Origin of the sequence: Pseudomonas sp. (assembly GCF_049300855.1) — a bacterium.
Classification (GTDB): Bacteria; Pseudomonadota; Gammaproteobacteria; order Pseudomonadales; family Pseudomonadaceae; genus Aquipseudomonas.
Genome location: NZ_JBAQKH010000029.1, coordinates 1 through 57,671, shown reverse-complemented (window position 1 = coordinate 57,671; position 57,671 = coordinate 1). Strand labels below are relative to the sequence as shown.

The 57,671-nt window shown below is 59.4% G+C and carries 45 protein-coding genes and 1 pseudogene; 18 read left to right on the top strand and 28 right to left on the bottom strand.

All coding sequences use genetic code 11. The features are described from left to right. Nucleotides 1-168: 168 nt before the first annotated feature. Complete coding sequence (locus WA225_RS15460) at nt 169-1,086, bottom strand: LysR substrate-binding domain-containing protein (RefSeq protein ID WP_422608562.1); 918 nt, start codon at nt 1,084-1,086, stop codon at nt 169-171. Between the two features lie 103 nt (nt 1,087-1,189). Here WA225_RS15460 and WA225_RS15455 point away from each other — a divergent pair, with 103 nt between their 5' ends. From WA225_RS15455 to WA225_RS15445, 3 genes are all read left to right on the top strand, one after another. Continuing rightward, on the top strand, nt 1,190-2,932 hold the full coding sequence (locus WA225_RS15455; protein WP_422608561.1) for an amidohydrolase: 1,743 nt from the start codon (nt 1,190-1,192) through the stop codon (nt 2,930-2,932). 188 nt (nt 2,933-3,120) lie between these two features. Beyond that, entirely contained in the window at nt 3,121-3,858 is a 738-nt protein-coding gene (locus WA225_RS15450; protein WP_422608560.1) for a TorF family putative porin, read from the top strand. A gap of 134 nt (nt 3,859-3,992) precedes the next feature. Continuing rightward, nucleotides 3,993-5,651 carry a phosphoethanolamine transferase gene (locus WA225_RS15445; RefSeq protein ID WP_422608559.1) on the top strand — a complete coding sequence of 553 codons (1,659 nt, stop codon included), beginning with the start codon at nt 3,993-3,995 and terminating at the stop codon, nt 5,649-5,651. A gap of 123 nt (nt 5,652-5,774) precedes the next feature. On the opposite strand, the gene WA225_RS15440 is transcribed toward WA225_RS15445, so the two are convergent. The 11 genes from WA225_RS15440 to WA225_RS15390 all read right to left on the bottom strand — a co-directional run bounded on the left by WA225_RS15440 (nt 5,775) and on the right by WA225_RS15390 (nt 16,747). After that, nucleotides 5,775-6,053 carry a DUF971 domain-containing protein gene (locus WA225_RS15440; RefSeq protein ID WP_422608558.1) on the bottom strand — a complete coding sequence of 93 codons (279 nt, stop codon included), beginning with the start codon at nt 6,051-6,053 and terminating at the stop codon, nt 5,775-5,777. Continuing rightward, on the bottom strand, nt 6,050-7,012 hold the full coding sequence (locus WA225_RS15435; RefSeq protein WP_422608557.1) for a HEAT repeat domain-containing protein: 963 nt from the start codon (nt 7,010-7,012) through the stop codon (nt 6,050-6,052). Before WA225_RS15435 ends, WA225_RS15440 begins: the two co-directional genes overlap by 4 nt. Then, complete coding sequence (locus WA225_RS15430) at nt 7,009-7,857, bottom strand: ABC transporter ATP-binding protein (protein ID WP_422608556.1); 849 nt, start codon at nt 7,855-7,857, stop codon at nt 7,009-7,011. The genes WA225_RS15435 and WA225_RS15430 overlap by 4 nt, the downstream gene beginning before the upstream one ends. After that, the gene (locus WA225_RS15425) at nt 7,857-8,639 is read right to left on the bottom strand and encodes an ABC transporter permease (protein WP_422608555.1); all 783 of its coding nucleotides are present in this window, start codon (nt 8,637-8,639) and stop codon (nt 7,857-7,859) included. Before WA225_RS15425 ends, WA225_RS15430 begins: the two co-directional genes overlap by 1 nt. A gap of 264 nt (nt 8,640-8,903) precedes the next feature. Continuing rightward, the gene (locus tag WA225_RS15420) at nt 8,904-10,328 is read right to left on the bottom strand and encodes an ABC transporter substrate-binding protein (protein WP_422608554.1); all 1,425 of its coding nucleotides are present in this window, start codon (nt 10,326-10,328) and stop codon (nt 8,904-8,906) included. A 280-nt stretch (nt 10,329-10,608) separates the two neighbouring features. Next, on the bottom strand, nt 10,609-10,854 hold the full coding sequence (locus WA225_RS15415) for a 4Fe-4S dicluster domain-containing protein (protein WP_003225615.1): 246 nt from the start codon (nt 10,852-10,854) through the stop codon (nt 10,609-10,611). A gap of 27 nt (nt 10,855-10,881) precedes the next feature. Then, entirely contained in the window at nt 10,882-12,612 is a 1,731-nt protein-coding gene (locus WA225_RS15410) for a fumarate reductase/succinate dehydrogenase flavoprotein subunit (protein ID WP_422608553.1), read from the bottom strand. Next, nucleotides 12,609-13,361: a GntR family transcriptional regulator gene (locus WA225_RS15405; protein ID WP_422608552.1), complete on the bottom strand. Its 753-nt coding sequence runs from the start codon at nt 13,359-13,361 to the stop codon at nt 12,609-12,611. Before WA225_RS15405 ends, WA225_RS15410 begins: the two co-directional genes overlap by 4 nt. A 222-nt stretch (nt 13,362-13,583) precedes the next feature. Beyond that, nucleotides 13,584-14,552, bottom strand: coding sequence for a Gfo/Idh/MocA family protein (locus WA225_RS15400; RefSeq protein ID WP_422608551.1), 969 nt, complete (start codon nt 14,550-14,552; stop codon nt 13,584-13,586). A 10-nt stretch (nt 14,553-14,562) separates the two neighbouring features. Next, nucleotides 14,563-15,450: a Dyp-type peroxidase gene (locus WA225_RS15395; protein ID WP_422608550.1), complete on the bottom strand. Its 888-nt coding sequence runs from the start codon at nt 15,448-15,450 to the stop codon at nt 14,563-14,565. A 184-nt stretch (nt 15,451-15,634) separates the two neighbouring features. Then, nucleotides 15,635-16,747: an AraC family transcriptional regulator gene (locus WA225_RS15390; protein WP_422608549.1), complete on the bottom strand. Its 1,113-nt coding sequence runs from the start codon at nt 16,745-16,747 to the stop codon at nt 15,635-15,637. A gap of 212 nt (nt 16,748-16,959) precedes the next feature. Between WA225_RS15390 and WA225_RS15385 the strand changes: the two genes are divergently transcribed. From WA225_RS15385 to WA225_RS15375, 3 genes are all read left to right on the top strand, one after another. Further along, nucleotides 16,960-17,907, top strand: coding sequence for a SphA family protein (locus WA225_RS15385; RefSeq protein WP_422608548.1), 948 nt, complete (start codon nt 16,960-16,962; stop codon nt 17,905-17,907). Nucleotides 17,908-18,161: 254 nt separating this feature from the next. Further along, nucleotides 18,162-18,356, top strand: coding sequence for a stability determinant (locus WA225_RS15380; RefSeq protein ID WP_422608547.1), 195 nt, complete (start codon nt 18,162-18,164; stop codon nt 18,354-18,356). Continuing rightward, nucleotides 18,337-18,630, top strand: a complete 294-nt coding sequence (locus WA225_RS15375; protein ID WP_422608925.1) for a type II toxin-antitoxin system RelE/ParE family toxin — start codon at nt 18,337-18,339, stop codon at nt 18,628-18,630. Before WA225_RS15380 ends, WA225_RS15375 begins: the two co-directional genes overlap by 20 nt. A gap of 46 nt (nt 18,631-18,676) precedes the next feature. Here the strand turns inward: WA225_RS15375 and WA225_RS15370 are convergent, their stop codons facing one another. The 10 genes from WA225_RS15370 to gspG all read right to left on the bottom strand — a co-directional run bounded on the left by WA225_RS15370 (nt 18,677) and on the right by gspG (nt 42,317). After that, on the bottom strand, nt 18,677-31,171 hold the full coding sequence (locus tag WA225_RS15370; protein ID WP_422608546.1) for a filamentous haemagglutinin family protein: 12,495 nt from the start codon (nt 31,169-31,171) through the stop codon (nt 18,677-18,679). Nucleotides 31,172-31,389: 218 nt separating this feature from the next. Then, nucleotides 31,390-32,502, bottom strand: coding sequence for a substrate-binding domain-containing protein (locus WA225_RS15365; protein WP_422608545.1), 1,113 nt, complete (start codon nt 32,500-32,502; stop codon nt 31,390-31,392). Between the two features lie 95 nt (nt 32,503-32,597). Beyond that, nucleotides 32,598-33,707: a substrate-binding domain-containing protein gene (locus WA225_RS15360; RefSeq protein ID WP_099758879.1), complete on the bottom strand. Its 1,110-nt coding sequence runs from the start codon at nt 33,705-33,707 to the stop codon at nt 32,598-32,600. A gap of 487 nt (nt 33,708-34,194) precedes the next feature. Next, nucleotides 34,195-35,406, bottom strand: a complete 1,212-nt coding sequence (gspF, locus tag WA225_RS15355) for a type II secretion system inner membrane protein GspF (RefSeq protein WP_422608544.1) — start codon at nt 35,404-35,406, stop codon at nt 34,195-34,197. Then, entirely contained in the window at nt 35,406-36,812 is a 1,407-nt protein-coding gene (gspE, locus tag WA225_RS15350; RefSeq protein ID WP_422608543.1) for a type II secretion system ATPase GspE, read from the bottom strand. Before gspE ends, gspF begins: the two co-directional genes overlap by 1 nt. After that, nucleotides 36,809-39,181, bottom strand: coding sequence for a type II secretion system secretin GspD (gene gspD, locus WA225_RS15345; RefSeq protein WP_422608542.1), 2,373 nt, complete (start codon nt 39,179-39,181; stop codon nt 36,809-36,811). Before gspD ends, gspE begins: the two co-directional genes overlap by 4 nt. Then, on the bottom strand, nt 39,178-39,723 hold the full coding sequence (gspM, locus tag WA225_RS15340) for a type II secretion system protein GspM (RefSeq protein ID WP_110719116.1): 546 nt from the start codon (nt 39,721-39,723) through the stop codon (nt 39,178-39,180). The genes gspD and gspM overlap by 4 nt, the downstream gene beginning before the upstream one ends. Further along, entirely contained in the window at nt 39,716-40,894 is a 1,179-nt protein-coding gene (gene gspL / locus WA225_RS15335; RefSeq protein WP_422608541.1) for a type II secretion system protein GspL, read from the bottom strand. The genes gspM and gspL overlap by 8 nt, the downstream gene beginning before the upstream one ends. Continuing rightward, nucleotides 40,891-41,850 (bottom strand): type II secretion system minor pseudopilin GspK, encoded by a 960-nt coding sequence (gene gspK / locus WA225_RS15330; protein WP_422608540.1) that lies wholly within the window; start codon nt 41,848-41,850, stop codon nt 40,891-40,893. Before gspK ends, gspL begins: the two co-directional genes overlap by 4 nt. A gap of 8 nt (nt 41,851-41,858) precedes the next feature. Next, nucleotides 41,859-42,317: a type II secretion system major pseudopilin GspG gene (gspG, locus tag WA225_RS15325; protein ID WP_038368790.1), complete on the bottom strand. Its 459-nt coding sequence runs from the start codon at nt 42,315-42,317 to the stop codon at nt 41,859-41,861. 147 nt (nt 42,318-42,464) lie between these two features. Here gspG and gspI point away from each other — a divergent pair, with 147 nt between their 5' ends. The 3 genes from gspI to WA225_RS15310 all read left to right on the top strand — a co-directional run bounded on the left by gspI (nt 42,465) and on the right by WA225_RS15310 (nt 45,171). Next, complete coding sequence (gspI, locus tag WA225_RS15320; protein ID WP_339450282.1) at nt 42,465-42,851, top strand: type II secretion system minor pseudopilin GspI; 387 nt, start codon at nt 42,465-42,467, stop codon at nt 42,849-42,851. Nucleotides 42,852-43,533: 682 nt separating this feature from the next. After that, complete coding sequence (locus WA225_RS15315; protein WP_422608539.1) at nt 43,534-44,598, top strand: hypothetical protein; 1,065 nt, start codon at nt 43,534-43,536, stop codon at nt 44,596-44,598. Nucleotides 44,599-44,601: 3 nt separating this feature from the next. Further along, entirely contained in the window at nt 44,602-45,171 is a 570-nt protein-coding gene (locus WA225_RS15310; protein WP_422608538.1) for a LemA family protein, read from the top strand. Between the two features lie 111 nt (nt 45,172-45,282). On the opposite strand, the gene WA225_RS15305 is transcribed toward WA225_RS15310, so the two are convergent. After that, nucleotides 45,283-45,741: a winged helix-turn-helix transcriptional regulator gene (locus WA225_RS15305; RefSeq protein WP_422608537.1), complete on the bottom strand. Its 459-nt coding sequence runs from the start codon at nt 45,739-45,741 to the stop codon at nt 45,283-45,285. Nucleotides 45,742-45,837: 96 nt separating this feature from the next. On the opposite strand from WA225_RS15305, the gene WA225_RS15300 reads away from it, so the two are divergent. Continuing rightward, nucleotides 45,838-46,779: an aromatic alcohol reductase gene (locus tag WA225_RS15300; RefSeq protein WP_422608536.1), complete on the top strand. Its 942-nt coding sequence runs from the start codon at nt 45,838-45,840 to the stop codon at nt 46,777-46,779. Nucleotides 46,780-46,950: 171 nt separating this feature from the next. Here the strand turns inward: WA225_RS15300 and WA225_RS15295 are convergent, their stop codons facing one another. After that, nucleotides 46,951-47,310, bottom strand: a complete 360-nt coding sequence (locus tag WA225_RS15295; protein ID WP_008087957.1) for a DUF6124 family protein — start codon at nt 47,308-47,310, stop codon at nt 46,951-46,953. A 652-nt stretch (nt 47,311-47,962) separates the two neighbouring features. Here WA225_RS15295 and WA225_RS15290 point away from each other — a divergent pair. Together WA225_RS15290 and WA225_RS15285 are read left to right on the top strand one after the other, a co-directional pair. Further along, nucleotides 47,963-48,436, top strand: coding sequence for a hypothetical protein (locus WA225_RS15290; RefSeq protein WP_422608535.1), 474 nt, complete (start codon nt 47,963-47,965; stop codon nt 48,434-48,436). A gap of 170 nt (nt 48,437-48,606) precedes the next feature. After that, nucleotides 48,607-48,996, top strand: coding sequence for a hypothetical protein (locus tag WA225_RS15285; protein ID WP_064119812.1), 390 nt, complete (start codon nt 48,607-48,609; stop codon nt 48,994-48,996). Nucleotides 48,997-49,153: 157 nt separating this feature from the next. On the opposite strand, the gene WA225_RS15280 is transcribed toward WA225_RS15285, so the two are convergent. Continuing rightward, a complete protein-coding gene (locus WA225_RS15280; RefSeq protein ID WP_008087957.1) occupies nt 49,154-49,513 on the bottom strand; it encodes a DUF6124 family protein in 360 nt (119 codons plus the stop codon). A 474-nt stretch (nt 49,514-49,987) separates the two neighbouring features. Then, nucleotides 49,988-50,276: pseudogene (locus WA225_RS15275) on the bottom strand (hypothetical protein). A 475-nt stretch (nt 50,277-50,751) separates the two neighbouring features. Here WA225_RS15275 and WA225_RS15270 point away from each other — a divergent pair. The 4 genes from WA225_RS15270 (at nt 50,752) to WA225_RS15255 (ending at nt 53,138) form a co-directional block, all read left to right on the top strand. Next, complete coding sequence (locus WA225_RS15270) at nt 50,752-51,342, top strand: hypothetical protein (RefSeq protein ID WP_414915762.1); 591 nt, start codon at nt 50,752-50,754, stop codon at nt 51,340-51,342. Nucleotides 51,343-51,600: 258 nt separating this feature from the next. After that, a complete protein-coding gene (locus WA225_RS15265) occupies nt 51,601-52,341 on the top strand; it encodes a hypothetical protein (protein WP_422608534.1) in 741 nt (246 codons plus the stop codon). A gap of 111 nt (nt 52,342-52,452) precedes the next feature. Then, nucleotides 52,453-52,734, top strand: coding sequence for a hypothetical protein (locus tag WA225_RS15260; RefSeq protein WP_422608533.1), 282 nt, complete (start codon nt 52,453-52,455; stop codon nt 52,732-52,734). Between the two features lie 155 nt (nt 52,735-52,889). After that, nucleotides 52,890-53,138 carry a hypothetical protein gene (locus WA225_RS15255; protein ID WP_422608532.1) on the top strand — a complete coding sequence of 83 codons (249 nt, stop codon included), beginning with the start codon at nt 52,890-52,892 and terminating at the stop codon, nt 53,136-53,138. Nucleotides 53,139-53,270: 132 nt separating this feature from the next. Here WA225_RS15255 and WA225_RS15250 read toward each other — a convergent pair whose 3' ends face one another. Next, a complete protein-coding gene (locus WA225_RS15250; protein ID WP_422608531.1) occupies nt 53,271-54,872 on the bottom strand; it encodes a reverse transcriptase domain-containing protein in 1,602 nt (533 codons plus the stop codon). 414 nt (nt 54,873-55,286) lie between these two features. Beyond that, nucleotides 55,287-55,718: a type II secretion system protein N gene (locus tag WA225_RS15245; RefSeq protein WP_422608530.1), complete on the bottom strand. Its 432-nt coding sequence runs from the start codon at nt 55,716-55,718 to the stop codon at nt 55,287-55,289. Between the two features lie 120 nt (nt 55,719-55,838). Between WA225_RS15245 and WA225_RS15240 the strand changes: the two genes are divergently transcribed. Together WA225_RS15240 and WA225_RS15235 are read left to right on the top strand one after the other, a co-directional pair. Further along, entirely contained in the window at nt 55,839-56,285 is a 447-nt protein-coding gene (locus WA225_RS15240; protein ID WP_331695570.1) for a GspH/FimT family pseudopilin, read from the top strand. Then, complete coding sequence (locus tag WA225_RS15235; protein WP_095122847.1) at nt 56,282-56,890, top strand: prepilin-type N-terminal cleavage/methylation domain-containing protein; 609 nt, start codon at nt 56,282-56,284, stop codon at nt 56,888-56,890. The genes WA225_RS15240 and WA225_RS15235 overlap by 4 nt, the downstream gene beginning before the upstream one ends. Nucleotides 56,891-57,671: the final 781 nt, after the last annotated feature.

Here is a 57,671-nt window from a genome sequence, read left to right as displayed (position 1 = left end):
AGGATTTTCCTGACAAGCGCCGCCAGTCAGCTCAAGCCACGTGCGGCGAGAAATGCGGCGATTTGATCGTTCCCACGCTCCGCGTGGAAATGAAGCCCGTGACGCTCCGCGTCACTGGACGCAGAGCGTCCCCAGAGGCATTCCCACGCGGAGCGTGGGAACGATCAGTCAGCTTAAGCCGCGTTCGGCTAGGAATTCGGCGATGTAATCGATGAAGGCAACGACCTTGGCCGTGGCCCGTCGATGGCTCGGATACACCGAGAGAATGTGCGGACCAAACGTATCCGGATCGATTTCGTAATCCGCCATGACCCGCACCAGTCGCCCGTCGGCAATGTATGGCGCGGCGCTCCACAGCGGCGTGTGCAGCAAACCGCGCCCGGCCAGGGCACTGGCCAGCAGCAAGTCGTAATTGTCACTGCGCAACAGCGGCGCCGCCGGTTGCGCCAGGCTCAAGCGCTGCCCGTCACGCTCGGCCCACCAGAATTCGCGGCTGAGCAACGGGTGCTGATAGAGCAGCCATTGATGCTGCTCAAGCGTCTGCGGATTGACCGGCAATCCCTTGCGCGCCAGATATTCCGGGCTGCCGCACAGGGCCAGACGATTACTGCCGACCACCCGCGCAATCAACCCCGGCAAATCATCGTGGCCTTCGCGCAACGCCAGGTCGTAGCCACTTTCCAGCAGATTGACGAAGGCATCGCACAGGTCCACTTGCAGGCTGATCTGCGGGTATTGCTGCAAAAAACCGTCACACACCTGATCGAGAAACGCCCGTCCATACGCCAGTGGCGCGGTGATTTTCAGGCTGCCGCGCAAGCCGTGCTGCAACTGCTCGATTTCTTCGCTGGCCTCGTCCAGCCGCTGCAACACCAGCCGCGCGGTTTCCAGGTAGACCCGGCCGATTTCGGTCAGCAAGATCCGCCGCGTGCTGCGCTCGAACAGCCGCGCACCCAGCTCCGATTCCAGGTGATTGACCGCTTTGGTCAGCGCCGACGGCGTCTTGCCCAACTGCTCGGCGGCGCGGCTGAAGCTGCCGAGTTGCGCGGTAACCACGAACATTTTCAATGCACCCAACTTGTCCATGCTTTTTCCATTCAGGCAAAAACGTTTTTCGTGAGGGAGGCGTTCTGTCAGCCGCTGCCAGCCACTAATCTGGCCATCAGACGCAATAACAAGGAAATCTTCAATGAAAAGATTCATCCCGAAGCTGTTGGTACTTGCCGTAAGTTTTGCCTCGATGGAAGCCATGGCCGCCACCGATCTGGTGCTGCTCAACGGCAAGATTTTTACCGCCGACCGCACGCAACCCAAGGTGCAGGCACTGGCCGTAGAGAACGGCAAGGTGCTGAAAGTCGGCAGCGATGCGCAGATCAAAGCCTTGATCGAACCCGGTACCCAAGTGATCGACCTCAAGGGCAAAGCCCTGATGCCCGGCCTGATCGACAGCCATTCCCACGCGATTTTCGGCGGACTGGAAATGGTCTCGGCGAACATGGAGGACGAAGTCGTCGCCCTCGACGAGCTGCAAAAACGCCTGCGCGACTGGCGCGAAGACGGCAAAGCGAAACACGGTGATGTGCTGAGCATCGCCGGCATGAGTTCGGCTTACTGGGCGCAAGCCGAGGCGCTCGGCAAAACCTTCAACAGCGGCGAATGGGCCGATGTGCCAGTGGTGTTCATCGGCAGCGACCACCACACCGCGTGGGCGAACAACGTCATGCTCAAACGCGCCGGCATCGACGCCGCGTTGCTGCAAACCCTGCCCGACGCGGAAAAAGACACCATCGGCAAACTGGCCAACGGTGAGCCAAACGGCTTTGTGGTCGACGCCGGTTGGGACCGGGTCGCCTCGAAAATGCCGGTGCCGAGCCCCGCCGACATGTTGAACGCGGCGAAATCTGCGGTGCGCTACAACAACAGCCTCGGCATCACCGCGTGGATGGACCCGGCCGCCAACGCCGCGCCGGGCGAAGCGGTGTTCGCGCTCAAACCGACCGAAAAAACCGTCGGCGTGCTGCCGGCCTATAAAGCGCTGTCGGAAAGCGGCGACATGAGCGTGCACGTCGCCGCGTTGCTGGTGGCCAACCCGAAAAGTGTGCCCGCCGACCTCGATACGCTGGACAAGGTGCGCCAGCAATTTCAGGGCATCCCCAATCTGACGTTACCCGGGATCAAGATCTTTGCCGACGGCGTGATCGAGTTCCCGGCGCAGAGCGCGGCGATGATCGATCCGTACAGCAACTCGCACAAACAGGGCGAACTGCTGATCGATCCGCAACATTTCGGCGAACTGGTCAGCGCCATCGACCAGCGCGGCTGGCTGGTGCACATCCACGCGATCGGCGACCGCGCGGTGCGTGAGTCGCTGAACGGCATCGCCCAGGCACGCAAGGATCGCCAGAGCGGCGTGACCCATTCGATCACTCACCTGCAAATGGTCAACCCGAAAGAGTTCGCCCGTTTCAAACCGCTCAATGTGATCGCCTCGATGCAACTGCTGTGGGCCAGCGCCGACGATTACACCACCGACATGATCAAGCCCTACGTCAGCGCCCTCGCCTTTCGCTACCAGTACCCGGCGCATTCGCTGCTGAAACAGGGCGCGACGATTGCCGGCGCCAGTGACTGGCCGGTGTCGACGCCGAACCCGTTCAACGCCATGGCGCAGGCGATCACCCGCGTTGGCCCGTTGGGCGTGCTCAATGCCGACGAGCGTCTGGACCGCGACACCATGTTCTACGCCTACACCGTCAACGCGGCGCGGACAATTGGCCTGGAGAAACAGATCGGCTCGCTGACGCCAGGCAAGCAGGCTGACTTTATCGTCCTCGACCGCGACGTGTTCAGCGTCGACAACAAGGCCCTGCACGACACTCAGGTCCTGCAAACCTGGTTCGCTGGCCGCCAGGTCTACACCGCCACCCAATAACAACAACCATCCACCCTGTGGGAGCGAGCTTGCTCGCGAAGAGGCCAGTCTATTCAACATCTTCACTGACTGACCCACCGCCTTCGCGAGCAAGCTCGCTCCCACATGTTTTGTGAGGGTGGCCGATATGGCATTCCCACACATAGTTTTCGTACTGCCCAAAAATAACCACAACATCGGGACTTCACATGAAAGCCTTGCCCCTGTTCGCCCTGAGTTTTTTCAGTCTGCTGCCTTTGAGCAGTTTTGCGATCCCTTTAAACGATGACTTTGCGCTGGTGGTAGACCTGAATCTGGCCAGCGATTACCGCACCCGTGGCATCTCGCAGACCCAGAATGACCCCGCCGTACAGGCCGGTCTGACCCTCGCGCACAGCAGTGGCCTATACCTTGGCGCCTGGAGCTCGAACGTCGATTTCGGCGGCGGCCTGAAAACCCGCCAGGAAGTCGATTACTACGGCGGCTGGCTGTGGCAGGCGACCGAGGATGTCAGCCTCGATCTGGGCTACATCAAGTACGCCTACCCCAAGGAAAGCCAGTTCAACCAGAGCGAGGTTTACGGGATTCTCGGGGTTTACGGGGTGAAACTGGCGGCGTATTACTCCAGCGATGCACCGGGAATCGATAGCAAGCAAAGTTCGCTGTACAGCTACATCGGTTATGAAACCGAGTTGCCTTACGACTCGGGGCTGAAATTGCGTTACGGCAAGATGGATTTCAAGGATCCGCATTTGTACTCGGCGTCCGGGCAGGCGGAGGACAGTTATCGGGAGTGGGAAGTCAAACTCACCCACAATCTGGCCGGGGTGGTGTTGGGGTTGAGCTATATCGACACTGATCTCTCACAAACCCAATGTCTGAGCAATTGGGGTTTCAAAGATGTGTGCACTGCCACCGTCGTCGCCAGCGTCAGCAAATCTTTCTGACACCACCGAAGGCCTACAGGGTTCGCTGTGTATTCGGTAGTTGTTACAGGATGTTTACGAATTTTTTACTAATGTTCTTCTACAGTTACACGCGCAACCGCGTGGTGTTCTATTCATGTAGAGGAATGTTTGACATGGCTTTGGGCAACGGACTGCGTTTACCGTCCATCACTCCTACCCGACTGGTGCTGCTGTTTTCCCTGGCGCTGGTGGCGTTGTACAACCTGGCGACCTGGAAGGCGTTGGGTACGCTGATTACCCTGCAAGGCGCGCACAAAGTGGCGTTTTTCGCCTCGTTCGGGCTGTTTTTGTGGGCGGCGATCACCCTGCTGCTGACCCTGGTGTCGTTTCGCTGGACGCTGAAACCAGCGCTCACCGTGGTCGCCCTGCTCTCGGCGTGCGCCGCGTATTTCATGAACGAATACGGCATCACCATCGACACGGTGATGATCCAGAACGTCTTTGAAACCAACCCCGCCGAAGCCACCGCGCTGTTCAACGGCAAACTGCTGGCTTACCTGCTGTTGCTCGGCGTGTTGCCGGCGGCGCTGATCTGGCGTTGGCCGGTGAGTTACCGGCCGTTGTTTCGCGGCTTGCTCAACAAGATTCTGGTGATCATCGCCTGTGTGCTGGTGATCGCCGCGTCGGTGGGCGCGTTCTATTCGACTTACGCGCCGATTTTCCGCGAAGAAGACAAGTTGACCCACTTCATCAACCCGACCAACTACATCTACGCGATCAGCAAATACACCAAACAACGCCTGGGCATCAAAAAGCATTTCGTGGTGCAGGCCATCGGTGAAGACGCGGTGATGAGCGCTAAAGCGGCGAGTCGCGAGAAGAAATCGCTGATGGTGTTTGTGGTCGGTGAAACCGCGCGCGCCGATCACTTCTCGCTGAACGGCTATGCACGCGAGACCAACCCCGAACTGAGCAAACTCGACATCCTCAATTTCACCCAGGTGCATTCCTGCGGCACCTCGACGGCGGTCTCGGTGCCGTGCATGTTCTCGATGTTCCCGCGTGAGGATTACAGCGACAAAAAAGGCAAAACCTACCAAGGCCTGCTCGACATCCTCCAGCGCGCCGGCGTGCAAGTGCTGTGGCTGGACAACAACAGCGACTGCAAAGGCACGTGCCTGCGCGTGCCACATCGCGATATTGCAAAAAATCAGCCGGGGCCATTCTGCGACGGCAACAACTGCCTCGACGAGGCGCTGCTGCAAGATCTGCAAAGCTACATCGACAGCCTCAAGGGCCACGCGATCATCGTCCTGCATGCGGACGGCAGCCACGGCCCGGAATACTACGAGCGCTATCCGAAAAACATGGAGCGCTTCAAACCGATCTGCCACACCAACCAGTTGGGCAGTTGCAGCCGCGATGAGCTGGTGAACGTGTACGACAACACGATCCTCTACACCGACCATTTCCTCGCCAAGGTCATTGAGTTGCTCAAACGCAATCAGGATTCGCTGGACACCTCGATGGTGTACGTCTCCGACCACGGCGAATCGCTGGGCGAGAACGGTCTGTACCTGCACGCGGCGCCCTATGCGCTGGCGCCGGAAGCGCAAACGCATGTGCCGATGGTGATGTGGTTTGGCGACGGCACGCTGGCGAGTGAAGGAATTGATCGTGGATGTCTACAGGGCAAGACCGGGCAGGCGGATTTGAGCCACGACAACCTGTTTCATTCGGTGCTGGGGTTGTTTGAGGTGAAGACCTCGGTGTATCAGCCGGGGCTGGATATTTTTCATGGCTGCCGGCCGTCGATGACGGCCACGAATTAACCAAACACTGAAGATCCCTGTGGGAGCTGGCTTGCCAGCGATGAGGCCGGCACATCCGGCATCTGTGTTGACTGACAAGCCGCCATCGCTGGCAAGCCAGCTCCCACAGGGTAAATGGTGCTCTCAGGGTATGAGGTTTGCCAGATAGGCCCACGGGTAGATGCCGCGTTGATGGCCATCGCTGAACACCAGTTGCACGCCGTAACCCTGCGGGTTGAGTTCGATCAGGCGTACGCGTTCATCGACCAGCGGCGTCAGGCCTTTGAGGCGAAACGCGCGGCATTGCGAGCACGGGCACTGGCGGCGCAGTTCGGCGTGGTTGAGTTGTTGTTCGCGGCCATCCGGCCAACTCAAGCGTAAGGTGCCTTCGCTTTGCGAATTCCCCACCGATAACGGGTTCATTGCAACTGACTCAAGGCAATGCGCACGGCTTTGCGCACTTCCGGGTCGCCGTCATCCTGTGCGGCCTGCAACGCGGCCACGGCGCCGCGATCATTCAGTTCGCCCAAGGCCAGCGCGGCCTCTTTGCGCAGGTTGCTGATGCGATGGCCGAGGGTCTCGATCAAGGCATCCAGCGCCGGTGCAAACCGCAAACGACCAAGGCTGCGGGTGGCGCGCAGGCGCACTTGCCAATAATCGTCGCTCAAGGCGTCGACCAGTGCTGAACCAGCGTCAATATGGCCGACCTTGCCCAAGGTTGTGGCGGCTTCTTCGCGCACTTGCCAGGCGTTGTCCTGCAAGGCCTGACGCAGGGCCGGGAGGACTTCGGCGCTGGAGGCCAGGCCCAAAGCACCGGTAGCCGCGCGGCGGACCTCGGTGTCCGGATCATCGCTGGCCAATCGCGCCAGGGCTGGCAGTGCGTCGAGTTGCTTGAGCCAGCCGAGCACGCCGACCGCTTCGCGACGGACATTGGCGTCAGCATCGTTAAGCGCAGCGACCGCCGCCGGTGCTGCGTCGGCAAAACGCAATTCACGTAGCGCGCGGAATGCGGCGATGCGCACGCTGACATCCGCGTGATCCGTCCACGGCAGAATCACCCGCCCCGCTGCTTCAGTCTTGAGCAGACTCAGACTTTGCGCAGCGGCGGATTGCACGGCGGGCGACGGGTCAGTCAGCGCCTCGCACAACGCTTGCACGACGGCCTCATCTTCCCAAGCCTCCAGCAACCTCGCGGCTTCGGCGCGGACTTCTTCGGCGGGATCCTGGCCGAGGCGATCGACCAGCCAGAGCAAGCCATCCGGCTCTTCGAGATCGGCCAGATCAATCAGCGCAATACGCCGCACACCGGCGTCTTCAGCGGTCAGGCGCGGTTGCAGGGCAAGGATGTCTTGGTTATCGGTCACAGCAAAAATAGAGGTCATAGGGCAAATCGCGGCAAAGGGTTTTCAGGAGGCAGGCCGAGCGGATTGAGGCGCGGCAGCGGTCGGTCGTTGTCGTGGCGCAGCAGGTCGAGGCAGTGGCGTTTGAGGCGCGAGAATTCAGGACTGGTGACCAGTTCACTGGTGCGTGGCCGGGCGAAATCCAGACGCAAGTCTTCGATGATTCGCCCCGGCCGCGCGCTCATCACCAGCAGGCGATCGGCGAGAAACAGCGCCTCGTCGATGTCATGGGTGACGAAAACCACGGTGGTGCGGATGCGCGTCCAGATGTCCAGCAGCAGTTCCTGCATGTTCAGCCGGGTCAGCGCATCCAGTGCGCCGAACGGCTCATCCATCAATAACAGGCGCGGACGATTGACCAGCACACGGGCGATTTCCACGCGTTGCTGCATGCCGCCGGAAAGCTGATCGGGCCAGCGTTCGGCGAAACCTTCGAGGCCGACCAGTTTGAGAATCTCGTCAGCGGCGCGATGGCGCTCAGCCTTGCCGACGCCGCGCATTTTCAGGCCGAAGGCGACGTTGTCACGCACCGTTCGCCACGGAAACAGCGTGTGATGCTGGAACACCATGCCGCGCTGCGGTGACGGCCCGGACACTTCGCTGCCATCGACTTTCAGGCTACCGGCATGCGCACTCAGATGCCCGGCCAAGGCGCCGAGCAAAGTCGATTTTCCGCAACCGGACGGGCCGAGAATGCAGACGAACTGGCCGGGTTCGATCTGACAATCGAGTTCGCGCACGGCTTCGAACGCTTCCCGACCATGGCCGAGGACGATGGAAAGTTGGCGGATGTCGATCCGCCCTTCCGGGGTTTGCATCACGCTCATCAGGCTTTTCCTCGCGGTCGATGCCAGGGCGTGAACAGCCCGCCGAGGCGTTTGATCAGCAGACTGCTGCCCATGCCCAACACGCCGATCAGGAGCATGCCGACGACGATGTCGGCGTAGTTCTGAATCGTGTAGGACTCCCAGGTGTAGTAACCGATGCCGAACTGGCCAGAGATCATTTCCGCTGTGACCAGACAGAACCACGACGTGCCCATGCCGATCGCCAGGCCGGTGATGATGCTCGGTGCGGCCCCGGGTAGAATCACTTCGAGCAGGATGGCGCGGCGCCCTGCCCCGAGGCTTTTCGCCGAGGCGATCAGGCGCGGGTCGACGCCTTCGACGCCGTGCACGGTGTTGAGCAGGATCGGGAACAGCGCGCCGGTGAAGGTGATGAAGACCATCGACAGTTCGGAGGATGGGAACATCAGGATCGCCAGCGGGATCCACGCGACGGCAGGGATTGGGCGCAGGACTTCCAGTGGGGGCAGCAGCAGGTCTTCGGCCCATTTCGAACGGCCGATGGCTAGACCGAGGGCGATGCCGATCACCAGCGCGGCGAGGTAGCCGGCGAAGACGCGGCTGAGGCTGGCGGTGAGGTGTTGCAGGAGCTTGCCGGAGTCGCCCAAACCGAGTGCCGCTTCGATCACCGCGATGGGTGTCGGCACGTTGGCGAAGGTGACGAGGCCGAGGTTCCAGTGGTGGCTGGCGGCGAGTTGCCAGAACAGCAGGCAGAGCAGCAAGGATGAGGCTCTTGATGTCCAGCGTAGGGCGGGTGAATTCATTGATCAGGTTTCCAGTTCCGGGTCTGTTTGATGGCTGAGATTTACCCCCTCACCCCAGCCCTCTCCCCCAAGGGGGCGAGGGGGAAAGGGAGCCGACCTGCGTGCTTTTCAAAACCTGCGTTCAGCTTGAAAGGGAGCTGATCTTCATGCCTTTCAAACCTGAGTTCGACTCGATATTTCAGGTCGGCGTAGCTAGTCCAAACACCACGCTCAGTCCCCTCTCCCTCTGGGAGAGGGCTAGGGTGAGGGGCTGTTGATCTTCAACTAGCGGACGACGACGGATTGGGTCGTGGCATCCGTAAAATCGAAAACCTTGCCCCCCTGCGCCGAGGCAAATTGCTGAGCCTGCCCCTTAAGCAAAAACGCACTCAACCGCCCGTTGCCATCACTGGCAAACCACGCCTGCTCCGCCAGCAACTTGATCCCGCTGTCACTGGCCTGTGCATACACCGCCCGAATGTTTTTACCTGCCTGCTTCAAAGCCGCCAGCGCAGTAAACGCCTCTTCCGCTGACGCGTATTGGCGCACTTTGTCCTCACCGCGCACCCAGATTTCCGCGACATGGCTGAAGTCTGTAATCGCTTTGCCCGTCGCCGCATCCGTAGCCTGCAACGGCGTCTGCGCGTAATTGGCCAATTGCGCGGTGTAATCCAGACCCGACGCCTTGAACGCCGCACGGATGTACTGATCGTCAATGAAGCTGTTCAGATCGAGCCCGCGATCAGCCTTCTTCAGCAATTTCAACGTGTCGATCGCCGTGCCAACCGCCTGACGATATTCCGGCTTCCAGCTCAGGTCGCGGGTCTGCACGCCAAGCGGGCCGTGGAACAGGTAATTCACTTCGGCATCAACGCCAGTGACTTTGGCGATCAGCTCGCTGTATTTCTCCGGCTCGGCGGCGAGCAATTGATTGGCTTCGATGCTCGCCCGCAAATAGGCAACGACGACTTCCGGGTACTTCTTCGCGTACGCCTGATCCACCAGCGCACCATGGAACGTCGGCGCATTGGCCTGAGCACCGTCGTAAATCTTGCGGGCGAAACCCCGGCTCGGGAACAGTTCGGCGAATGGCACAAAATCGGCGTGAGCGTCGATCTTGCCGGCTTGCAGCGCAGAACCGGCGACCTCCGGCGGCTGGGCGATGATGTTCACATCCTTGAGCGGATCCCAGCCCTGCGCCGCCACGGCACGCAGCAGCATGCCGTGGGCGGTGGAAGCGAATGGCACGGAAATGGTCTTGCCCTTGAGCTCACTGAGCGACTGCACAGCGGACGCGCTCGGGACCACAATGCCGTTGCCGCTGCCCTTGATGCTGCCCGACAACACGCTGATGAACAGGCTGTGTTTGCCGGCGGTTTCGAAGGCAACGCCGTTGAATGCGCCGGGGAAATCAGCCATGGCGCCGAAGTCGAGTTTGCCGGCGACCATCTCGTTGGTCAGTGGCGCGCCGCTGGTGAAATTCTTCCACTGCACGTCGTACTGGGCGTCTTTGTAAGCGCCGTCGTGGGGCAGGTATTTGTCGAGCAGACCGAGTTCACGAATCAACAAGCCGCCGGCGGCGCAGTTGATGGTGGTGTCCTGGGTGCCGATGGCGATGCGGATGGTTTCGGCCGAGGCCGACACGGTAATTGAAGCCAGTAGCAGACCGGCGATTGCTGCACGCAACATGAGTGTTTCCCCTCGAATCATTTATTTGAGTTCGTCTCCGCCGCGATCAGGGCGCGGTGGGAAACGAGGGGTTTTCGGTGAATCCAGCGTCCGGGTGTTTGCCGGATGGCTTTGGGTTGTCTGGGGTGGCCTCTTCGCGAGCAAGCTCGCTCCCACAGGATTTCTGGCGTATTCAATTTGTGCAGTAACTCGATCCACTGTGGGAGCGAGCTTGCTCGCGAAGGCGGCGTGCCAGTCACCATCAATGTTGAATGAACGATTGCTTTCGCGAGCAGGCTCGCTCCCACATTTCGATCGGGTTTCAACGCAATAAATAGGGGATGTCGACTTTGACGGCGCCGGTCGGGCAATCCTTCTCGCACGGCATGCAGTACCAGCATTCATCGAACGCCATGTAGGCCTTCTGCGTCGCCGGGTTGATCGCCAGCAAGTCCATCGGGCAAACGTCGACACACACGGTGCAGCCCTTTTCGGCGATGCATTTGTCCTCGTCGACGGTGACGGGGGCGTTGGAGCGGAAGAAGATTTCCTGAGCTTGATAGGCCATGGTTCGGGCTCTCTGGTTATTGATGTCTCAAGCGGCGAAAGCGCCGACCCGCAAGCGGTCGTAAGCCTGCATTTCTTCAGCGTCGAGCGGGATGATGTAAGGCTCGACGGCTTTCTTGAAACTGGTCATCTGGCCGTCATCACCCTTCTTCAAATGGCAATGGCAGAACCACTCACTGTCGTTGCGCTGCGGATGATCGACGCGATAGTGGTACAGGCCCCAGCGGCTTTCGGCGCGGAACAACGAGGCGCGGGCGGCCATTTCGGCGCAGTCGCGAATCACGCTGGTTTCCATCGCGCGCATCAGTTCGTGGGCGTTGTTGGCTTTCATCTGCTCGAGGTCGCGTTCGATGTCGCTGAAGCGCTGCAGGCCGATCTGCATCTTCTTGGTGACTTTCGGCGGTTGCAGGTAATCGTTGACGAAGCGCCGCAGCTTGTACTCGACCTGCGCCGGCGGCAGACCGTGCTCGCGATCCAGCGGTGCGTAGACCCGGGCCTTTTCCTTTTCAATCTGCTCGGTATCCAGCGCGGAAAACTCGCGCCCTGCGACAAAGTCTGCGGCGTTGTGCCCGGCGAACCAGCCGTAAGTGAACGCGCCGAGCATGTAGTTGTGCGGCACGGCGGCCATGTCGCCCGCCGAGTACAAGCCTTTCACCGAGGTTTCCGCGCGCTCGTTGACCCACACGCCGGACGCCGAGTGGCCGCTGCAAAAGCCGATTTCGGAGATGTGCATTTCGACCATCTGCGTGCGGTAATCAGTGCCGCGATTGGCGTGAAATTGACCACGGCTCGGGCGTTCATTGCTGTGCAGAATCTCCTCGATGTTCTGGATGGTTTCTTCCGCCAGGTGATCGAGTTTGAGAAACACCGGGCCATTGCCGCTCTCCAGTTCCTGGTGGAACTCCCACATCATCTGCCCGCTCCAGTAGTCGCACTCGATGAAGCGTTCGCCCTTGTTGTTGGCGGTGTAGCCGCCCAGCGGGCCGGTGACGTAGGCACAGGCCGGACCGTTGTAATCCTTGATCAGCGGGTTGATCTGGAAGCACTCGAGATTGGCCAGTTCGGCGCCGGCGTGATAGGCCATCGCATAGCCGTCGCCGGCGTTGGTCGGGTTTTCGTAGGTGCCCATCAGGTAGCCGGAGGATGGCAAACCCAGGCGTCCGGCAGCACCGCAGGCGAGGATCACCGCTTTGGCTTTGATCACATGGAAATCAGCGGTGCGGCAGTCGAAACCCATCACACCGTTGACGGTGCCCTCCTCGTCGGTCAGCAATCGCGTGCAGACGAGGCGATTGGTGATGCTCACCCGCGCACGTTTCAACTGCCGATAAAGGACTTTTTTGATGTCGTGCCCTTCCGGCATCGGCAGCACATAGGCGCCCATGTGGTGGACTTTTTTCACCGCGTAATCGCCGGTTTCGTCCTTCTCGAACTTCACGCCCCAGCGATCAAGCTGTTCGATGGTTTCGAAGCTGTGCGTCGCATAGGCGTAAACGGCGGCCTGATTGACGATGCCGTCGTTGGCGATGGTGATTTCCTTGGTGTACTGCTCGGGTGTCGAGTGGCCGGGGATGATCGCGTTGTTCAGGCCGTCCATGCCCATGCTGATCGCGCCGCTGCGTTTGACGTTGGCCTTGTCGACCAGCAATACGCGCAAGTCGCGGTTGTTTTCCTTGGCCTTGATCGCGGCCATTGGGCCTGCGGTGCCGCCGCCAATGACGACGATGTCGTATTCCTGTTCAAGCACGTTGCGGGTCATGCCTGCTCCCCTTTTTGCCGGTCGATCCGCAGGCGGTACTGGAACGCATCGCCACGGTAGTAAAGGTGTTCGAAGTCCAGCGGCTGGCCTTGCGCGTCGTGGGTCAGGCGCTCGATGCGCATGATCGGCGAGCCGGCCTCGACGTTCAGCGCCTGGGTCAGGTCGCTGTCGGCGAGCACCGCATCAATGGCCAGATCGGCGTGACCGAGGGCGATGCCGCAGTCGTTTTCGAGGATCAGAAAAATGTCACGGGTGACCAGATCGGCCTTCTCCAGCCGCTCGCCGACGGCTTTGGGCAAGTAGGTAATTTCCAGCGAGATCGGTTCGCGGTTGATCAGGCGCACGCGTTTGATCTGCGCGACGATTTCACCCTCGACAACCTGCAAACGCTCGGCGACGCGCTTGTCAGCCGGGATGAATTTGAAGCTACGCAGGCGGTTGATCACTTCGTAGCCACGGCCGGTCATCGACTCGGCGAGGCCTTGCAGGCTGCTGACGTTTTGAAAGGTTTTCGGCTTGGCGACGAAGGTGCCTTTGCCATGGATCTTGAAGATCAGCCCTTCTTTTTGCAGATCGCCCAAGGCCTGGCGCACGGTGATGCGGCTGACTTTGAACAAGGCGCCGAGTTCGCTTTCGGAGGGCATCTGGCTGTCTTGCGGGTATTCGCCGTCGAGGATCCGCGCACGCAGGACGTCGCGCAGTTGGGTGTGCAGAGGAACGCTATTAAGGGAAAGAACGTTATCGGTCATCACGGGATCACTTGTTATAACGAGTTATGACGTGATCTTAGAGTTGTTATGACGAGGTTGAGAAATATTGTTTGGGCATAACCTTAGACGCAGGACACACGCGATTCCCTGTGGGAGCTGGCTTGCCAGCGATGTCGTCCTGTCAGCCAACTGATTGGCTATCTGAACCACCGCTATCGCTGGCAAGCCAGCTCCCACAGGGGATGGTGTAGATCTGATGGGTCAGTGGCGTTTGAGGATCTGATCCATGACCCAGTCGGTCTTGAGGGCTTGCTCGGCGACGGCGGGGTGTTTGGATTCGCCACGAATGTGCGCATTCATGCCCAGCACGTGATGCCACTGGATGTGTTCGTGATGGGGGATTTCCAGGCTGAGATGTTCATTGGCATGCAGTTGCACGGGATGATCATCAAACACCGAAAAACTGATCCGCCCGAGGCTGCCAATGATCTCGACCCGATCCTCACGCCGATCCGCGACAAAGCTCCAGCAACCCATGCCCAGCGCCCCGGAGGCGAACCGCCAACTGGCGCTGACGGCATCTTCCGCTGCATACAACCCGGCCTGACGCGCGGTAAAACCGGCGACTTCAACGATGTCGCCGAGCAGGTACTGGAACAGGTCAAAGCCATGGCTGGCCAAATCGGCAAAGTATCCGCCACCGGCCACCGCCGGATCGGTGCGCCAGTTATTGCTGCCGTCCAGATCCGCCGCTGACGGTGCCTTGGTCAGCGTCCAGCTCAACTGCCGCACGTCACCGATGCGCCCCTCCTCCAACCATTGCCGCACCTGCGCAAAACGCGGTAACGAACGGCGATAGTAGGAAACGAACAAGTGCAATCCCGCATCGGCAAACGCCTGCTGCATTTCACGGCTTTGCCCGGCATGCAGCGCCATGGGTTTTTCCACGCAGCAATGCTTGCCGGCCGCGGCAACTTTGAGACTGTAGGCGTGGTGGCTGTCGGGTGGCGTGGCGATGTATACCGCGTCGACCTCGGGATCGTTGATCAGCGCATCGACGTCGGTGTAGACCCGCTCGATGCCGTGGCGCGCGGCGTAGTCAGTCACGGCCTCAAGGCGTCGGCCCATCACCGCCACCAGCGCCGAACCGGGCGCCTTGTAGAAGGCCGGCCCGCTCTTGCGCTCGGCGACGCTGCCACAACCGATCATGCCCCAACGCACCACGTCCATGTCTCTTCCTTTAGCCGATGCGCAGGGCGCGCAGATCGAGGTGACCGTCCTTCAGCGGCGGGCACCAGTAGTAGCCGCCAGTAATCGGGCGGCTGATGCGATAGAGGCCATCGGTGATGCCGTCTTCCAGGCCGCTCATACGGCGCAGTTGCGCTTCGAAGGCATCCAGCGAGAAACCGAAAGCGAGGAACATAAGGCCAGCGCGATCGCCTTCGATCCACGGCATCGAACGACGCACGACGAACGCTTCCGGGGCGAAGCTTTCCTGCGCGGTGCGTTTGACGTGGGCGGAGACTGGTGCGTCGTCGATCTCTTCGTTGTCGCTGAGGCGACGGCCCATGATGTTGTCTTTGTCGTCAGCCGAGAGTTTGTGGAAACCCTTGAGGTCGTGCTGCCATTGCTGGATCGCGGCGAAACTGCCACCGACCATGCCGTCCGTGCCGGCGCTTTGCAGGGCGGCGGCGATGGCCGCCTCGTCGTGCGGGTTTTCGGTGCCGTCTTCGTAGCCGGTCAGATCGTGGCCGTCCTTGTGGCGGAAGGCTTCCTGCATCTCGACCAGACGCAGAGCCGGCGCCAGTGCGGCTTCGAGGGCGTTGCAGCGGTTGAGCAGTTCACCACGGTCAACGCCGTGCAGCCAGACCCACAGTGCGTGCTGGGTCGACGGGTTTTCTACGCCAACGCCGCTCATGGCCGGGAAGCTGCGCAGGCCGTCGATCTGCACGTTGAGCGCCTTGGCCAGGGATTCGCCGAAACCGACCACCGCCGACGTGCCATCCACCTGATTGATCAGGTTGTCGATCGCCTGCGGCAGGGCTTCAACCGCTTCAAGGGCGAAAAACAGGTGACGTGCTTGCGCAGGAACTGGGGTGGCGAGAATGCCCGGCTGGTAGTAACTCATGTGAACTCCTTGGGAAAGTGCGCGGGAGTTTACCTGTGGCCGGAGGGTTTGTGGGGGTTTGGATGGAAGTCAAAAGCCCCTCACCCTAGCCCTCTCCCGGGGGGAGAGGGAACTGATTGGGGGATATTTGAGATCTACACCGACTTGAGCGTGCTGTACCGAATCCATAATCGACAAAAATCTTTCAGGTCGATGTAACTCGCAAGACACCTCGGTCGGCCCCCTCTCCCTCTGGGCGGTCCGACGTTTCGGGAGGGCTGGGGTGAGGGTTGGCGTCATTACGCCAGGCGCTAGGGCTCATCCCCGTCCAGCGCTTGAACGCCCGACGAAAACTGCGCACATCGCTGTAGCCCACCTCCTCGGTAATCCGCTCGATCGGCATATCCGGATTGGCCAGCAAACTCAAGGTCCGCGCCTGCCGCACCTGCTCCAGCAACGCTTCAAACGTCAACGCATGCTCAGTCAAGCGCCGACGCAACGTGCGACTGCTCATGTTCAAATCGCCGGCAATCTTTTCAATGTGACTGCCACTACTCAGATCCCGGGCAATCGCCCGCTCCACGGCCTGAATCAGATCGAGCTTCTGATGCACCTGCGCCGCTTCCAGCTCCAGCAATGCAACCGCCTGACGCAGCGCCAAGGCATGGTGATTGGGCAGGTTCACGTCCAGCCACTGCACGTCGATCAACATGCGATTGTGCAGGCAACCGAAGTGCACGTCCGGGCCGAGCAAACGGTGATATTCACTGAGATAGTCCGGCGCGGCATGCATGAATTGCACGGCAATCGGCTTGAAATCGGCGCCCGCCAACGCTCGGCCATACACCAGCAAACTGGCAAAAAACTCCTCGACCGCAAACACCTGCACATCGGCAAAAGGCAAGCGACATTCGGCATCGAGATGCAGCTGTTCACCAACCACATCGACGCTGGAAACCACAATCCCGCCGGAGGTGTGTTGATGGCGGATGCCCAAGGCAAAAGCATCGCGCAGGGTTTTGCACAACGACAGTACGTGCCCGAGCAGGCCCAAAGTGCCGAGTACGTTCTGCGCGCCGACCCACAATCCCAAACCCTGATTGGGCAGCACTTTGAGCGCGCGCTGAATCATCGCTACGGCCTGACGATAGGAAATCCGCTGCGCCGGATCCTGCAGATCCTCAAGGGTGAAACCCAGCCCACGGCACAGGCTCTGGGGATCGATGCCTTTGTTCTGCGCAACTTCAGCGAGGGTTTGCAAAAGAAACGGCGAGACCAGCGCCAATTCAAAGGTCGGGTCTTGGACTTTTACGTTCATGGGGGCTGACATTCCGGATCACGCTTGATTGTTATTTTTGTAACCGGTTATGTCGAAGGAAGTTAGCACAGGGTTGGCCGACTGTCCGCAGAAGTCCCCCTAACTGTCCGCCAATACCCTGCCCCGCCGGGCGCCAAGCGCTTATTTCTATAGTGGCCCGGCGAACTGCGTGCCGGCGTTGCGCCCAAAACACAATAATAATGAGGACGGATATGCACCCGAACCGCGCGACATTCCCTTTGCCCATGGCCCTTTCCTTGCTGGGCTGCGCCGTAACCCTGCCGGCGCTGGCCACCGAAGCCGGCGTTGACAACATCGGCCCCGGCACCGACGGCTTCTTCATGCTGCCGCTGGAAGTCGACAGCCTTCCGGAGAACATGGTCGCGTTCAACCTCTACTACAACCATTACAAATCGACCAAGCTCAACATCAGCTCGCTGGGCGGCAAGGTGCCGAAGGTCGAAATCGAATCCACTGCGGTGATTCCACGTCTCGATTATTTAAGCCCCGTGCGTGTGTTCGGCGGCCGTCTGGCCGGTTACATCGCCCAGCCGTGGTTGAAGCAGGAAGTCTCGGTGTTCGGCTTGAGCGACACCCGCGAAGGCATGGGCGATACCACGATTGCACCAATCATCCTGTGGGACATGGGCAAAAACCTGACCCTCGGTGCCGCCCTGGAAGTCACCGTGCCCACCGGCGAATACAGCGTCGATCGGCTGGCCAACACCAGCAACAATTTCTACACCTACAAACCGCTGTTCTCGTTCACCTGGCTGCCGACTGAACGCACCGAAGTCTCGATGAAGACCACCTACAGCTTCAATGAAAAGAACAAGGACACCGACTACAAGTCCGGGCAGATTTTCCACTTCGATTATTCGGCCAGCTACAAGGTCACCGACGACCTGATGCTCGGCGTCAACGGCTACTTCCTCCAGCAGACCACCGACGACAAACAGTTCGGCCACACCGTGCAGTTCGCCGGGCAGGACGTTGATGACGGCGTGCGCGGCAAGGTGTTCGCGATTGGCCCGGCGCTGCACTTCACCTTTCTCAAGTACGCCAGTGCGGAGATTCGCTGGGCCAAGGAGTTTGATGTGGAGAACCGGCCGGAGGGGGAAATGTTGTGGGCGAAGGTGAGTATTCCCTATGCGTTCTGAGTGTATTTGTAGGAAAGAACACCCGGTTTTGTAGCCTGAAAACCTTAAAAACGGAGGGGAGGAATACGCCTACAGTGGCGGTCGAAATTACCGGATAACAGGGGGAAACGTCTGGCAGATGTAAAGGGTGCGCTTACAGATACTGGGCTCCGTTATCCCATGGATCCTCAAGGGCTCATGGGGTGCATCGTCAGCCAGTGACGACAATGGGCCATTCCCCCCTTAAACTGCTGAGATTGATCACGGAGATCACTATGAGCATATTACTTTCCCCGTTTTACTCTGACTTCGAATCCGAAGAAGAGGCAGAGAGCTACGATCGCTGGTTTCGTGCCAAGGTGCAGGCTGCACTGGATGATCCTCGCCCGGGCATTCCCCATGAGGAAGCCATGGTGCGGCTCGACCAACTATTAGAAGAGAAACGCGAGAATCGACGCACTGCCGCTTGAATGGAGTGATCAAGCTCTGGACGATCTGGCTGACATTATCGATTACATTGAACAATACAATTCCAACGCTTCAGCGGCTCTGCAACGCAAAGTGGGTGCAGCAACGCAAAGGCTTTCATCAATTCCCTATGGTTACAGATCCGGTCGAATACCAGGCACTCGGGAAATGGTGGTCAATCCAAACTATCTACTGGTCTATCGAGTGAACGGGCGCATCAAAATACTGACGTTAGTCCACACTCGACAACAGTACCCACTAACTTCATCAACATAAAAAAGGGCGACCAACCGGCCGCCCAAACGTACTACACGAGAGTCTTTTACAACGTCAGTTGCCCACGCTCCTCCTCGGTCAACTGCTGCTTCGCCTGTTCATCCAGCGCCCCGGCGCCCAACACCTGCACCGGGCTGTTCGGGTTGTAACCCGGTGCCGGCGCACGGCTGGCGCCATCGCGGGTCGGCGCGAGTTGTTCGTTGCCGAAACTCAATACCTGCACGGTAAACACCGACGCTTGATTCTGCCGCGCCGCCGCTTGCTGCTGACGCGCGACATCTTCCGCCGCTTGCGTGGCCGACGATGCCGCCGAACTGGCCGAGGTGATCGCCCCGGTGTTCACCGCCGACACCACCGGCACACCCGTTGCCTTGCCCTGCACCGAGATGTTCGCGGCGTTGACCACTGTCAGCGCGGCGATGTTGACGTTGCCCGACACGCGGATCCCCGCCTCACCGGCATCGATGGTGCCCAGCGGCGCGATCAGGTCGATGTCGCCCGGCTTCACTTCGGCGATGGGGTTGAGCGTGGCGATACCGGCGCCGGTGCTCGGCACCGACGGCGACAGGGTCACGTTGCCCCAAGTGTCGTAAACCCGTTTCGGCGGGGTGTAGACCACAGTGGTTTTCGAACCACGACCGGCGTTGATGTCGCCCTCGGCGGACCAGCCGAGGATTGAACCGCCGAACGTGGTCATGATCCGGCTCTGGCCCAGCAGAATGCTGCCCTGCGAATAGAGCTGAATGTTGCCCGAGCCCTGGGTGATGATCCCCGCCGTCGATGGCGGCGCCGCACCTTCGATGCCGAACACCTGACCGCCACCGGGGGTGAGCATCTGGATGTCGCCGCCGAACAGGGTCTTGACCCCGGCGCCGCCGTACAGCGTGATGTCGCCGTCGTAGCGGATTGGGTTGCCCGCCACATCTGTGCTCGGGAACAACGCGGCAATGGCGTTGCGACCACGCAGATAACTGCCTTGGCGCGGGCCATCGACATCGTTGTATTCCAGGCCGCCGGCACGCAGTTCGGCGAAATACACCTGCCGCGCGAAGATGGCCTGTTCGGTGCCCGGCAGTGCGGCGTAGAACGCTTGCGCCTGTTCAGCGCTGCCACTGAAGCCGTAACCCAAGGTCAGCCAGCTCTGCAATTCGTCCTGGTAAGTCTTGACCACTTTGCCCGGTTGCGCGCTGAGGGCTGCGTCCGCGCTCGCCACGTTCTGCGGGTTCAGGTAGCGCGCGATAAACCGCGAATAATCCGGCCCCTGCGCGCCCACGCCGGCCTGCAAGACCACGCTGGCCCCCGGACGCTGATCACCGGCCAGCAACGAGCCAAGGCTGGTGATGCTGGCACGGTCCTCCATCAGAATATTGCGCCCGGCATTGATCTCCAGCGTGCCGGGACCGGCGACGTCGAAGCTGCTGTAAAGGATGTCGCGCCCGGCCGACACTCTCGACACATCCCTCGGGTCGTTATGCACGAACAGGTTGCCGGTGGAGTAAATCGTGTCCTTGGTGGTGCCGACGCCATCTTTCGGCGAAATTGTCGGTTGGCCCAGGTTGGTGCCAGAGGCGACGATGTCGCGACCGGCCATCATCCACACCGGCCCGGCGGCTTCGTACCAGGTTCGCTGCGAATCGCTTGCGCGCAGTGACTCGCCACTGCGGATGCCGACCAGATCGCCGGTCAACGCGTAGATTCGCGCCGGCCCCATGACATCGCTGAGGCCGGAGTACGAGTTGCTACCGAAGGCGAACAATGGGAAGCGCAGATTCGGTTCTGCGGCGACACCATCGCTGCCGCTGTTGGAGATGAACGGGATTTGCGCCGAGTTGCTGGCATAGCCGTTGAATGCCGGCGCAAACGGCGTGGCAATCGCCAGTGGACTGGCCCCGGACTGGTTGATCGCATAGCCGCCGGCATAAATCGAATCACCGGCCAACAGCTCCAGCTGACCTGAAGCCGAAGGCGCCAACAGCAGCGAGTAAGCGGTGGCGGGAGCGGTATTGCCGACGCTGTAAGCCGCCGATGAACCTGCGTAGATCGAGCCTTGACCGGCGACGGCGCGCAGAATCGACGGATAAACAAAACGACTGTCAGTCGGTGACGTGTTCTGCCCTTTGATGGGCCCGTTGGTGTCCGTCTCGGCCAACTGGGTACTCGGCGTGAGGTTGCCACCCGCCGAGAACAGATCGATGGCCGTGTGCTCGGTCCACAGCGAGAAGCCACTCAAAATCCCGCCCTGGCTGACGTTCCCCGCCTCGTCAAACAGCGGCGTGGCGTTCTGCAAACGCACGCGGCCCGGGTCCGCCGCGCCGCCCAGGACCAGATCGCCACGGGTGTTGATGCGCATGCCCGAATCGCCGGGGATCAGCACCAGCCCGCCGGAGGCATTGCCGGTGGTCGCGGTAAACGGGTCCAGCGCGCGGGTTTCCCGAGCATCATGCAACACGCTGTTGGCGCCATATTGCAAATTGATGCCGCCGACCGCACTGCCACTCACCTGTGCCGCGCCGCGCAGGTTGATCAGCGCGCCTTGCAGATCATGCTTGGGTGGCGTGATCCCATTGTTGCCGGCGCGCGCTTGCAGGGACGGATTGAGCGAACCACCGATGCGAATGTCCATGTCGCCGCCACCGGTCAATTGCAGGCTGCCGTCGCTGCCAACACGACCGGTGCTGCCCACCGCCACGATCAGGCCCTGGCTGCGTGGGTTGGTCCGCGCATCCCCCATCGGCCTGAGCATGCCGGCATCTTCTCCGGCGCGCAGGCTGATGTTGCCACCGCCCAAAGTGCCAAAACCGGTGAAGCCCACCAGGTACGGCGCCGCGTCCATGTCGGCGTCGGGCAGCGGCTGCGTCGCATAGCTGCCGAAATTGATCCACCAGGCGGTCGGCACGTCATCACCGCCGGTGCCCTGACGCCATAACCAGTTGCCCACCGCCACGCCAGGCACCTGTTCACGGTAACCGCCGGTATTGGCGGTTTTTCGCCCAAGAGTGTCACCGGAGACAGAGCCGCCGGCATTGATCGTCAGGTTGCCGCCGAGCTGCGGATACCAGGCTTGATAGAGACTGTCGGTGCCACCGTTGACCCATTTTTCCACGTCGCCACCGGCACTGCCCAATACCGAATCCTTGTCCGACAGGCGTCCGCGCATCTGCTTGAAGCGCGGCTCGACATCGGCCGACTGGGTGCCAGCGGTGTACACACCAAACGGCGAGGCCATGCTCAGGTTACCGGCGGCAAGCAGATCCAGATCACCGGTACCGGTGCGCAGGACGCTGAACATCTGGCTGTGAATACTGGCGCTTTTCGCCGGATTGCTCTCGACGCACACCTCGGGGTAACTGTCGCACAGCGTCAGGTATTCCTCGGGAATCGGCGCGTAATCCTGAAAGCCGAACTGGTTGCCGGGGGCCCAGGTCCAGCGCGCCATCGGGGCGCAGGCACCGGGATCGGTTTCGCAGAGAATCAGGTATTCCTCGGGCACCGGTTCGAAGGCGGGGAAACCGTACTGGTTGGTTTCCGACCACACCGCGCGTGGATTGCCTTCGGTGATCTTCGCACCGTAATGAGTGTCCGCCAGACGCAAATTGCCCTCGGTGGTGAGCGGTTTCACCGCACGACTATCGGCGGCGGAAAGATCCGCCCCCGCCACCGCGCGGATCGACCACGACGAACTGCCCGACGGCAACATGCTCGCCAGTGCCCAGTTGGCGCCCTGCTGTGTGCCATTGAATCCACGCAACTCGACAAACGCGGCGCCGTCAGCGAGCACCACATTGGTCATCGACGGAATCAACGAACCGCGCAACAGCGCCAGTGAACTGCTCAACATCAAATTCTTGCTGCTGCCGGTGTCGGCATCGAAGGCGCCCGGCAACGGCACACCTTTGGGCCAGTTCATCGCCTTCAACGCGGTGTTGCGATTCAAGCGAATCCCGGCACCCAGTCGGCTGCTGGCCGGCACGGTCAGGTCACTGTCGAGCAGTGTTCCGGCGGCATACAAAAGATTGCCCGAGGCGTCATGCACCGCCCCCGCGAGCACGGTGCCGGCACTGAAGGTGTACGGCGCGGCCAGCTCCACCTGAACCGGCAACAGCGTACCGCTGACCAACGTCGTGTCCTGAATCGGCAAATCGTAATTGAGGGTCACGCCCGACGGGAATTGCGTGCCCGGCGCGAGCGTCACCCCGCTCCCCGGTACAACCAGATCGCCGCCGAATGGCTGCACGCCTGGCAACAGTTTCCAGCCAGCGTCGTCGACGGTCTCCGGTGGCGGCGCGAAACCGTCGTTGATGCTGCCATAAATATCAAGATTGCCGCCGGCACGGATCACCAGGCTGGCGGATTCACCGGAACCGTAGACGCCATCGACTTTGCCCGTGTGCCGATTGAGGCTGGCGTAGCGGTAGCGCGACAGATCGATATCACCCTCCACCACCAGGTCGCCGTCCGCTGTCTTGCTGGCGATCTCCACGCCGGGGCGCAGGTGAAAGGCATCGGCGTAGGTCGCGTTGTTCAGACCCGCCAGCTTGCGATGCAACAGATCGGCGTTTGTCAGCGCGGCGTCGATGAACGTGGTGTTGTCGCCGTCGATGCGGGTCAACAGCGCCTGATCGATCACCTGATACGGCCGGCCACTGACCGCCGGATCGACACCATCACGCGCATCGGTGTAACGGCGCGTGCCATTGAGGCCGATGGAACGCGCGCCCTGAATATTGACCGTGCCGCTGGCATCGATGGCGATGTCGCCGGCGCCCAGACGCGGCGCGTTGAGCTCCAGGGTGCCGCGCAACATCTGATCATTCTGCCCGGCGAGGAAGCCCGGCACTGCATCGGTGCCATGGCGCAAGTCGATGCGCGTACCGGACGCCAGGGTCAATACCCCGGCCCCGGAATTCAGCTCGACCATGGCCCGGTTTGGCGCGTCGATGATCTTGCCGTAACTGTCGACCCGCAGTACGCGGCCGTGGGCATCGAGCACACTGTCGCCGGCCAGGGTCAGGCCGTTCTGTGCCGCCAGACGAATGCTGCCGACCCGTTCGCCACTGGCATCGATCAAGCCATTGACCGTCAGGCTGCCATTGTCCACCGAGACATTGACCTCGCCGGCCTTGAGCCCGTCACCGATCAACAGATCACCTTGCTTGAGTTGCAGACTGCGACTGCCGAACACTTTGCCTGCGTTCAAGCGTTGGTTGAGTGCCGCGAACTGGGCGCTCGCCTCACCGCCCAGTTGCTGCGCGCGAATGTCCACGCCACCGGCCTTGTAAGGCACCAGCGTGCCGCCGGCATCGTAATAACCGCTGCTGGCACCGAGAATCTCGCCCTGCAGATCGACGATGCCGGCATCCGCTGCCAAGGCAACGGCGCTGAGGTTGCCGGCCTGATTGTTTTTCGCCGACAGATCGATGCGCGAGCCAGCGAGCTGGCGTATATCGCCAGCGGCGCTCAACAGCGACACATCGCCGCCCCAGCTGTACTTGCTCACGTCGTTGAACGGCAAAGTGCGTCCGGCCATGTCCAGTTGCGCGCCGCCGGCCAGGGTCAAGTCGTGCTCGGCCTTGGCCGTGAGCTTGCCGCTGGCCAACGCGATGCGGCTGTCGAGCACAATGTCGCGGGCTTGCAGATTGAGTTCTGCGCCGAGAGCATCGGCCACGCCAGCAGCACCGGCACCGCTGAGCGTGAGCCTGTTGCCAGCCTTGAGCAGGTTGACCGACGCCGCTTCACCGGTGAGCAACGGTGTGCGCAGCGTGAGATTGCCGCCGCTGTAGGCATAGCCTTTGACCGGATCGAAGGCGCCCTGCTGTTGATACACCGCCAGGCTGCCCTTGTGATTGGCGGTGATGCGCTCGCTGGCGCTCAGATTGACGTTGGCAAAACCCAGCGCCAACCGGTTGTTCTGATCGAGGCCGTTGGGTTGTGGCATCGGGCCGTAACCCAATTCGATGCGTTGTGCCTGAATATCCAGCGTGCCGCTACCAGTACCGGCGCCGCCATTGATCACACTGCCCGGATCCTGAGTGGCGCCGTTCCAGATCAGTTGGGCGGTGCGGATCGTCGCCACATCGTCGGCATCGCCCGCGCCGTAGATCGCCGGGGTGGCGAGCACCAGGTTCTGCAATTTGCTCTGACCGGTCTGCGCATCGAACGTATCGAGGGTCACGCTGCCGTACAGGTTGAAGGCATCGCGCGTGGTCAGGCTCAGCGTCTCCAGGGCTGGCGCACCAAACTGATTATCGCCGCGCAGCAAACGATCCAGCACATTCTGATTCAACGTCAGACCGGCCGGTACACGATTGCCTGCAGCAGACAACGCTTCGGCACTGCCTGCATTGACCGCCCCCACGGCCAGCGCGAGATGACGCGTGCCGAAACGCACGGCTTCACCGAGTTCGAACTGATTGTCCGTCGCGGCGGTGATGCTGCCGTTCGAATACAGCAGCGCCGGGCTGGCGCACACCGCCGTGGCGCAGCTGCCGATGCGGATGCTGCCGGCCCCGGTGAAACCACCGCCCGCCTCCGGCGCCAGCACATTGGTCCAGCCGTTGGAGACCACGACCACGCTGGACGCTCCTGGCTGATAGATGTACCCGGCGCTCGAGTCATACGCCACGTTGCCACGCCCCAAGGCGTTGATCCCCGCCCCGGCTTCGACGGTGATGCCGCCATTGATCGCGTTACTGCGCAACAACACTTCCGGCGCCGCCAACAGCGCACCGTCACGCAGGACGATGCTCGAGGTGTCACCGGTGAAACCGATGATATTGCCCGCCGTGTTGTAGTTGACGGTGGGCATCGCACCAATGGTCAAACGTGCGGCGTTGAGGTTGTTGAGCGTTTCGGCATACAACGAGATACCGTTGAAGCCCTCGGTCGGCGCATCCCCGGCCCCGAGGATTTCGAAGCTGCTGCGGGCGTTGCCGCTGCGCACCACCGCCGTACCGACCAGACCACCTTCGGCAGCGCCGAACCGCGCCTGTCCGTTGAACTGCAACGCGATGTCCTGCTCGCCGCCGTCCACCAGGCGCAGGTCGAGGGTCTTGCCATCCTTGGGTGCCAGCGCGCGGGGTACACCACGGCGCGCGGCATCGCTCTGTATGAATTGGCCAAGACTGGTTTCGTTGTACTGCGAGTAACGGCGCAGCACATCCGCCGAAGTCACGATGATCTGTCGGGGCAAACTGTCGCGCTGCAGGGTATTGGCAATCGACATTTGCCCGCTGCCGGTCCACGAGCCGTTACGCAAGGGCAACGCGCCGCTGGTCGCACCCGGTGCGGCCTGACCGTTGACCTCGACCCGGAAGGCGCCGGGCAGCAAGGCGAACGTCGACGGCAACAAGGTGTAAGTACCGGCGGCCAGCCCCGGCACACCGGCGCCAATGGTGATCTGCTGGCCGATCCGTGGATCGACCGCGCCCGCCTCGGCCAACACCGGCGCATAGACGCTCTGATTACCCGGCATGATCGCGTACACCGGATTGCTGGCCAGCCCCGGCAGGCTGAAGCTGCCGTCCGTGGCATTGCGCACCAGCGGATTGAAACGGGCATCGGTGGAGCCACCGCGCCCGGAAATGAACCCGGCGCCGCGCAGGTCGCCACCACCCGACAAATCGATCACCGCACCACTCTGCACATCAATGAACTGGCTGCTCAGTGACACGCCGGTCGCCTCACCGGTGATGCCGTTCAACACCACCGATTTACCGCCATAGCGATAGTCGATGCCATCCGTGGTTCCGCCATATGGCATGACCAACCCGGCGCCACTGACCGACGTCAGGCTGCCGGGCAGCAAGCGCACCTCATGGGTGGTGGTGAGCAAGTCATCGCCCAGCACGATCTTGCCCAGCGGCGCACGCAACACGCCGCCCTGTTCGATAGATGCCGCCGACAGCGTCAACTCGCCGAACGCCGAGTACGGTGCGGCCACGGGCGCTGGCCCGTGACCGCTGATCCGCAGGATGTGATCGGCAACCGTCTGCGCGCCCTGATAACCGACACGCACTTCAGCTTTCACATCACTGGCGGGGTAAATCTGCGCCGCACGCAGGCTCAAATCACCCGGCGTCCACAAACGGCTTTTCTCGGCGCCATCGGTCGGTGCAAGGAAACGCAGATCACCGCTGCTATCGAGGCTGACTTCGGCAAACGCGCGACGGCTGTATTCGGCGGCCGGCGCCTGGAGTTGCGCAATCGAGCCCTGAGTGCCGAACGACAGACCGTTGCCCAGGTCGAGCTGGTTCGCCGTGGCGCTAAAGCGAGCGTCGGAGAGTGTGCCGGTCGGGTTATTCGTCAGGCGCGGGCGCACGGTGCCGACCACGCTGTAATAGCTGCCGACGCCGGACAAGCGCAGATACGGCGCGCTCAAATTGACCCGTGCAGAGCCCTTGGAAGATTCGGCCAGCGACAGCGCCCCGGCATACAGGCTCAGGCTTTGGTTCATCTGCAGGTTGACGTCACCGTCAAACGACAACAAGCCGTTACTCAACAAGCTCAGGTTGTCGAAGCCGCCGGACATCAGGCTGTCGGCATGTAAACGGCCCTGACCGTAACGCCAACCGACGTCACCCTCACCGGGGCGCACGTCAGCAGCGAGCGTCTGCCCGGTCGACGTCTGGTCGATGATCAGCTCTCTTGGTGCGCGCACGTTGTTGTCCGCTGCGTCCGCGTACAACGGCGTTTCCAGCGCGACCTCCAGACGACCACCGGCCGCACCGATCCCGCCCGCTGCCGCACGCAGAGCACCGTCGATGAACAGGCCGTTATAGGAGCTGATGCCGATGCGTCCGCCGTCAGTTGCCACGCGGGTCAGGCCCTGCCCGGCGATATCCAGCTGCGCCTCGGCACCGGAAGCCTCCAGCCGCGCGCCCTGACGCACAATCACGTAAGCATCGGCGGCGCTGGCGGTGGCGAGTTTCCCGTCGATCTCTCCGCCAAGGATGATGCTGCCGCCCTTGCCGACCTGCCCGTAAGTGCGCCCCAAGGCATCTACCGCGGTGTTCACGCGCCCGGCCACGTCGAGCAGCGCATGCTCACCGATCCAGATCGAGCGGTTGTGCGCATTCGGGTCAGCCACCTGATTGGAGCTGGCCGGTTTGATCGAGCCGAACTGTTGCTGGCGAATATCAACGGTGCCGCCCCAGGCATTGAGTTCACCGTCCACAGTGATCTGCCCGGCGCCGCGCAGCTTGATGCTCTGCCCCGGATCGACGCTGATGCGTGAACCACGGCCGAGGGTCAGGCTGCTGTTGGCCGCATCGATCAGGTTGACCAGGCTGGCCCCGCCTTGCAGCGTCAGGCTGGCACCGGCGCGTTGCGTCAGCACGCCCTGGGTCGGGTTTTCCTGAAACAGTCCCGGCGTCCACAGCTCCAGCGCTGATTGCGGGTCGCCACCGCTGACCTGATTGGGCGCGGCATCGCCAAAGCGATAGACCGGCATGCTCACGTCCACGACCGTGTCGTCGGCCACTTGCAGACCGCTCAAGCCGATCAGGTTGTAGGCAGAGAAGCCTTTGTTGAACAGGTCGGCGGACAATTGCAGCGTGGTCTCGCTCAACGACTTGTCGGTCTGGCCGATGAAGATCCGGTTGGCCTGCACGGTCAAGGTGCCGCCGCCCGTTACACCGTAGCCACGCACTTGGCCATCGAGGGTCAAATGCGACTGGCCCGGGGCAGAAATCGCACTGGACTCCAGCGTCAGATCACCGCCCTTGCCGCCACGGGTCTTGCCGTTGGCCAGGATGGCGCCGCCGGACGACACGTCGAGCAGGCTGCCGGCGCCGATATCGATGTCACCGCTGCTGCGAATCGACAGCAACCCTCCGTTCAGATACGCCAGACTCGCGCCATCGTCCGCCTGGGAGCGCAAGTTGCTCCACAAGCCGCGAGTGTCGAGCCGTACGCCTTCTGCCACCGTCACTTGCGTTGGTTGGCCGGTTTTCGCCGCCAGCCGGGTGTCGCTGCTCTCGGTGCCGCTGAACTGATTGAGTACGTTGCCCAAATGCAGACTGCCACTGCGCGCGGTCAGGTCGCCAGCGATCTGCACATCCGGCGCGTACAAGGTGATGTCGCCACCGGCGTCGACGCTGAGCGCGCCCTCCACGACCACCTGATCTTTGGCCGCGACCTTGAGCGCGCCGAGACGGAAGCTGTCGAGCTGCTCGTTATCGAGAAACAGCTTGCCTTTGCGCGCATCCGCGACGGCGCCGGCCAGTTCCTGATCACTGCCGGCGAGCGGACGTTCGCCGCCAATCTGCACCTGATCCAGCAACGGATTGAGCGCATACAACACCCCGCCCGCTGCCGCCACATACGCCGGGTCATAACTGCCGACAATCAATTGCGCGCGGCGTGCCAGTGCGGTCTGGCTCTGCTCATAACCGTCGAGAACCGGCTTCGGCGCCTGGTTCTGCCGCTCGCCCTGATACACCTCGCCGAGCATCTGCCCGTCGAGCGCGGCGTTGGCCGTGGCAATCACCAGTTGCCCGGCGTCACGGCCCACGGTGTAACCCGACTCGAAACGCGAACGCGGGGCAATCAGCGGGTTGTAGAAATAGCGGGTCTGGCCCCAGCGTTCGCTACTGTCCTCGAAACCTTTGTACAGCCCGGTGTAAAGCACATCACCCGGCGCGCGCGACACTTCATACAGCTTGCCGTCCGCACCGCGCAGCCAGCTCTGGCGGATTTCGCCGCTTTGCACATCCAGGGTGCCGCCGGACAAATTGATCAACGAGCCCTTCTCGGTGACCACATCGTTGCCGGCAAAGCTCACCGTACCGCCCTGCGCCATCCACTCGCCGACGCTGTGCGCCTGGGTGCCGAGATAACCGCCGACTTCAAGCAATCCGCCAGCGGTGTACCAGCGATCCGTGGCATAACCGTTGGTGCCCGCCGGCACGTAAACCAGCTCACGCACATCGACCCAGATATCGTTACTGTTGAGCGCGCCTTTGTCGCGGTTGACCGACGCGTCGCGCTGCTCGTTGCCTTGCACGTTGATCTTGATGTTGTTGTTTTCCATCGCCACTTTGACGCCGAGGGCACCGGAAACATCGATCATTGCCCCGTCGCGCACCAGGCTGCGACGCTGCGCCGTCACCGCCACTTGCCCACCGGTAGCGAGGGTGATCGAACCGTTCTGGAACTCGACACTGCCGCCGCTCTGTATCTCGATGCGCGACTGATCGCCACGAATCCGGTTGTTCGCATTGACCGCACTGAGGGCAGCCTGATGCTGACTGTCGAGTGCGGTCAGATCACTGCTGTCGAGCATGATCGCCGTGGCACTGCCCTGCGCCAGGGTGACACTGCCGCCGCTGTCGCTCGCGGGGTTGGACAAGTGAATCGTGCCGCGAGACGCCACCGACGTACTGGCGAGCAATACGCCGTTCTGCACGACTTCATGGCCGGTCAACGTGATGTCGCCGGTAGATGACTGGATCAAGCCGTTGTTGCTGACCTTGCCGCTGACGTTGCCGGCCTTGAAGCCCGGTGTGACTTCGTTGCCGAACGTGGTCGACAGCGCATTGCCCTCGGTGCCCGCGCCTTTGCGGATGTAGAAGCGGTCACCGGCGCCGAGCACGGTCTGGCCCTTGGCGGTGCTGATATTGCCATCGTTCTGCACTTCGTTGCCGAGCAGCAAGGCATAACCACCGGCATCGGTCGACGTCGCCGGTTTGTGCGTCGTGATGCTCGCGCCGCGCTCCACCAACACCTTGCCGGCGGCATCGGTGAAGGTCGGCTGAGTGGCGCTGCTGTCGAAATACAGGCCACGGTCGCGGAACTGGATATCGGTGATGTTGGCGGCCGCGGCCACCAGGCTGCGTACATTGACCTGACTGCTGCCACTGAAGACGATGCCGTTGCGGTTGATCAGCATCACCGTGCCGTCGCCCTTGATCTGGCCCTGAATCTGACTGGCCCGTGCGTTCGGGTCGTTGACCCGGTTGAGCACCGCCCAGTTCGCCTGCTGGGCAAATTCAACGCTGGTGTTGCGCCCGACGTTGAAGGTTTCCCAGTTGAGGATGGCCTTGTCGGCGGTCTGCTCGATCGTCACCGTGGTCTTGCCGTCGGCCTTGGTTTGCTGCGGGCCTTTGGCGTTCTGCCAACCTTGGGTGAGGCTGTTATCGACCTTCAGACCGCCCTCGCCCAGACCGTCCGGGACAAACTGCACCGAACCCAGCGCAGCGGCACGACCGGCCGCCTGAGCCGCCTGCTGCGCGGCAATCGCGGCGACCGTGTTGTTCAAGGTCTGGATCGAGCGCTGCAATTGCTGATTGGCTTTTTGCTGCTGCGCCAGGGGTGGCGTCATCCCCGGCAAGCCGCCAGTGCTCGGCCGTGCGGCAGCGGCTTGCTGCGCGGCACCCTTGGCGGCGAACCAGTTGGAGCTGAACGCCGTTGCCGCGTGCGCATTGCCCGCCACCAGACACAACGCCACCGCTTGCGCCAGCGGTTTGAGCAACCACAGCGCCGGCTCCACGGCTTCACGTTTGAACGACTGGACGTTGGTACGACGGGATGGGCGAGCGAGCATCACTACGAGATCCTTTTTGGTTGCCACACTTTGGTTGCCACACATGCCGCAGGCGTGCAAAAACCTGCTGTTACGTCATAGGCAGTTGGCGGCGGTCGCGACCGAACGGATGTCACACAAACTTCATGTTGGGGGAGTATTCGCACCGGGCCGTTCTGCGCCTTCAAAAAAAATGGCAGCCCTATATGGGGCTGCCATCGGTTCGGCGGCAGTCACTTTCAAAGGGGACGACCGATGCCGTTGCACACGGCCGGGTTGTTGATGTCAAGGTTGTAGCCGGTGGTGTTGGTGATGAAGTTGGCGGTGACGGCTTTTTTCCAGGCCAGTGGCATCGCAAGGAATTTGTGCGCCTGTACCGCAGCATTGTTGCCAGGCTGGCTGTAGTGAGTGGTGAGAAAGTTACGGATCTGGTTGGCCACGTTGGCATCCCTGTAGCACTGCCCGATGATCAAGTTGCTGTAGGCAGCAATTTTGTAGCCAAGGGCAGGGTTCGCCACCACGGGTGACCAGTGGGCTGGATTAGAGGCGTCGTTAAACGTCGACGGCGGCGTCACCGAAGACAGTGCCAGCGCGACGTTGGGCGGGGTTGGCAGCACACCGTTAAGACGGGCAACGACAGTGTTATCGCTCACCAGAATGCCGTCAGGGCCGGAGTAACCGATCGAGCCGTCGACCTGATTGATCGTAGGCAGGACATCACCGTCGCTCGACACGCCGACCCAGTTTACCGGCACTGTCGAACCTGACGGCTGGCGCGCCGCAGTGAACAGGGAATTGGTCGAGAACTTAACCGAGCAAACAGAGTTGAGGTGGCGAGTGAGGATTTCCGAGGTGCCGCTGGCGTTGTTCCGGTAGACCACGCGAATCGGCGTGGTGTCGGCAGTGCCCATTAGATTGCCCCACGTTGTGACCTCACCCGACAGCGCACTGCACAACTGACTGCTGGTCAGGTTGAGATTGCTGATACCGCTTTTCTTATAGGACACGACGATTGCAGTGCCCAAGGATGGCAGTTGAATCAGCGGACCATAACTGGCGTAAAAAGCGCTGTTGTATTGGCTGATTTCGCTTGCCGTCAGGATCGAATCGCTGGCAGTGAAATGCACAGTGCCCGTAGTACCGAACGGCGCAGCGTTGTTGCTCAAAAACGCCACTTTGCCTGCCCCGCTGCCAACACCGGCGTAGCTGAAACTGGCGGGCAAAATGCTGTTGGCCGAGCCCTTGTACAGCGCGGCAGGCAACGTCGCCCCGCCACCGGTCACCGCCAATGCCTGACCCGAAACCAGCGCCGCCGCAGACAGCAACGCAACCTTTGCAATGTGTTTGTACATGTTCAATCTCCTTATCGAATGCCCCGCGAACGGGAGGCAAAAAAAATGGCAACCCCGAGGGGCTGCCATTCGTGTTGCGGTGTGAATCGGGCGCCTTACAAAGGACGACCGATGGTGTTGCAGACGCTGGTGTTGTTGATGTTCAGGTTGTAACCGGTAGCGTTGGAAACGAAGGTCTCATACACCTTGGTTTTCCAGGCCGATGGCACAGTCACGAAACCGTGGTTCTTGACGGCCAGGTCGTTGGTGGTGGTGTTGTAGTGAGTGGTCAGGAACGCCTTCACGTCGTTGGCCACGGCTGCATCCTTGTAGCACTGACCGACGATGAGGTTGGTGTAGGCAGCCAGTTTGTAACCGATGGCCGGGTTAGCCACCACTGGCGACCAGCGAGTCGGGTCAGCGGCCAGAGCAGCGGTCGCCGGCGGAGTTACCGAAGCCAGTGCCAGGGCAACGTTGGCCGAGGTTGGCTGTACGTTGTTGATGCGCGAAACCAGGGCGTTGCTGGTGGCGTCCACGCCGTCCGGACCGACATAACCGAGCGAACCATCAACGGCTGCAACGGTAGGCGCCACGTCAGCAGTGCCAGCGACGCCGACCCAGTTCGACGGCAGGGTCGAACCGGCTGGACGGGCGTTGACGAACGTCGAGTTGGTGGTGAACTTGGTTGGGCACACAGCGTTCAGGTGACGGGTGAGGATTTCCGAAGTGCCGCTGGAAACGTTGCGATAAACGATGCGGATCGGCGTGGTGTCAGCAGTGCCCAGCAGGCCGCCCCAAGTGGTCACGGTGCCCGAGAAGGCGTCGCACAGTTGCGCGCTGGTCAGGTTCAGAGCGGTCTGACCGGATTTTTTGTAAGGGATGGCAACCGAAGTGGCCACCGACGGCAGTTGGATCAGCGGACCGTACGAAGCACCGAAAGCGCTGTTGTAGGTGCTGATGTCCGAAGCGCTGAGTACCGAGTCGCTACCGGCGAAGTGCACGGTGCCGGTGGCGCCGAAGCCAGTGGCAACGTTGGTCAGGAACGCCGTTTTACCAGCGCCGCTACCTACAGCGGCGTAGGAGAAGTTGGCTGGCAGGATGCTGTCGGCAGAACCTTTGTACAGAGCGGCAGGCAGCGTTGCACCACCACCGGTGACGGCCATGGCTTGAGCGGAAGCCAGAGCGGCGACGGTCAGGGAAGCTGCGATCAGAGTGCGCTTGAACATGAAGAATCTCCTTTTCAACTAGGTTTGGGAACACAGGTTTTCGGGTGACTTGCATGACACTGGGAGGACTCACCGGGGCCCTCGCTAGCGTTGGCCTTGGTTAAGTCGCACTGAGAAATTCGCAGGTTCCGGTGACAGATAAAGGAAAAAACCTCGGGTGCTGAACGGTGTTTTCAGAGGGATTTTCTCGGGTGTTTGTCGGCTGCTGCGCAGCGTCTGGATCGGGGGTTTGGCTGAATCGGGCTGGAGGCGGTAGCGGGTGGTTGCAGATGACAGAAAGGAGAACCCGAGGATGGCGGAATCGAGGGTCGGGTGATGGAGAATCTTTTGCAAAAACTTTGAATTATTCATTGGCCTGACTGGCCTCATCGCTGGCAAGCCAGCTCCCACAGGTTTTCTGTTGTGACACAGATCGCATCAACAACTCCGCCCCCTGTGGGAGCTGGCTTGCCAGCGATGAGGCCAGGTCAGACACCATCAAAACCTGCTACTGGACCAATTGGTTGATCTCAATGATCGGCAACAACACCGCCATCACAATCACCAGCACCACCCCGCCCATCACCACAATCATCAGCGGCTCCAGCAGCGCGGTCATGCCCATTGCCCGGCGTTCGATATCACGCGACAGAGTTTGCGCCGCACGCTCAAGCATTGGTGGTAACGATCCGGTTTTCTCACCACTGGCGATCAGGTGAATCAGCACCGGCGGAAACACATTCTCCACGCGCAATGCTGCCGCCAGGTTGACACCCTCACGCACCTTGGCCGTTGCCTTAGTGACACTCAGGCTCAAGCGGTCGTTGGACAAGGTCTGCCGCGCCGCCTCCAGTGCGCGCAACAATGGCACCCCGGCGCCGCCGAGGATCGCCAACGTCGAGGCAAAACGCGCGGTGTTCAGCCCCAAGATGAAACGCCCGAACAGCGGCAACTTCAGCACCCGATGATGCCAACTCAAACGTGCCGCTGGATTGCGCAGATACAGGCGCCAGCTCCAGAACGCGCCGGCCATGATCCCAGCACACAGCCAGCCCCAACTGCGGATGAAATCACTGGCGTTGAGCATCGCCAACGTCAACCCCGGCAAATCCTGCCGCGCTTGGGAAAATGCACTGACCACCTGCGGCACCACGTAACTGAGCAGAAAAATCACGATGCCGATCGACACCAGCCCAACCACGCCCGGATAAATAAACGCGGTGAGAATCTTGCCGCGCAGGTTGTTGCGTTCCTCGATGTAATCAGCGAGGCGTTCCATGACCTGGGCCAGATCACCGGACTCCTCCCCCGCCGCAATCAGCGCGCGATAGATCTCGGGAAAGTCCCGTGGCCGCGCCGCCAGCGATTCCGCCAGTCGCATACCGCTGCGCACATCCGCACGCACGGCGCTGAGCGTATGGGCGATGTGTTTTTTCTCGGCCTGCTCGACCGTGGCACTCAGCGCCGCTTCCAGCGGCAGACTCGCGCCCAACAGACTCGCCAGTTGCCGCGTGGCCCAGGCCAGATCGTTGTCCGAGAGTTTTGGGCTGAACAATCCGCCGCCGCCGTGCTGGGCAACGTTGCTTTCCTTGTGCACCGACAACGCGGTCAAACCGCGCCCGCGTAATGTTGTGAACGCGGCAGCCTGGCTGTCCGCCTCAAGGTGCCCGGATTCAATCTTGCCGGTCGCGTCGGCAGCTTCAAAACGATAGCGATTCATCAGGCGTCCCGTGTCACACGGAGGATTTCTTCAGGCGCGGTGGCGCCGCTGCGGATCCAGCGCTCGCCGTCCTCACGCAGGCTGAACATTCCGGCTTTGGCGGCGGATGCGCGCAAGGCCTGCTCCCCTGCCCCTTGGTGGATCAGGGTGCGGATATCGTCGTCGATGCAGAACAATTCGTGAATGCCGGTGCGGCCGCTGTAGCCGGTTTGATTGCAGTTTGCGCAACCGACCGGGCGCCAGGTGCCGGGTGTCGCCGGGTCTTCCTGCTTGCACTGATTGCACAGGCGCCGCACCAGTCGTTGTGCGAGCACCCCGAGCATCGACGAGGCCAGCAGAAACGGTTCGACGCCCATGTCGATCAAGCGGTTGACCGCCGACACCGCGTCGTTGGTGTGCAAGGTTGCCAACACCAAATGCCCGGTCAGCGACGCTTGCACCGCAATTTGCGCGGTTTCCAAATCGCGGATTTCGCCGATCATGATGATGTCCGGGTCCTGGCGCAGGATCGCCCGCAGCGCCAAGGCGAAGGTCATTTCGATCTTGGCGTTGACCTGAATCTGGCTGATCCCCGGCAGGTCGTATTCCACCGGATCCTCGACGGTGAGGATGTTGCTGGTGCTCGCATCGAGTCGCGCCAGTGCCGCGTAGAGGCTCGTGGTCTTGCCGCTGCCGGTTGGCCCGGTGACCAAAACGATGCCGTGGGGCTGGCGGATCAGGTGATCGAGTTTGGCCAACACCTGCGCGTCCATGCCCAGCGTTTCCAGATGCAGACGCCCGGCCTGTTTGTCGAGCAGACGCATCACCACCCTTTCACCATGCCCGGTCGGCACTGTGGAAACACGAATATCAATCGGCCGCCCAGCCACACGCAACGCGATACGACCGTCCTGCGGCAGGCGTTTTTCGGCGATGTCGAGTTGCGCCATGATCTTGATCCGCGACACCAGTGCACCGTGCAACGCCTTGCGCGGCGAGACCACGTCACGCAGCGTGCCGTCGACGCGATAGCGCACCACGGAATGGGTTTCGAACGGTTCGATATGAATGTCGCTGGCCTCGTCGCGCGCCGCTTGGGTGAGCAAGGCGTTGATCATGCGGATCACCGGCGCGCCGTCCTGGGTGTCGAGCAGGTCGGTGATTTCCGGCATGTCCTGCATCAGGCGGTCGAGGTCGACTTCGTTTTCCGCCGCACCGACCACTGCCGCCGCACTGCCGGTGTCGGCATAGGCAGCGGCAAGCAAACCGTCGAGTTCGTCGTCGCGCACGCGCTGTATCGTGGTCGCGCCGAATTGGCGCCGCGCCTCGCTGATCGACCAGCCCGGCGTTGACGGGCAAACGGTCAGCACGCCATCGCACAACAGAATTCGCTGCGCCTTGGCCCAGGCGTAGGGCAACGCACTCATTGGATGGGCACCGCTTTGATCGTCGCGCGCGGCCCTGAGGCGGGCACCACCGCCGGCACACCCTGTGCCGCCGTCGGCAACTGCGGCGCCTGCATGTCCGGCATCGCCCAGCTGCGTTCCGGCTGCAAACCACCTTGCGCGCGGCGCATGAAGTCATAACGATTGAGGGTGATGCTGCGCCCCGCTTCGCTATCACGAATGATGTACGGACGCAGAAACACCATCAGGTTGGTCTTGGTAATCGCCCGGCGCTCGTTGCGAAACAGCGCACCGATGCCCGGCAGACTGCCCAGCCACGGCACCGCGTCGTTGCTTTGGCTGTAACCGTCCTGCAGCAACCCGCCGAGCACCATGATCTGCCCGTCATCGAGCAGGATGCTGGTATCGATCGCGCGTTTGTTGGTGACAATCCCCGCCGAATTGGCACTGGCCGAAGCCCGTTCATCAATGCTGCTGACCTCCTGATAGATATCGAGCTTGACCGTGCCGCCCTCGGAAATCTGCGGGCGCACATTGAGCTTCAAACCCACCTCTTCACGGGTCACGGTCTGGAACGGGTTATTGCTGGTGCCGCCACCGCCAGTCACGTAACTGCCGCTGACAAACGGAATGGTCTGGCCGACAAAAATACTCGCCGCTTCGTTGTCGAGGGTCAGCAGGTTCGGCGTCGACAGCACGTTGGTGCCGCCCTTGCTCTTCAACGCCCGGGCCAGCACTTTCAGGTCGAGAATCTTGCCAATACCGGGGATGTCGACGGTGCCGTTGACGTAGCCCAGGTTCAAACCTTGTGGCAGCACATCGATGCTGGTCTTGCCGTTGACGTTGATCCCCGAACCACCGAGATTGGCCCCGCCGATCACGCCGTTGCCACCGAGATTACCGGTCTGCCATTGCACGCCGAACTCACTGGCATCGTCCTCGCCGACTTCGACGATCAGGCTTTCGATCACCACTTGCGCGCGGCGCTGATCGAGCAAGTCGATGACTTCACGCAGGTTGCGATACAACGGCTCGGGCGCGGAAATCAGCAAGGTGTTGGTGGTGGCGTCAGCCTGAATGGTCACGCCGCCGGCACTGAAGGCGACGTTCTGCTCGCTGTTCTGCGTACCGCCGCTGCCGGTTGTGCTGCCACTGCTGCCCTGCGCGTAACTGCCGCCCGTGCTGCCGCTGCTGTTTGGGGTCGATGTAGTGCCGCTGCTTTGCGTGCCGCTCTGGCCGTTCTGCCCAGCGCTACCGCCGGTACTTGCGCCCATGGCACTGAGCACCGAACGCGCACTGTCACTGGTGCCGCTGTCACTCTCGCCGGTGAGCAAACCGCGCAAGGCCTGCGCCAGTTTCGCCGCTTGCGCGTTACGCAGATAAACCACGTGCAGATTGCTCGGATTGCTCTGCGCGTTATCCAGTTTGTAGATCAGGTTGCGTGCCAGTTCCGTGCGCTCCGGGCTGCCGGCGCGAATGATGATGGTGTTGGAACGCGGGTCACCGATCACGGCGATTTTCTGCGTCGGATCATTGCCCGGCGCATCGAGCAAATCCGCGACCATCGGCGCGATGTCAGCGGCAATGCCGTTCTGGATCTGCACCACATCGGTGTCGATCGCACTCGGCGAATCAATGCTCGCGATCAACTGCGCAACGCGGGTCAGGTTCTCGGCGTAATCGGTGATGACGATGGTGTTATTGCCCGGATAGGCGTTGATCGGATTGTTCGGCGAAACGATCGGCCGCAGCACCGGAATCAGGTTCACCGCGTTCTCGTATTGCAGACGAAACGTGCGCGTGAGCATGCCGTTGCCCGCCGGTTTGTCAGCGCTGTAAATCGGCCCGCCGAGCAACTTCGCATCCGCCTCCGGCACCACCTGCGCCACACCGCCAACATCGACCACACTGAAACCCTGCATGCGCAGCGCCGCCAACAACATGTCGTAAGCCTGCCGCGCCGGCACCTGACCTTCCGACACCAGCGTCAGCGTGCCCTTGACCCGAGGGTCGACGAGAAACTGCTGCCCGGTGGACCGCGCCAACGCGCGCACCACCGCTTGAATATCGGCGTCGACAAAATTCAGCGTCACCGGTTGATCACCCAACGGATTACTCGGCAAGGCAATGCCCGAAGCCGCCGCGCCGCTGCGCGCACTCTTGCTGATGTTGTGCAATTGCTTCGGCACAGGTCGCGCTTGCGCCTGTGCCCGCTCGCGGTCGAGCACCGCGTCGCCGCTACGCTGAGTGTTGGCCAGCGGCCGGCCCAGTTCACTGTCGACCAGCAACGGCGGCTGATTCTGCGGCGTGCTGGTGTTGCTGCACGCGCTCAACGCCATCAGCAGCATCGGCAACGCCAGACGTGCCGGTTTGGATCCTGACCCCTTCATGAAGCTTCCTTAGCGCCCAGCGCCTGATCCATGCGAACGGTGCCTGACAAAGTGCCGGCAGTGACTTCGGTCGAGGGGTTGTCTGCGCGTTGCAAACGGGCCTCGACCACTTGCAGAGAAAGTTGTGCCGGGTTGCTCAACAGCCAGTCGAGCACGGCGTCGGCCGGCGCGGCGTCGAAGGTCAACTGCCAGGCGCCCTGTGCCTCCTGTAATTGGTAATGCCCCGCCAGGCCGCTGGCTTGCAGCGTCTGCTCCAGTGACTGCGCCACGCTTTGCCCGTCCGGGCGCACGCTGACTTCGCGCAGCAGCACTTCCAGCGCTTCAGTCTGGGCGCGCAGCTTTGGCGTCTCGGTTTGCCAATAAGCGATTTTCTTCAGCGGCGGCTGGATCAGCGCAACCCACAGCAGCAGGCCGATCAGCGCGATGGCCATGCCGGCGACCATGCGTTTTTCACGCAGGGCCAACGGCTGCCAACGCGCCTGCACCTGAGTGTTAAAGCGTTGCCACTTGGCGCGGTACAGCGCGAGCGAGGCCTTATTCATCTTCTTCTGCTCCGCCGCTGTCATCGCTTTCACTTGGGCTGGCCTCAGTGGACGGCCGCAAGGTCCAGCCCTCGTCATCTGCGGTCACGCTGATACCGGCCTGGGCCAAGGTGCTTTGCCACTCCTGATCATTGCCGCCACGACGGGCTTCACTCAGCAGACTCAGTTGCAAGGTGCCGTCGACAAACGCCAACCGCTCGACACTGCCAGCCATCGACGGCATGCCGCTGCCGGCCTGCAACACCAGACGATTGAAAGTCTGCGCCGGATCATCCGCCGCGCCCTTCTGCCGCGCCGCCAATTGCTGACGGGCCTGTTGCAACGGGTTGAGGATCACCGGCAACTCAGGGAAGGCCTGCTTTACCCGCAGGTTCATCTGGGTTTTCAGTTGTTGACCCTGCCCGGCTTCGCGGGCGGCGTACAGGTTCAAACCGATCACCCAAACGGCCACGGCCAACGCTGACAGAGCGACCGCCCTGCCCCAGCCGCGATGCTCGGTTTTTGGTTGCTGGACCGCGCCATGCAGCCCCCAACCCGGAAGCGGCCCGGTCCAGCGCTGCGCATCCGCCATCGGCAGTTCAGCACCCGGCGGCGGTTGCTCACCGATCCAGTGCAAAGTGACGCCCGGTTCCCACACGACACCGTCGAAACCGTCATCGAACAACGGCTGCACCCGCGCGGCTTGCACGCTATCGCGCAGCAACAAATGCCCGTCCTGCACGCACGCGACGGTGCCGGGCAGCACCGGCATGCTGTACGGCGCTGGGTAGAGACCGCGCAGGTTCAGCCCAGCGCTTTTGAGCAACTGGCCAAACCGCAACAAGTGCTGCCGAGGCGCCCAGGCGATCTGCACCTGCCCGGCCTCGTCCCGCGCGCTGTGCGCGATGTGCATCTCATTGCTGTCGCCAAGCATCAAGGCCTGCGCCGCACACTGCACCGCCGCGACAATCTTGTTGGCCGGCAACGGCGGCAAATCGAGACTCGCCAACAGGCTGTCAACCGGGTGCAGAAAACACACCAGCAGCGGCAGTTTCGACTGCTGACTCAACTGGCTCAGACTGAGGCGTTCTTCCCGGGTGACCTGGCCCTGACGATCCAGCCAGGCGCAGTGCAACTCACTGTGCAGATCCAGTTCCGCCAAGGGCGGCAACGCCACCTTCAACTGGCTCATACGCCCACCCGCGACCAGATCACTTGCGGCAAGCGGTCCTGGCTGCGATGCAACAACGCCTCCAGACTGACCCGCCGCTGATCGCGCCGCGCCTCGCCGCGCAGGCGAAACCAGTCACTGGTGATGCCGACCTTGACGCTGGTCAGCTCCAGTTGCGGCATGCGCAAACGGTTAACGAAATCGCCACGATTGATAAACCAGCGCCCGGCATCGCGCTCGGCAATCAGCGCATTGGCACGCTCCAGCGACAGCCCCGGCACATAAGCAGCCAAGACCGGCGCGGTGGCGGTGTTGCCGTTGAGCCAGGTCGTCGCGGGGATCACCGTCAGATACGGCGCCAGTTTGCCCATCACCGCCTCATTCACGCCGTCGACACTGCGCAAATCATCAAGGCTGCGCAGCATCGGCATTGTTGGATTCTGCGGTTTGTGCGAGGCATTAGGCGACGTCCCGCGGCCGCTGTCGAAACCCGTTTTCGGCGCCTCGGTAATCTGCGGATTCAGCAGTCGCGGGTAGGACGCAATCACCCGCTGACTGATGCGCTGACTCAACCCGGCACTGACCCCGATCAACTCACACAAGCGCTGAAACGCCGCTACCTGCGCCTCATCCACCCGCTCGTTGGCCACCAGATTGCGCAGGTTGAACTTGCCCTGCTCATCCTCCAGCCGCCCCTCAAAACCTTGCGCGGAGAGACGCTGCGCCCACGGCTGATCGAGCCGGGTCAACGGATCGCGCTGACGTGCGTCCCAGAGCAATTGACGGCTGATCTCCAACCCACCCAGCACCAGCCAACGCCCCTGCACCCGCTGCTGATCCGCCTCCAGCGCACGGGTCGACACGCTCTGGCGCGTCAACATGCCCGCCGCAATCACCGCCACCACGGCCGCAATCAACAACGCGCTGATAATCGCCATGCCCTGTTGCTTCGCCCCCTCAGGCGAGCGGCTGTTCATGGCCGGCCTTACAACTGCCAGGAACCGATATCGGCATTCACGCCGTCGCCGTCCGGCTGACCGTCGGCACCGAGGGAAAAGATGTCGATCTCGCCATTGGCGCCGGGGTTGAGGTACTGATAAGGACGCCCCCACGGATCGTTCGGCAAGCGCTCCAGGTACGAGCGCCAATTGCTGTTCTTCGCATCTGCCGGCCGCTCCACCAACACCTTCAGCCCCTGATTCATGCTCGGGTAAGTGCCGTGATCGAGGCGATACAACTTCAACGCCTGCATCAACCCACCAATATCCTGCTTCGCCGCCGTCGCCCGCGCCTGATCCGGCCGGTCGAGCACCTTGGGCACCACCATCGCCGCCAGAATCCCCAGAATCACCACCACCACCATGATCTCGATCAGGGTAAAACCCTGCTGCCCACGTGGCGTGCGCATCGGTTGCTGAAGCGATTTGAAAGGTGCGATATCCATCTCGACATTCCCTGGCTTGATTCGATTCGACGCGCAGTGTTGCAAGAAGATATGTCAGTGATGTTGAAAATCCTCGGGTGTTTTCGTCGTCAAGCCGTCAAGCACGCGGGTTAGCGTCGAGGGCTGGGTTTTGGCTTTGGGCCGTTTATGCGTGCGCGTTCGCGGGAAGCGGGTTTCACATTGATTGAAGTGCTGGTGGCGCTGGCGATTATTGCCGTGGCGATGTCGGCAGCTGTGCGCGTGGCGGGATTGATGACGCAGAGCAGCGGGGTTTTGCGGGATCGGTCGGTGGCGATGATTGCGGCGCAGAGTCGGATGGCGGAGTTGCGGTTGGAAGGCAGGTTGCCGATGGGTATGAAAGCGCAGGAATGTGATCAGGGGCGGTTATTGTTGCGCTGTGAACAGGTGATCAGCGCAGCCGAAAATGGCCGCTTACTCAAGATTGGCATTCAGGTATTTGACCGTAATCAGGATGCGCCGCCGTTGGCCAGGCTTGAGACGTTGCTGTCCCGAACGGAAAGCCCCTCACCCTAGCCCTCTCCCAGAGGGAGAGGGAACCAATTCGGGGATATTCGAGAGCTACACCGACTTGAACGTCTTTCATTGAATCCAAAATCGCCAAGCTCACAAAGCCAAATCGAAGGCCCTTCACCAAAACCATAATCACCAAAATCTTCCAGGTCGACGTACCCCGCAAGACACCTCGGTAGGCCCCCTCTCCCCCCGGGAGAGGGCTGGGGTGAGGGCCGCTTCTAATCGCACCCCCCAGAATCACCAAAGCCATAATCCCCAAGGCCCTTCACCAAAACCATAATCGCCAAAATCTTTCAGGTCGACGTACCCCGCAAGACACCTCGGTCGGCCCCCTCTCCCTCCGGGAGAGGGCTGGGGTGAGGGTAGCTTTTGCCCCCCATCCCGGAAGAATCATCTACAGAAACTGAGACCGGCCAGAAGCCATCATTGCCATGACAATGGTATCGTCCCCTCCTTTTCCAAATTTCTGACAGATTATGAATAGAACCAAATCCACAATCTGGGCCATTGCTCCCGCACCAGGCATCCCTGAATCACCCGCTCTTCCAATTGAGTCTGCAAACCTTCGACCCGCTTGCTTCGAGCCGCCCTATGCTGTCATGAGTATTCTCCCGTGCTCTCGTTGATGGATGTCTACAGGCCCAACACATCGCAGAACGCGCGACTGAATGAGTTGCTGACTGTGAGCGAAGCCAATATTGACAGTGCTGAATCCACAGCCGACCTATTGAAGGTGATCCACGAGTTCGCCTCCTACGATGGCCCGCTCAAATTCAATTGCACACGCGCATGGTGTTTTTTCGGTACTGGCCTGCTATTGATTGCGGGCGCTGTAGTCCTTTTTGGGTATATGAATACCTATTCCGTCGTTTCTTTCTTTCAACGTCTGCACATTGAGCCTGGCTTGGTCGGCGCAGTCACTGGTGTGCTAGGCATCGGGTTCGCCGTTGGGAGCATGAAATGGATGACATCCAAAACTGATCGCTTGCCATCGCTCAGCCGAAGAATTGCTGAACTGTCCTCCTACTTCCACAACGGGTTGATGTTCCTGGAAGAAGACTCGGACTGGACCCTCGACGAACTGGATGCGCAATTTGGTGACTACACTCGAGGCAACTACAGCCGAGAGTTTGTCGAATCGATAGAGGGAGTATTTACCGGCACACTGCGTGAGCTTCCTTACAATTACCGCCAACTGCACTACGTCAACAAACGAACGGTGCAAGTCACGGTGACCGACAAAGACGGCAAAACCAAAACGGAGACGCGAGTGGTGTATGACCACTACGACCGGTACAGTTTGGTCATCGACTTTCCCTGGGTCACCGGGATATCGGTCAGATCTGATGACCAATCAGAGAACGACTACTCATGGCCGATGGACACGGCATCTCCGGACTTTAATAAAGCGTTCTGTTTGACTGGGCAGAGCGAGATACTCTGCGCGAAATTCATCAAACCTTCGACAGTGCTGCACTTGTTGAAGCTATTCGACATCCTCCATCGTCCGAACCTGGAGTTCTCCGACAAGGGCAAGCTCTGCCTCAGCTTCGCGAGCAGCGATCTGCTCGCGTTCGGTAGCGAGTATTCGCTGGCATCACCCAACGAGTTTTACGCAGAGATTGATGCAGGTGTCGATCTGCCGCGCCTGATGTCTGTGCTCCAATGGAGCCATGCACTCACTGAACTGCACGATGACAACTTTACCTTGACCGCCACTCCCCCAAAAAAACGCAAAGAGAAGTAAGCCATGGACATTGCACTCATCCTCTCCGCTGTGATCGCCGTCATCATCATCTTAGTGGGCTTGGGCATCTACAACGACATCATCGGGGGACACAACGCAGTACAACGTGCCTGGTCGGACGTCCTCGTTTACGAACGCCAGAAGACCAAGGTGCTCGATCAGCTTCAAAAGGTGCTCGCCGACTTCATGGTCTTTGAGGCCAGCCTCCTCGAAAAAATCACCGGCCTGCGCAGCGCGGTCCACGCCCTGCCTGCTGGTGCGGACGGCCATGCCCTCACGAAAGTTGAAACCGCCTCTAGAGAGCTGATGGGTGGCTTGCGCATCGCTTTCGAGGCCTACCCTGACCTGAAAGCATCAGAAGCGGCGAACAACATGATGCGTGAAATTGCCGAACAGCAAGAGAACGTCAGCGCGGCCATCACCATCTACAACCGCAACGTCGAACTGTTCAACAACACCGTCGAAATGTTCCCCGGCTCGGTCGTCAATGGCCTGTTCAACAAGAAACCGCGAGTTACGCCATTCACCGATACCGAAGCTTCGCAGAGTTTCTCCTACACCCCGAATATCTAACCTGCGTTAAGCAATCAACCATCACCCGTGAGGGTGGTGGTCGATCACCTGCCTTCTTGAATAGATCCGCCGCTGATTTCTGGGGCGCGAACCATTCAATGAAACGAGCGTTCAATCAGCCCCTTCTGAATCAACCAGCCCCACCACCGGAACCTGCCACGAAGGCTTTTTCCCACTCTGACCATCAAACACCCGACGCGCCTCGCGAAAATCATCGACGTGCTGCACAACCCACGTCCAAATCGGCGACATGCGAACCAACAGCTCCATACCCAACGCCGTCAGCTCGTACTCGACATGGGGCGGCACTTGATCCAACTCCCGCCGTAGCAACAGACCATCACGTTCCAGCGCCCGCAGCGTCTTGGTCAACATGCGCTGAGTCACGCCGGTCATTTGCCGTTTGATCTCGGCGTGACGCATCGTGCCGTACACACCCAAGGTATGCAGGATACCCAGTGACCAGCGGCTACCGGCGTGCGCGAGGACTTCACGCCGCACGCCATCTTCGTCTCGTCTTAGCGTCTGGCAGATCGCTTCTGCCTGGCTAATGATTTCCTCATCGGTCATGTGTCCCCCTGGTATCACGCGTGTGCCTTCTTCTGAGCGCTGCGCAATCGTGCCAGCATCGCCAAATCATACAGACGACGAATCTCAGGAAACATCATGACCCCAGCGACTCACCCTTCCCCACAATCCATTCTCGTACTCGGCGCCGGCGAACTCGGCCTGCCGGTGCTGCGCAATCTTGCGCGGGTAGCCAAGCGCTCGCCCGGCAGCACCATCAGCGTCCTGCTCAGGGATTCGACCATCAACACGCAAGCCCCTGAGAAAAAGCGGGAAATCGATGGGCTGCGCAGTCTAGGCATCCAGCTAGTCGCTGCAGACCTGGTTAACGATTCCATCGATCAACTGGCCGAAGTGTTCGCAGCATTCGACACCGTCATAGGCTGCGCAGGCATGGTCGCGGGCCGTGAAACGCCGATGAAACTGGCGACAGCAGCGCTAAAGTCCGGCGTGAAGCGCTATTTCCCCTGGCAGTTTGGCGTCGATTTCGAAGTGATTGGCCGGGGCAGCCCACAGGATTTGTTCGATGCGCAACTCGACGTGCGCGAGTTGCTCCGCGCCCAGGATAAAACCGAATGGGTGATCATCTCGACCGGCATGTTCACCAGTTTTCTGTTCGAGCCGGTCTTTGAGGTCGTCGATTTTGACAACCACACCGTCAACGCCTTGGGCAGCCTGGAAACCAGCGTGACGCTCACGACACCCGAGGACATCGGCAAGCTGACAGCGGACATCGTTTTCTTCGAACCGCGCTTTCGCAATGAGATCGTGTACCTGTCTGGCGACACGGTGACGTATGGGCAGGTGGCGAGCCTGCTTGAACGTGTGCTGGGGCGTCCGTTCAAGCGTAACGTCTGGACGGTTCCGTACCTGATGCAGGAACTGGAAAAAGACCCTACTCACCACATCAAAAAATACCGCGCCGTATTTGCCCAAGGCAGAGGTGTGGCGTGGCCTAAAGCGGGGACTTTCAACGAACAGCAGTCGATTCAGGTGACTACGGCTGAACAGTGGGCTCGGGACAACCTGGTAGTCGATTGATGCAAAGAAAGCCCCCAATCGCAGGTACAGAAACTCGTAGGTCTCTCGACATTTATCGCGGCTGAAGAGCCAGCACACTCCCACCTTGGAACACACTCAAAGGTGAGAGCGAGCCTGCTCGCGAAGGCGCCAGAATGAACACCCTATTAGCAGGTGATCCCGACACCCGCATCACTCCGGTAATTGCAAATTATCCAGCGCCCGATTCACCGCCAACTCCCCGAGCATGATCAACTGCGCAATCCCCGCCAGCGCATGGCGCTGCGATGCCGGCAAAAGGCTGGAGACGTTCTGGGCGATGGTTTTGGCCGAAGCGAGTGTTGCACTGGCATCGACCAGCAGTTCTTCGGTTTTGTTGTCCGCCGTCACGGCGTACATCCCACGGTTTTTACGTGGCGGCGGCGTGGAACCGGGTGGACAGAGGTAATGGTCGAGCGCGCGGTCGGCGGCTTCGTGGAGTTTTTTGGAATCGATGGATTCGTAGGGGGAAACCGAGGCGGTTTCGGGCGGGTTGGGTGTTGGCTTGATCATGAGTGAATCTCCAAATCATAGAAAAGGAGCCATCATCTTTCGCTACCAAACGAAGGGGTGGTGGCCATACGAAGGTTGGTAGACCGGTGACTTGGAGAACCGGCGCGCCCGAAGACGCCCTGCGCATGGCCACCATAAATACACAGCCCCAAAAAGGCGTGTATCGGGTGACGCTATGCGCCAAGTCTAAGCCGGGCTACCAAACCCGATCGCTGATTCGTCAGCGACCGGACCACAATAGAACCCACCCCCAAAGCGCACAAGCCGGCGGATTCTGGCGTAGCTGTAGGCAAAGGCGCAAGGATATGTAGCCTGGGAGAGTGTCTGGAAATGTCTTTTTAAACGTTCGTGTTTATCGAGACCGAATTCCGTAACGTCTCTCTGATAGATCCATCCACTTATCCCTAGCGGAATGCTCAACCTCGCAGCCCATCGAACCCTGCTCGCCGCAAAACCGTGCTTCTCTGCCGTCTGGCCCTCTACCCTTCTGACGCCCAGCGACTGTATTACCGGAAGTGGTGAGGATGACTATGCTGGTGACTTACCCAACTGGAAAAATAGTCCGGCGATGCCAACTTCAAGGTTGATGCGTAGAACGCAAAACACCGATCAGACTTCAAGTCGACCGGGCAAATAAGCAACGGAGTGCGAGATGAAAGTCATCGCTTTTTTAGCCATTTACCTCGCAGGTGGGGTTGCCCTGTTTCCTTTCCATGACCTCATGCGTCCCGTAGGGGTTTTTCTCGACCATTTCTATTCACAAATTTTCCTGAGCTCCGGCGCTGATGTAGCAGAACGCCTAAGCCTGAGCTTTATCTACGCAAGTCTGTTTCATCTGGTGTGGTCGGCTTTATTTTCTGAATCTGCAAAAAACTGGGTATCCACGATTAACTTCAGAGACCTTTGCTATCTCGCCTTACGATGTCTGAGTTTTCTTTGCGTCAGCCTGATAAGCCTCGGGCTGGTTGGAATAACCAGCCAAAAAGTGCCCCGTACGGACTTTCATCAATATTTCACTTTTTTGGTGATCTGCATGCTTCTGGGTCTTTGGGCGTGGTCGCTCAAGGATTTTCTGGTGGCAGCCTTTCATTGCACCGGAAGAAGAATCACAGGAACGAATAAATAGAAGCAGGCAATAACCCAGGTCACTTTCACTAGGCTCGGCGCTAGGCCGAAAGCAGCAACAAGGGTGGCAGCACGTCCCGAAGGGCTGGCACCAAGAATCACCATCCTCCGCAACCTCATACCGAGGACCCGGAGTTTTTGTCGAGCTAAAATCGGCTATAGGAACTGTAATTGAAGGCCTCGACCCTCGTATTTTTCGCACTTTATTACACGGGTATCAGCGCAGCGTTTGCCGATGACTCACAGGCGCCAAACGACAATCGCGGGCCAGCAGGCATCGTCGCCGGTGAGCGTTTGGCCGCGGCCAGATCCAAGCTAGTCAAACAAGGCTGGAAGCCGACGCGGATGCATACCAACGACGGCTATGAATACAGTGGCGTGGAGAAGGAGCTGGCTACACGCAGTTTCTTCGAACTGGATAACTGCTCGTTTGATAGCTCGCGTTGCATCTTGTACTACGCGAAGAAAGGAACTTGCCTACGCGTCGATACCATCGGAGAGCAATTCAATGACATGACGGTGACGCGATGGACCCGCGAATGTCCTGAAGCGACTCAATAACCACACGAAGACGGCGCGGTACTAATCAACTGCTCCCACAGGTGTCAGCGTCGTACACAACATCTGCAATCAGCATAAAACCCTGTGGGAGCGAGCCTGCTCGCGAAGGCGCCAGAATGAACACCCGATCAATCACCAGGTGATCCCGGCACCCGCATCACTCCGGCAATTGCAAATTATCCAGCGCCCGATTCACCGCCAACTCCCCAAGCATGATCAACTGCGCAATCCCCGCCAGCGCATGGCGCTGCGATGCCGGCAACAGGCTGGAGACGTTCTGGGCGATGGTTTTGGCCGAAGCGAGTGTTGCACTGGCATCGACCAGCAGTTCTTCGGTTTTGTTGTCCGCCGTCACGGCGTACATCCCACGGTTTTTACGTGGGGGCGGCGTGGAACCGGGCGGACAGAGGTAATGGTCGAGCGCGCGGTCGGCGGCTTCGTGGAGTTTTTTGGAATCGATGGATTCGTAGGGGGAAACCGAGGCGGTTTCGGGCGGGTTGGGTGTTGGTTTGATCATGGTGAAGCTCCAAATTTATACCTGGTGGAACCACCAACACCTGTCGCTAAACAAGTAAGGGTGGCAGCTGTACGCGGGTTAGCGAACCGAGAGGTATAAGACCCGGCAGACCCGAAGGTCTCCCACGCACAGCCACCATAGCGTCGTCGCAAACGTCTGCGACAAACTGGAGCGTCGTTGTACTTATACCTGGTCAGGTCGCTAAACCCGGCCGCTGGGTTGCCAGCGACCCATAGACGATATAGACCAGGTACAAAGCCCACAAGCCGGCGGATTCTGGCGTAGCTGTAGGCAAAGGCGCAAGGGCGTGTAGCCTGAGAGAGTGTCTGGAGATGTCTTTTTAAACATTGGCGTTTATCGGGACCTTCATTGCGTCTCGGATCCCACAACAGATCCGTTCCCCTATCCCAACAGACGAAAGAAAATGGCCGAGACTGCCAGTCGTAACTGACAACCTCGGCCACATAAAAAGCGCTATTTCTTCCAACACATATCGACGTCATCCTGAGTGCTCAGCTCTGTATCGATGCCCAACCGATACCTGCAGTAATCAACAATCCACCCCCCGCTCCTCCGCCGTCAGCCGCTCTACCTTCCTGATCTCTCCATCATTGGCGTGCATGTTGTAGAACCTCATCTGAATCGTGGGATGCTTCTTGATGAAGACAATCGTCTCGATGTCGCCATCCTCAACGGCGTTGTAGTAGCCAACGTAGAGCATGGTCGCCACAACGAGGATTGCCGCGATTGAAAGCTTTTTCATTGTGGCACCGAAGGGGTGGAGGCAGACGGATTTTGGCTTTCTTGTATCTGACCAGCTCAGCCCTTAGGTTCGCAGGAGCTGGCTATACCAACGTAATGAGCTAAGTGAATGGCCATGTGCTACTTTTCCAAAGCTTCTCATCCCCGTTCATTACAGGAGTACGTATGTTTACTGACATCAAGCCAGGTCCAAAGCCAAAGCGTGAAGACGGCAAGGAAGATCGCAGACGGCATGTGAATCCACCCAACGATAAGAAGCACCCGACTTTGCCAATCCACAAGCACAAGCCTGGAGACTAGCTGCAGGTTGCAGCCTCAGTTATTGAAATTGGCCTTGGGACGGATTCCTTCTCAAAAATCGAATCCGTCCGCGTAGAGCCTCGTTTAATTGGTTGGACAGTTGAAGGCATCGAGTCCAAAGCCTAAAGGGCTGTACTCAACACGCAAGGCGATGATTGAGTAAAAAGGAAGATCGCATGGACGAAGCGGCAAGATTTGCATTTTACGAAAAGATTTACTTTTACGAGCTGGAACGCAAAGAAAAGCTGATTTCGAGGCTCAACCTCCCCTTGGCCATCCTAGGCGTATTGCTCTCATTTCTATCTTATATGCTGAGTAAAGCGCCCGGCTCAGAGGACGGCTTTGCCGGTGTCTGGTTTTGGATTTTGTATTTGTCCGCTGTCTTCTGTCTGCTTTGCGGAGCTTATTACTTCCGCTCATCTTGGCAACTGCGTGATTTCGACAGGGGCCTCCCAACCCTGACTGAGCTGGAGAAGTATCGTGCCGAAACAACCACTCATTTCGCAGTACATGGCGAAAATGAAGATGACGCAGAAACCTACTTCAAGACAATAATCTTGAGCTACTACATCGAAGGTGCAACCGTTAACACGGTGAATAACGATAAACGTGGTTCAAAACTCGTGTCCTTAGCAAATTCCGTAACGCTCACTATGATTTTTTCGGTGTTGTCCTTCATTCCGTTTTATACCCATCAGCAGGAGCTGAACCAGCATGAGCAATCAAAAGCCTCCGCCACCTCCGCCACCTCCAATGCGCTTCGTTAGGGATCACGGGAAAAATCTTCCGAAATCTCCGCCACCTCCGCCGCCGTCTAAGAAAGAATGACTGCTCTGGCCCCTACCCGAGCTCGTTTCGAGTAGGGGCCTATTCAACAGAAGCTCCATTCAAAGGGGGCGGATTATTTCCAGAAATAAATCAGTCCCATTTTTACGAGCTTCATCACCGCTAACTACCAGCAAGGCATGGCTCGGCAACACTTCTGATGCTAGCCTTATGCTTCCACTCCCGAAGTCCTATCATATATGCCCATCGAACCTGATCGCCTGTATCACGAACTCGGTTACCTCATTGCTGAAATGCCAGATCTTACGACGCCCGAATGGCAGTCCAATGAAACCCAGAGATGGCTCGGACGTGCTTCGGCGTGGATTGAGCAAAGCGGTAACTCAGTGGACACGGTTGCTTTCAACGCTGCCGTAAACAGTTTATGCACCAACCCACGCTTTCCAAGCCACATCGCCGCGGTGCCGCGTTTAACCACTATCCTTTATCGAGCGCTAGGTCGCGCAGAGCTCCAAGCATCGCCTGCTAGCCGGGGCTCTTTTATACCTGTAGGCGAGATATTTTCTGCCTTTGCCGCTCTGTCAAAGATCCTGAGTGAAGCCACAATCAGTGTGATGTTCGTCGACCCATATGCCGACGCCAATCTCTTGACTGACTTCGCAGTGTTGGTTCCTGACGGCGTCATCACGCGAGTGTTGGCAGATGCAGGCAGCAAGAAAGCAGCTTTGGCACCAGCGTTGAAGCACTGGGTGCAGCAATACGGCTCCGAACGCCCATTGGAAGGAAGACTTGCGCCAGATCGGTCGCTTCATGATCGACTAATCATCATTGACGAGCGAGAAACTTGGAGCCTCGGACAGTCCTTCAACGCGTTAGCTGCACGTGCCCCTACTAGCCTTATACGAGCAGATCTCGAAACAGCTCAACTTAAGATCCAAGCGCATAACCTGATCTGGCAGACATCGGCACCCATTCAATGAAATTGCGAGACAATGATCAATGTGATGGCATCTAAATTTAGAGATAGCCACCTTGAGAAATCTAAGACTGGTGGTATTACATACCCCGCAAAGCACATAAGGATCTATGAGATGGCTGCACAGTTAGATGAAGCTGAAAAACAAATCCTTGGAGCGCTGTTAATCGACTTTTCAGAGCGCCATTTAGATGCACAACAATTGAAGAAACCTTATGAAGGCCCAAAAATATCAGATTTAATCTCGGCGATTTGTTCCGGAGACGATATCACCAGAGTGGATTTCGATATTGCCCTCAATGATCTTGTAAAGCAAAACTCATCAAAACGGGTCCGTGGCAACCTTACGAGAACAAACCAGGTGCAGGGTTTATTCTTGTTGGCGGACATAGCCTAAAAGAATATGCCTGCTTAACCGAACTTGGATATAAGTCCGCTAGACAAGCTCCCAACCGTCCTGCGAAAAGCCAGCGAATCGTAAACAACCTTCACATTTCTGGTGGCCAATTCACCAACCTGCAACTTGCCGCCGGTGAGATCATCACCCAAAAAATGCAATCTAACACTGGGGCCGATTCCGACATTTTAGCTAAACTTATCCAAATATTGGAAAAGCAAGGACAAGTCGTTTCACTCGAACAACAAAACGAGCTTTCTGTTGCTATTGCTCATGCAAATGAAGGTAACGGAAAAGCCGCTAAGACCTCCCTTGAGAAAGTCTGCGGGTCCGTCTGGGATTCCGTCCAGCCTGTAATGTGGCCAATCCTTGGTGAGCTATTAAAGAAAAGCTTAGGGCTTTGATGATAAGTATGTGAGTGCACTGGCAACTTAAATTAAAGCGCTCTACATCATGGCTTTACATTTTCCTCGCCCCGCTCAAATTACGCTTGCGGCCTAAGACGATTTCGTGCCACTTTCATACTTTCTGAAGTATCAGATCTTGGCAGGTTTGAGTCTACATTCCCCATATTTCCCGGCCAAATAAACTTCACTGAAAACCCCGTTACCGCTACGCATGGTTAGAGGCCCAAGCAACTTAGAACCTGAAAGCTCATGTATTTTCTTCAAAAAAACAAAATCTTTTCTGGTAATAAATCTGTTTAGGCTCTCCAATGGAATGAAACCATAAAGTGCTGACTCGATATTGTTACTAGCCCCCCTCGCGGCCACACCAATGACTTCCATAGAGTCATTGAAAAACGGACCACCGCTATTGCCTTCAATCAGAGTGAAATCAACTAGCCATAGATCAAGGTCAACTTGTCTGCGACGCTGAGTTGTATGTCCTCTAGCGATGTAGTGTGCTGAACCGTCTCGATATTTTGGAAACCCAATTGACAAAACTGATTCCATGGGCCGAATAGTTGTTCTGTTAGCTTTCCGTAAGGGAGGAATATTTCGAAACTCTCCATTCGGCTGAAATATAGCCAAATCTGCTTTCTTATCTGAAAGAATGAGCTCTGCAGCATATTCTTTATCCTCACCGACTCGCTGAAAAGAAATCATATGAGGTGCCATGGTTTTTGAAACGCCGCTAACAACGTGTTCATTGGTAACAATCCCAACACCATCCAACAAAAATGCAGTTCCTTGACTGTCATCAGTAATGTTTTTAACTACGAATATCGAGTTACCTAAAATCTCCTCTGGGGATTTTTTAAACTCGGGGTTTTCTCTACCTATAGCCACGGTAAAATCATATGCCAGTCGACGATAGACCCTGTCGCTCCGACCTCGGACCATCTGAATATAATTAAGTCGACCCTTAACCACTTTGATAAAAAAATCGCCTGCATTTTCTTTAACTCTAACGTTCTGCCGCGCTTGCAGAGGCTGGCTATCACCCTTCAATATTTCCAAATACTTTGCTTCTGCCAACTCAGCTCCATATCGCTTGAGAGCATTAATCATCGAACTTGTAAGACGAACAAAATCTCTAGTAACGTTCGGCACTTCATTAACAACGAGACCAGTTACCATTTGGCGTTGCGACCGATGTTGAAGGCGAGTTTTTTCGGAGTTAATTGTAAAACCGTTGGCTTTTATTATTTCCTCCAACATGCGCCCAGGGATAGCTCTGCGATCTTCGGAAATCTCAACTATGTCTTTTGGTAGGTGTCTCAGCGTGCTAGTAAAAGAGAAGGAAATATCATCTGCATAACGCGTAAAGTGACATTTACCTGATTTCGCTAAGGCTTGAAGCTGCGCATCAAGTTTGCGACATATCATATTGGATATTAATGGTGAAGTTGGAGCGCCTTGCGCCAACCGACCCTCACTACAGCAGATCTGCGCCATCACCGTTGCTACATTGTGGGGTGCTTTAAACGGCTCAGCCATGAAGAGATTTCTAACCCGCCCAAAGTGAACGTTTTCAAAAAAATCTTTCAAATCAATATTGAATACGTACCTTTTCCCAGCATGGACTTGAGCGTTCGTTTTGATGCTTCTGCCTTTAACAAAACCATGGCTAGAAGATTTAGGGGAGTAGAACTTTTCAAGATGCACCAACAACTCGCGTTGAAGCCTCTTCATAACTCTCTTGGGAGCCTTAATGGTTCGACGAGTCCCATTTTTTTTTGGAATAAAAAAGCTCACATAATGACTAGACTTTTTTTGTATAAAAATGCTAGAAGCTTATCTTGCTCAACCTTTAGGAGCCGACATAGATTGTCAAGACTACTAAAGCCTGGGATAAATAAATTCTTAAAAATTTCTTCTATATTCATAGATATAACCGAGCTTCGGGGCTATTTTCTCTTCTACACATCGCCAACGTTAACAATATCGTTAAGAGCGATAAGGCAAAGCAACCCTTGCATTGGCCACCGCATATAGTCAGTGGAAAGTTAAATTTTTGCCCCGAGCCCGACAGGCAGATTGATATCACATCGACACTACGCGGTCAACGCCCATTTTGACTTTCTTGACCACTTCTACTCCAGCAAATTAAGGCTGCACCAACATAGGCAACACCACCCCCTCCGCCAACCTCTCCACCCCCAACCTTACCCTCTCCCCCCCTTGCTCAATCACCACCCCATCCCCCTCCACCGCCACCAACTTCACCCCAGGCCCAACCTTCTCCCCCTGCAAAAAACTCCTCGGCGGCCCGTCGTTCAAACTCAGTATCGCCACCGCACCCCGACTCCCCGCGATCACCCCGCTCACCTTGATGTCCATCGGCGCCGTTTGATTGGAAAACCACTGCAACGCCGGGCTATCACTGCGCGCCGCCAGCAACTGCGGGGCCGCTGCCGGGGTGTGGGATTCGGCGGAGGTCAGTAGCAGCGACGACCATGTCGCCACGCCGACCAGCGCGGCGAGCAGTGCGAGGGCCTGAACCATTTGGGGCGGGGAAACGCGTGCGGTGAAGGTCATGGGTTGAATCTCCTTTTTATCCCTGCTTTCAGCTTACGCGGCAATTCTCTCCGTTTTATTTCACACGCCTTACATGTTGGCCGTGCACGATGGCGCAGGACGCAAAGGAGCGCGCGCGCGATGAACAGGCAACAGGGTTTTACGCTGATCGAGTTGATGGTGGTGCTGGTGATCATCGGCATCGCCAGTGCGGCGATCAGCCTGAGTATCAAGCCGGATCCGTTGCAATTGCTGCGCAAGGATGCCGAGCGTGTGGTGCAGTTGCTGCAGGTGGCGCAGGCGGAAGCCCGCGCGGATGGCCGGGCGATTGTGTGGGTGAGTGATGCCAAGGGGTTTCGGTTTAGTCGGCGCAGTGACAGTGGCAAGGGGTTTGATCATTTCGCGCAGGATCCGCAGTTGCGGCCGCGTGCCTGGCAGAGTCCGAAGATGGAGGTGCGGGTGGAGCCGAAACAGAGGGTTGTGCTGAACGCTGAGTGGATCAATCCGCCGTTGCAACTGACGTTGTCGGATGGGTTGAATCGCTTGAGTGTGCTGCGTGATGGCAGTGGAAGGATCAGCCTGCAATGAAGCGCCAGCAGGGGTTTACGCTGATTGAGGTGATGGTCGCGATTTTGTTGATGGCGGTGGTGAGTCTGATTGCCTGGCGGGGGCTGGACAGTGTGACGCGGGCGGACAGTCATTTGCAGGCGAGCAGTGAGCAAAGTGACGGTTTGTTGCGGGCGTTGAATCAGTTGCAGCGGGATGTAGAGATGCGGGCGGGGATTGAGTTGACCGAGCCGAAGAAGGTTGGGGTGGATGATGAGCCGCCGAGCGCCCCGCCGGCTCTGACTGTGCGCAGTAGCGACAGTAAGGGTTTTCGGCTGGACATTATTCGTACGGCGGCGGATCAGCCGGGGGCGTTGCAGCGGGTGCGGTGGTGGGTCAAGGGCGACACGTTGTATCGGGCGGTGGCTGAGGCGCGGAGTCGGTATCCGTTGCCGGCGCCTGGGAATGGGGTGGCTGTTTTGAATGATGTCAGTGATGTGCAGGTGCGGGTTTGGGAGGTGGATAAGGGCTGGCGGCAGTTGAGCGGGAATCGGCGGGAGGATCCGTTGGGGTTGGAGATTCGCTTGAGTCGGGGGACGGCGCAGGGGGTGGAGAAGTATCGGCAGGTGATTGGGCCGTTGGAGTGATGCGTATCCCTGCAAAGCTCCTACATTGGGAATGGTTGAAATCAGGTGGAAATTGGTCGGCTTTCAGGCCGCCATCGCTGGCAAGCCAGGCTCCCACAGGGATTGAGTACAACCGGTAGATATTGGTTGGTTGGTCGGCCGTCATCGCTGGCAAGCCAGCTCCCACAGGGATTGGGGGTGGTCAGTTGGGGGTTGGTTGGCTGGTAGGCCGCCTTCGCGAGCAAGCTCGCTCCCACAATTGGATTGGGGGGCAGTCAGTTGGAGGTTGGTTGGCTGTGAGGTCGTCATCGCGAGCAGGTTCACTCCTACAATTGGATTGGGGGTAGTCAGTTGGGGGTTGGTTGGCTGTGAGGTCGTCATCGCGAGCAGGCTCACTCCTACAATTGGATTGGGGGTGGTCAGTTGGGGGTTGGTTGGCTGGTCGGCCGTCATCGCTGGCAAGCCAGCTCCCACAGGGATTGGGGGTGATCAATTGGAGGTCGGTTGGCTGTGAGGCCGTCTTCGCGAGCAGGCTCGCTCACCGTTGTAGTTTGCGTACAACCCCAGCGGCAAAGCCGCCCCACTCAACAGGATGAGCGCAAGCTCGGCTGCAGCTCTTGATCTTGATCCACGGGCGACGTCGGAAGGCTGAGTGGAGGGATTCATCCGGGGGTGGGAGCGCAGCGACCGTTTGGCGCAGCCAAATGCATCGAGAGGAGGTGCAGCGAAGCAAACCGTAGGCGATGCGCCCGGATGGATCCCGCAGCGAAGGAACCCCGAGCCCCAGCGAGCGGGCCGCACG

Coding starts and splice junctions, on each gene's coding strand:
- WA225_RS15460 (WP_422608562.1), bottom strand. CDS start 1,086: ATGGACAAGTTGGGTGCATTGAAAATGTTCGTGGTTACCGCGCAACTC.
- WA225_RS15455 (WP_422608561.1), top strand. CDS start 1,190: ATGAAAAGATTCATCCCGAAGCTGTTGGTACTTGCCGTAAGTTTTGCC.
- WA225_RS15450 (WP_422608560.1), top strand. CDS start 3,121: ATGAAAGCCTTGCCCCTGTTCGCCCTGAGTTTTTTCAGTCTGCTGCCT.
- WA225_RS15445 (WP_422608559.1), top strand. CDS start 3,993: ATGGCTTTGGGCAACGGACTGCGTTTACCGTCCATCACTCCTACCCGA.
- WA225_RS15440 (WP_422608558.1), bottom strand. CDS start 6,053: ATGAACCCGTTATCGGTGGGGAATTCGCAAAGCGAAGGCACCTTACGC.
- WA225_RS15435 (WP_422608557.1), bottom strand. CDS start 7,012: ATGACCTCTATTTTTGCTGTGACCGATAACCAAGACATCCTTGCCCTG.
- WA225_RS15430 (WP_422608556.1), bottom strand. CDS start 7,857: ATGAGCGTGATGCAAACCCCGGAAGGGCGGATCGACATCCGCCAACTT.
- WA225_RS15425 (WP_422608555.1), bottom strand. CDS start 8,639: ATGAATTCACCCGCCCTACGCTGGACATCAAGAGCCTCATCCTTGCTG.
- WA225_RS15420 (WP_422608554.1), bottom strand. CDS start 10,328: ATGATTCGAGGGGAAACACTCATGTTGCGTGCAGCAATCGCCGGTCTG.
- WA225_RS15415 (WP_003225615.1), bottom strand. CDS start 10,854: ATGGCCTATCAAGCTCAGGAAATCTTCTTCCGCTCCAACGCCCCCGTC.
- WA225_RS15410 (WP_422608553.1), bottom strand. CDS start 12,612: ATGACCCGCAACGTGCTTGAACAGGAATACGACATCGTCGTCATTGGC.
- WA225_RS15405 (WP_422608552.1), bottom strand. CDS start 13,361: ATGACCGATAACGTTCTTTCCCTTAATAGCGTTCCTCTGCACACCCAA.
- WA225_RS15400 (WP_422608551.1), bottom strand. CDS start 14,552: ATGGACGTGGTGCGTTGGGGCATGATCGGTTGTGGCAGCGTCGCCGAG.
- WA225_RS15395 (WP_422608550.1), bottom strand. CDS start 15,450: ATGAGTTACTACCAGCCGGGCATTCTCGCCACCCCAGTTCCTGCGCAA.
- WA225_RS15390 (WP_422608549.1), bottom strand. CDS start 16,747: ATGAACGTAAAAGTCCAAGACCCGACCTTTGAATTGGCGCTGGTCTCG.
- WA225_RS15385 (WP_422608548.1), top strand. CDS start 16,960: ATGCACCCGAACCGCGCGACATTCCCTTTGCCCATGGCCCTTTCCTTG.
- WA225_RS15380 (WP_422608547.1), top strand. CDS start 18,162: ATGAGCATATTACTTTCCCCGTTTTACTCTGACTTCGAATCCGAAGAA.
- WA225_RS15370 (WP_422608546.1), bottom strand. CDS start 31,171: ATGCTCGCTCGCCCATCCCGTCGTACCAACGTCCAGTCGTTCAAACGT.
- WA225_RS15365 (WP_422608545.1), bottom strand. CDS start 32,502: ATGTACAAACACATTGCAAAGGTTGCGTTGCTGTCTGCGGCGGCGCTG.
- WA225_RS15360 (WP_099758879.1), bottom strand. CDS start 33,707: ATGTTCAAGCGCACTCTGATCGCAGCTTCCCTGACCGTCGCCGCTCTG.
- gspF (WP_422608544.1), bottom strand. CDS start 35,406: ATGAATCGCTATCGTTTTGAAGCTGCCGACGCGACCGGCAAGATTGAA.
- gspE (WP_422608543.1), bottom strand. CDS start 36,812: ATGAGTGCGTTGCCCTACGCCTGGGCCAAGGCGCAGCGAATTCTGTTG.
- gspD (WP_422608542.1), bottom strand. CDS start 39,181: ATGAAGGGGTCAGGATCCAAACCGGCACGTCTGGCGTTGCCGATGCTG.
- gspM (WP_110719116.1), bottom strand. CDS start 39,723: ATGAATAAGGCCTCGCTCGCGCTGTACCGCGCCAAGTGGCAACGCTTT.
- gspL (WP_422608541.1), bottom strand. CDS start 40,894: ATGAGCCAGTTGAAGGTGGCGTTGCCGCCCTTGGCGGAACTGGATCTG.
- gspK (WP_422608540.1), bottom strand. CDS start 41,850: ATGAACAGCCGCTCGCCTGAGGGGGCGAAGCAACAGGGCATGGCGATT.
- gspG (WP_038368790.1), bottom strand. CDS start 42,317: ATGGATATCGCACCTTTCAAATCGCTTCAGCAACCGATGCGCACGCCA.
- gspI (WP_339450282.1), top strand. CDS start 42,465: ATGCGTGCGCGTTCGCGGGAAGCGGGTTTCACATTGATTGAAGTGCTG.
- WA225_RS15310 (WP_422608538.1), top strand. CDS start 44,602: ATGGACATTGCACTCATCCTCTCCGCTGTGATCGCCGTCATCATCATC.
- WA225_RS15305 (WP_422608537.1), bottom strand. CDS start 45,741: ATGACCGATGAGGAAATCATTAGCCAGGCAGAAGCGATCTGCCAGACG.
- WA225_RS15300 (WP_422608536.1), top strand. CDS start 45,838: ATGACCCCAGCGACTCACCCTTCCCCACAATCCATTCTCGTACTCGGC.
- WA225_RS15295 (WP_008087957.1), bottom strand. CDS start 47,310: ATGATCAAGCCAACACCCAACCCGCCCGAAACCGCCTCGGTTTCCCCC.
- WA225_RS15290 (WP_422608535.1), top strand. CDS start 47,963: ATGAAAGTCATCGCTTTTTTAGCCATTTACCTCGCAGGTGGGGTTGCC.
- WA225_RS15280 (WP_008087957.1), bottom strand. CDS start 49,513: ATGATCAAACCAACACCCAACCCGCCCGAAACCGCCTCGGTTTCCCCC.
- WA225_RS15270 (WP_414915762.1), top strand. CDS start 50,752: ATGGACGAAGCGGCAAGATTTGCATTTTACGAAAAGATTTACTTTTAC.
- WA225_RS15265 (WP_422608534.1), top strand. CDS start 51,601: ATGCCCATCGAACCTGATCGCCTGTATCACGAACTCGGTTACCTCATT.
- WA225_RS15260 (WP_422608533.1), top strand. CDS start 52,453: ATGGCTGCACAGTTAGATGAAGCTGAAAAACAAATCCTTGGAGCGCTG.
- WA225_RS15255 (WP_422608532.1), top strand. CDS start 52,890: ATGCAATCTAACACTGGGGCCGATTCCGACATTTTAGCTAAACTTATC.
- WA225_RS15250 (WP_422608531.1), bottom strand. CDS start 54,872: ATGAAGAGGCTTCAACGCGAGTTGTTGGTGCATCTTGAAAAGTTCTAC.
- WA225_RS15245 (WP_422608530.1), bottom strand. CDS start 55,718: ATGACCTTCACCGCACGCGTTTCCCCGCCCCAAATGGTTCAGGCCCTC.
- WA225_RS15240 (WP_331695570.1), top strand. CDS start 55,839: ATGAACAGGCAACAGGGTTTTACGCTGATCGAGTTGATGGTGGTGCTG.
- WA225_RS15235 (WP_095122847.1), top strand. CDS start 56,282: ATGAAGCGCCAGCAGGGGTTTACGCTGATTGAGGTGATGGTCGCGATT.